Below are 57,671 nucleotides of genomic sequence, written 5' to 3' on the forward strand. Positions count from 1 at the left end.
ACTGCGGCACCGAGGGCTTGGGGCCTCAAGGGGTGCGGTGGCGCCTCGCCGGGAGCGTTGAGCAGCCGCGCGAACATCAGAACTCCCCGGGCATGCATCGAATAACCATTACCCTCGAGTTGAGCATGCCATGCCGGCAGACCATGGCCCTTGGGCCTGAGTTCGAGATGAAACCAATCGCCTGGCTCTGGCGTTGCGCCCGCAAAGCGATCAAACCGAGCCGGCGTCGTCACCACACGCAGGAGTGCAAACGGCTTGGTCTGTCCAGCACGAAAGCCGCTCAGGAGCTCTGGTCCGCTCGCGTCGACATAGTCGGCATCGATGCAATCAAATTCGAAGGATACGCGGCGATGCGGGCGCGTGCTCAATGAATCCACCCGCGACACGCGGGCGTATAGTCCCCTATTGGGAAACTCCGGAGGATCCGGCGGGATATCAAAAACGAAGAAATCGAAGATGGCCTCCTAATATCAAAGCTCACGGCCCAGGCGACCCTGGTCATATTTTCATAGCGGGCACACGGTCAGCTCTCCGTTCCAGGCTCGTCCGAGAAGGCCTCGAGATAGAGACCCTCGATCTTCGTGACTTCGTCTGGCGTCAGCTGGGAGAATTCATTATCGCGAGCGCGCTTTGAAAGACGCCCTTCATTCTGCTGCAGGAATCCAAAGAGGTTATTGAGGGTCCGTTCCGGCATATCGACCATGTTTTCAACGCCTGCCCGGAATGTATCGAAACTCCGCAAGAACCGGGTCTCCCTCGGAAGATCCTGTTCGATGGTCCTCTGCACGCATTCGTACAGAAACTCCGCATGTGGCGTTGCATCGAAGAAGCGGTAAAAGTCGGCGGTATCGTTCAGGACCTTGACGTTACCCTTTGGAGTCGGCTCCCATCCTATGCATGGAAGCAATCTGCTCGAGTAGCTTTCCAGCACGTCCTTGTATTCGCCGATCTTGTCGAGAATGGCTGCCGAAACCGGAAAATGGATTCCGGCAGGATTGAAGCCGCGCCGAGCCAGAACATGGTGCATCAGGTATCGATGAATGCGGCCGTTCCCATCTTCAAACGGGTGAACGTAGACGAACCCGAAAGCCAGCACGGCGGCTGCAATGACAGGATCAAGCTCATTTTCCGCCGCCTGATCGAACGCGATCAATCCGCGCACGAGGAAGGCGATATCGTCGTGGCGTGCGCTGATATGATCCGGAATGGGTCTTTGCGTCTCGCGGTCGTGCTCGCCGACGAAGCCACCTTCGTTACGGAAGCCGAGCTTGACGAAGCGCTCATCGCCGATGACGATCCGCTGCAGGCGCAGAAACTCCGCCTCGTCGAGTGGCGCTCGTCCTGCTTCGCCGATGACCTTGCCCCACCGCTGGATGCGATCCTGTGGTGGTCTTTCTCCTTCGATGACGTAACTCGACTTCGAGTCCTTGAGGAGCAGGAATGCGGCGGTTCTGGCGAGCAGATCCTTCGGGACCTGGCTCACCACGACGCGGGCACGCTCCTTGAGATCCTTTGCCACAAATTCCGCAAGTAGCGGCGTCTTGAAAACGAGCGGGCAGAAGTCCGGCGTGCCTGGCAGGTTGTTGCGGACGCGGTGCCGTACCGAGTTCTGTCCGGAGCTCGCATACTGGAGTTCGGTATCGACGGCATCGACGTAGGAGACCTTGTCTGCTGCGGGCAGATTGAGCTCGCGCCCCAACAACCATTCATACAGAAACCAGATGCGGCGCGAGTAGAGCCCAGTCGGCTTCTGCCTCACAAGGCCCGCAATCTTGTCCTCGTTCACGGCGAGGAAGAGGCGCTTCAGGATGGCAAGGTCTAGTCCTTCGTTCTTGAGCGCGAAGGTGAGATGTCCCTCGAGGCTGGCGTCCGGCGCATGACGTGGCGTGTAGATGCGCCATCCCCCATGCTCGACGATGCGGTGCTTTGTGCCGATGGCGGAAAGCACGCGTGGGATCGGGACCGACAGCCTGTAGGCGTCGATCAGCGCTGCGTAGCCGGCGGGAACGGCGGCTTCTGGCAGCCTCCGATCATGAAAAACGCTCACAGGGCCTGAAAACTGTAGCGGCATGGGCTCAATCCATGAAAAACGTTCTCGGTCGTGAATTTCTTTGCCATCTCGCCTTCTGGCCGAAATTAGATTTCACATCATGAAAAAGCTTCCCGCAAGCAAAATTTTACGAAAAATATTCACGCTACCGAATTGCAGCATCGACCTCGCGGCGCCGTGAAGACCCTCCGAAGGTTCAGCAAATCGAAGAGCTGCCCGCGCATTACGCTAATTAAGCCAGGGTCACAATTCCAAGTGGAATTTTTGACAAAAATGCAGGATTCTTAACGGGATGCGACATAATTGGAAAAGAATCGCACGGTTGCCAATGTTCTCTATTTGTTCTAGGGTGATTTATGGCCTTCCTTACTGAGCAGGAGCTCGAAAGCCTGCGCATTGACCAGAGCGTATTCCATATCGTCGGCCCCGGAGAGGAACACTTTCAGCTACTGACGGCTTTCGATGCCGGCCAACACGCGCCCTTTTTCCTTGGCCGCGTCGGATCGGTCAACAGTGGAAATCGATACGAATTCCTCGCGGACTCACCGGTACGGGCGCAGCTCGCACGGATCGGCCGGGATAAAGCAACTTTCCAGGAGGAAAGCGAGAAGCTCGCAACGGCGTTCAATGAAGCTCACGGAGGCAGCACGGCTGTCGGCGCCTTCCTTATCTTCTCGCTGTCCTGCTCGAGCGGCCGGCTGTTTGCCCTTTTGAAATTCGAGGACGAGAAGGTTCTTACCTACGACTACGATATCAGCCGCGGACGTTCGGGAAAGCCCCGGCCGACCTTCGGCGAAATCGAGCGGACCTTTGTTCAGAATCGCAACGCTTTGCAGAAAGCCGCGCTCATCAAGCTGCGCAAAGACGGCGACGAAATCTGCGTTGTCGATCGTCAGAATCCGCAGCGGCCTGCGGCTTATTTTGAGCGATTCTTGCTGGTGCGGCGCCAGCGAACGGAGGAGGAACTGACCAAGGCAATCGTCGATGTCACGCGCAACATTGCCTACAAGCACAAAGACATTCTTCCGCAGGACACCATGAAAAATCTGGCGCAACGCCTCTACGATGCCAGCCAGTCAGGTGGTTCAGTCGAAGGCGAAAGCGCTGAAAATTGGCTGAAAAGCATTTTCGGACCGCTGCCCGACGACAGCCCGGTCGTGACCGACTTCAAGGCAAGGCTGAAACGTGAAGGAATGGCAGGAGAGTCGTTCGTCCTCCAAAAGAACGCGATTCAGGCACCCAGAAACCGCCGCGTCGAGACGGCAAGCGGGGTCAAACTTACCTTCCCCGTCGGTTTGACGCCGTCTGTAATTTCGGTGAATCCCGACAGGGGCGAGATCATCATCAAGGACAAGATCACACTCGATGACTTCGAACTCAACACATCTGGTCGAACGCGTTCGTGAGCTAGTCGCGAACGGCGCCTCGGCGGACGAACGTGTTGATGCCCTTGTGTTGCGAGGGCGGCTGCCGTCCGCCGGTGCGCAGGTGGCCTGGCTCGCCTTCGCCGACGAAGTCCCATCGCCGTTCTCATCATTGCAAGTTTATAATCCGGCCTTGGGTGGCGATCTCGTCACGGCGGATGTCTTCGATGCGGCACGCGAGATCGTGATCACGCTTGGAAAGCCAGCCGCCCCAGCTTGTGCCTTCTTTATTTTCCAATCCAGCATTCCACATTATTTGACGCAACGGTCTGTCCTGCCCCGTCTCGCGATCGTCGATTTCAATTCCACACAGGCATTTCGCGCGCGAGGACTGGAAGTCGTTTCATGGGATTTGGCGCAGCCGGTTCCGCCTCCGGAATCCCTGCTTGATCGCATCGATCCTACTCGCTATGTCCGCGACTTTGTTCCGGATCGTGAGGTCGTCACCGATCTCAATCCTTGGATGCTGGTGGCCGCACCAGCAGCTTCATCGCCAGGGTATCAAGCATGGGAAGCGGTGGCTGCCCGCAGATTGTTAGGCGGTCTCGTCTCCCGCGCCTGGCTCGAGGATGGCCAAGTCTGGTTGCAGGCGGCAGCGACGCCTCCAATCTATCGCATTAAAGCCGATGACGCTGCCCTGCCTGGCGCCCGTTCTCGACTGACTGAAGCCGCAACCTGGGTTTTTCTGTCGGGGACGGATATCGAGGCACGCCACCTGCTCTTTTCCGGCGAGTTGGCTCGGGCGAGCCGTCCTCAGCAGGATCTTGTCACGACATTGGACCAAGCGCTCGAAGCGGCCAAGGCAGCCTATGAAGCTCACGTCCAATCGTCGAGCCGCGAGACTCTGAAGGCGCTGGCCGATCTCCGCAAAACGGTTGTTGATGAAACACAAAAGGTCGCACAACGAGCGCAGGATCTTGCGGCGACACTCTGGCGCGACTTGGCCGTCTCGGCGGCGCCTTTCATATTGAAGATCCTGGGTGACGCGGCCAAGACGCCTGGTCCTCTCATCTCCTCCCTGTTCTATTTTGCTGCCGCAATATTCGTCGGTTTGTCGTTCGCGTTACAGTGGCGGATCAATGGGGCGTTTTTCGAAAGCCAGGCTTCTTCCCGGCGGAGCTGGATGCAGAGCCTTTATAACTACATCTCGGTTCGCGAGCGGGAAGAAATTGCGGAAACGCCGATCGAACAAGCGATGAAAAACTATCGTGAGACGCGCGGCGTACTGCTTGTTGTGTATGCGGTGTTGGTCATCGCTCTCGTTGTCGCCGGCGTGCACACCTTATACGATGCATCGCCCCCACCTTCGAGCCCCGCCGCAGGCGTCACGCCAAGCCCAGTACCAGTTGTGCCACCTCCGGCAAAGCGGCCGTAATTTCGAGAAACTTCTGTAATTTGAGGGGTACGATCTGCGCCGTGAAAGAAATCGTCTCTCTTGAACGACCTGGTCAGCGATTCCATAATCTCGTCGCCATCTTGGAGCGTATGTTCGCGCACCAGGACGGAGTTACCGTCGCTTCCTCCTTAAGGTTGCCCGACAAGGACACCAGTCGGCTTCGTGAACATGACGTGGTGATTATCCGTCGTACCCATCACGGGCCGAATCTGACCGCCATTGAGTGCAGGGACCAAGGGCGAAAGGTAGGAGTTCCTCAGATCGAGGCCTTCGCCAAAAAGTGCGAAAAGACTGGAATTCACCACGGAATCGTAGTTGCCGCCAACGGCTTTACGAGCACGGCCCGCACCAAGGCCAAAGCACTGAACCTGACGTGCATGGAGTTAGCTGAGGCGGAATCCTTTGAGTGGATTCGCACTGTCACAATCGTCGGCTTGTTCCACAACTTCACCGCGATCGAGGGTCGCGTTCGCGTGATGGAAAGCGAGCAAAAGGTCGCGAATCCATCCACGGTCTATACTCCTGACGGCACGCCCTACACCGGCGAAGGTATTCAATCCCTCATCATGGACAAATTGCCCCCGGAGGCCCGCAATCGGAACATCCGCCAGACCCTTAACGGTCAAATCGTTGCACCGATGGAGGGCTTCTACGTCATCGACGCTCTCGGCCAGCGCTTCCAAGTGAAGGATATCACATTCACTTACGCACTGGAGATCGAGGTCACGGAACGCCCGATCACGCTCCATTGCTACGCCGGAGAAAGCACTACGCTGGAAATCGCGTCTGGACAAATCTCGTTCGCCAGTGGGCAATCTACGTTGGCATTCGTCAAATCGAAGGACGGCGTGATGGGCTACATCGTCTCCACGGGTGGGTTGAGCCATCGAGTGAAGATCGGCGATCTGCCGGAACGGTGCCTCGACTAGATTCTGGGCAGAACCGTCCGTGACTGCTGCTGGCTCCAGCGACTTGCCGAGCAAGAAACACCGAAGCATCAGGATTTTACGCGCTGCCCGAGCGGGACTTCGCGCGGGCGGATCTGATCCGAGCCAAGTCGATGGCTTGGGTGGCCAGGCCGCCGACAAATAGCGCATCAAAGATGTCAAAGATCGTGCACGCTTTGGCGTAGATCCGCGAGAGGGTTGAAGGAGTTGTGCAGAGGGTCAAATCGGCGCGGATGGCGCCAGTCCGGGAGGTCGAGAAATTCGTCCGTTATAAAAGACATCCGCCTTTCGGGAGCTTTACCTCTGATCCTACGTGTACCTTCTTCATGGCCGCGCCGACCGCAAAGACGGTGAACTACCCCCCGAATTATGTCATGGGTCCTTTCAACCAGGGAGGGAGTGATGGACGAGTTTCAATGGGTCGTTCTCGACGATCCTGAGCCGAATGAACGCGACCGGCTTTTCAAAGAGGCCCATGAGCGGTTCACAGAGAAAGTAAAACGAACCGATGAAATGATCCTGGGGGTTGTGAAGGCGCAAATCACCGTCGAGCGGTTTATGATCGAACTACTAGAAGCCTACGGCAAAGACACCAAGCGCTATTTCTTCACGTCGGACAAGATCAAGTACTGCAAGCGCCTCGATCCCCCCGAGGTCGGCCAACCGATGTGGCAGCTACTCACGCTCTGCTCTTGGGTCCGAAATGAGCTGGCGCACTCGCTCGACGACAAGGAAATCCAAATCAGGTGTGACGCTGCGCGGGAAGCGTACCTCGCTCTCACAGAAAATGAACGGCAGAAGCAATCCATCCGGGATATGAACGATACTCAAATGGTGACCAGCGCCCTGTATTCCTGCGGAAGTCACATCGTGGTCGCAACTGATGCCAAGTTAGCCGCGGACAAGAAAGCTAAAACGGCTACCTCCGCTTAGGCTTGCGGTGGGCGATGTACGTGGCAGTGCATTCTCCGACGATGAGCAGCAACACGGCGCAAAACGTCAGGGCGTCGTGGACGTTATAAATGATCGCTGCCCAACCGAGTGTTTTCATCAGAACGTGGGCCGTGCCCGCTGCTCGGGGTAATCGGGAGTGGCGTACCGGAATCCGTCTACCTTTCGGTTCTCAGGCAAATGCTCCAGGGCGAGGAGTGCGAGCTCCACCATCCGGGGCAGCGGCTTGTCCGATTTTTCCCAGGTGATGATGGTCTGGCGTGAGCCGATCCCCAGCTCCATCCGCAGTCCATCCTGGGTGAGGCGGTGACGCTTGCGCCACTGAGGCAGTTCAATGCCCAACATTTGTACGCTCCATGTCCAGAAACAGTACGTCCAAGTTTTGGACATTCCGGTTTGATGTGCTCACCGAGGCCTCTGAAATTGAAAGAGAAAGCTGGTTCGGCACCCTGAGATTAGCCGCTCAAAGTAAACATCAGCTTAAGGCGCGATTCTTAGTATTCGTTGCATGCCGGCGAGCCGGCTTACGCAGATATGCGGCGCCGATCTCGCCAGCGATAAGCAGGCAAAGCGCACCGAAGGTGTAAGCGTCGTGAACTGTATAGATGATTGCGGCCCAGCCGATTGTCTTCATAGGAATAATCCCACGTACCGTGCCAGACACGGAAAGTTCGTTGGGATCATCCCTTGTGCAGCCGAGGCCCTACTGCACTCGGTACCACGCGCTGGTACAAGGACAATCGTGATCCGGGAGCGTTCCCGGTAGTCAAAGGGTGGGGCGTAGCCGCACCCCCTTAGCCAAACGCATCCTCCGCCACTGGGCCTGTGGGCGGACAGATGTGCCAGACGAATATACGGCGATTGCCTCCCTCCGCCAATACCCGGTTCAAACCCCGGTATTCACAGAACGAATCACACCCGCGCATCGGGTATCAAAGAGAATATCGCTTTCTCTTCGCGGGCTTCGGCAAGGCGGCGTCCGGGTTCATCGATCTGGAGCTGGGTCCGTTGCACGACATCGCCGAACTGCGGATGCGCCCATAACCACGAGCTGAAGCCTTAGCCGATCGGACGGCACTGGCTGCTAAGGCTCTTCCTTGGTCCTTTGACTGGGGCAGTGCGTGGAAACGCATCCAACGGCTGAAAGTAATTTCGATCTGGATCGATAGCGGGGTCGATCGCGCCGATAGACGAGTTGCGGTTCCGCGGGAGTCGCGTCGTAGCGTGATAAGGAGCGGGAACCAGTCGAGACATAGCGAGTGTTCCGACAAACGAACCGTGAGAAAAAATAACGAACATTCTTCGGACGATAGGAGTCAAACGATCCTTTGACCTTTGATTTCGTTAACTAAATTCCGCGGTCGTGGAAGCTGTGGGTATATAGGGCGATCGCGCTCCGACCGTCATTTTTGTCTTGCGAGCCTTCGCCCTACGGTTGTTCCCTTTCTCCCTCCCGCCTCGAAAAGAGCAAGCCATGTCAGGGCCGACTGAACCTCCAGCAACACCTCCGCCGCCGCCGGATCTCACGAATCTCGGCCGACTGCAAAGTCACTTGCAGCCCGATACGCTGGCCGCCGCTCTGCTTGATGCATGGCGCAACGGTCCTCGTGAGCAAGCGAAGGCACGTATCCTGTCGGCCGTTCAAGATCATGCTTCCAAAGAAACAGAGCCAAGATGAAGCATCGCATCCAACGGATTGATCTCCAGGGCTTCCGCGGTTTCGGCGCGAGCCCACAGTCCTTCACGCTGCCGGATTCCGTGGTGGCTCTGTGGGGCGGCAACAGCCAGGGCAAAACCAGCCTCGCAGAAGCGATCGAGTTTCTCCTGACCGGCCACATTGCACGGCGCGAACTGCTGGCCAGCGCCAAAGACGAATTTTCGCGTGCGCTCCGCAACGCCCACATACCCGATACGGTTGCGGTGTTCGTTGAAGCGCATCTCGTTTGTCCTGATGGCGTCTGCCGTCGGCTTCGCCGGACGCTCACCGCTGACTACGACGGCAGCACGTCATGCGTCAGTACGCTTGAGATCGACGGCGCGCCTTGCACGGAAGCCGATGTCGAGACGCGCCTTGGCTTACGCCTTCTTCTTCCGCCTTTGCGGGCACCGGTCCTTGCGCAACACACGCTTGGTTACGTCTTCACGGCATCACCGACGGACCGCGCCGCTTTTTTTCGCGCCGTGCTGGACACGCAAGACCTCGAAGACTTCCGGGCCGCGGTCGCGATGCTTCCTGCCGAACTTTCGGCGCCCTCGAGCGCGGAAATCAAAAACCTGTCCGCCTTGGAGAGCATCGCCGAGCTGACCGCACCATTGAAGACGATCCGCAACGCGAAGACAAAGCCGGCGATCGAACGGGCTCTCGCGGGCGCACTGCAAGCGATCCTCACCGCGATCGGCGTTTCTGCCAAGGCGAGCTTGAGCGAGCGCATCGACCAGCTTGAATCAGAACTCACCGCGCGGCGCGCCCAGGCGTTTCCGATAGATCTCTTCGGCCGCAAGCCGCTCGCGCCATGGACTGATCCGACCGCGAACCTTGCGGATAATACCTTGACCGCGTTTGCGCGCGAGAAGGCCGCAACTTCCAGCGAAACACAGCGGCTCGTCGCCCTTTTTCAGAGCGCGCTCTCCATCCCTGCGATTCATACGTGTTCGGAACCTATGGACTGTCCGCTGTGCGGCGCCGCAAGCACGCTGACGCCCGAACGTGTAAATTTCCTGCGCGAACAACTCAACGCCAACGAAGCCTATCAGGCGGCGGAAAAAGCAGCGCTCGCCGCCTTACGGGCAACGGACGCCGCATTGTCCGCCTTAAGCAGCGCCGCCTTTGCAGCGTTGCCGCGGTTCATGACGATCACTGCAGCCGAAAGGCGAACGCGCGGCTTTACCGTCAAGCGCGTCGAAGCCTCGTCCAATGATGTCGAAGGCACGCGCCGTTGGGCCGCGGCCTCGCGTGCGCTTTGGCGCACGGCGAAACGGTATAGTGATCGCATCGCCGCCCTTCGAAGCAGGATCGAGGCCGCCGTCAAGAATATCGCGACCTGGGACGAGGGCGCTGAACTTGTGCACGGCCTCGAGGAGGCCGCTAAGTATTTTCCCCAGCTTGAAACGGCCGCGGCGGCTTACGCGGCGGCCATCGATGCCATCAGTGGTGGCGTGAAGTCGTCTGTCGACCAGAGCAGCCATACCAGCGGCTGGGAAGAATTGATTGCCCTCGCGCGCGATCCTGCGGGCACGCTCCAGGCGCTTGATGCACTCCGGCAGCATCACCAAACGGTCAAGGCGCTGGAAAAGGCTCTGCGTGAGATCGACGCCGCCAGCGGTAAGGTCGCCGACGAGAAATTCACCGATCTTAGCGCCAATGTCCTCGCTTGGTGGGAGAGACTTCGCCCGGGCGAGCCGACCTTCTTCAGCGGGGTACAACGCCGGGGAGCCAAGACGCGGCGAACGGTCGACGTCAAAGTGGCGCTCAGCGCCAAGGAGGACCGCAGCGACATCAAGCTTCGCGACGCCGTTGCGGTGTTCAGCCAATCGCAACTCCACTGTCTGGGCTTATCGCTCTTTCTCGCGCGCGCCATTGATGGCGGGGCGGGCTTCGTCGTGCTGGATGACCCCGTTCTCACCAGCGACGATGATTTCCGGCCGAACTTTGCCTCATCCGTCATCGAGGCATTGCTGGATGCCGGCCTGCAGGTCATCGTCATCACGCAGGATCATAAGAGCTGGAAGGACATTGGCCATCGCTGGGAACACCGTGGTGCCACTCAGTTCCAGATCGTGCGCGAAAACCCCGTTGCCGGAAGCGAGATCCGGGACCAGGGCGATGCGCTCGCGACCATGCTTGCGCAAGCACGCCCTTTCATCAATTCGCAAGACAGCGACCAACGCAAAGAAGGCGCCACGCGGCTACGACGGATTATCGAGCGCTTCTGCAAGGAGCTCATCGTCAAATCGCGTCACGCCAATGGCGATGCGATGGCGTCCATCACGGACTATGACGGCAAAGCCTATGGCGATTTCAGCGCCCAAGCCCTCGCACTTCTGACGCAGGACCCCTCCCACAAAGGCAAACTCAACGCCGCCTATGGCTACGTGACGCCCGGCCCGCATGACGACACGCCGCCATCCACGGCCCAACTCAAAGTCGCCGCCGGCGATTTGAACCGGCTGAAGAAGGATTATCTGCAATAGCATGTGCATGCTACAGCATCACCGCCGATCAGGACGCGATCAAAGCACTCTTCCGCGTGACGCGGGACGCGGCGGGCAATCTGCCCTGTATGCCAGCGGTGTTTCCCGATTGGGATGCTCCGGTCGTCCGGAGAGAAGCATCTAATCTTCAGAAATGGTAAGCTCACAAACCTCGTTGGGCGAGTCGACCGTCCTTGCAGCCGCATGATCCCGCCATGACCCGTATCGTTCGTCAACTCAACCTCAAATCCGACCGACCGCAGGATGCCGACGCCCGGCCCTTCACCGACTTTGCGGCCAGTCCGAACCTCGTTCTGCTTGGCGATCCCGGCGCAGGCAAAACGCATGCCTTTAAGCAGGCGGCCGAGCGTGAAGGCGGACGGTTTTTGAAGGCACGCGCGTTTTTGAGCCTTCCCGCCGATCGCCTTCGCGGCCAGGCGCTGTTCATCGATGGCCTCGACGAAAAACGCGCGGGGCGCGCCGACCGCGACACCGTCGATGAGATAGTCGAGAAACTCTTCGCGGCGAATCCCGGCAAGGTCAGGATCTCGTGCCGCGTAGCCGACTGGCTGGGCGAGAGCGACCTTGCCGGATTTCAACCGTATTTCGAGCAGCAAGGCGAGCCGCCGGTTCTCTTGCTCCAAAGTCTTTCCCGCGATGAGCAGCTGGCCGTGCTGGCGGCGGAGGGTCTCGACCCCGGCGCGGCAGAGGCATTCCAGACCGAAGCGACCGAGCGAAACCTCGATGACTTCCTGGAGAACCCACAAAATCTCATCATGCTGCGGCGCGCCGTCCAGACCGGAAGCTGGCCCGCAACGCGCAAAGAACTTTTCGAGCTGTCGACCGAGCTCATGCTGGAGGAGTTCGACAAGGAGCGCGCGCGTTCCGGCAGCGGCTCGTTCTCGGTAACCGATTTGCGGCCCGCGGCTGGCGGTGTCTGCGCCGCCCGCCTGATCAGCGATGTGGATGCCGTCAGTCTCACTGATCAGGAAGGCACCGAACAAATTCCGGGCTATCGCACGGTGACGTTTTTTCCGCCGGAACGGGTGCAGGCCGCACTTGGCCGGCGGATCTTCGATGCCGGGTCCGAACCTGAGACCGTCGATTACGCGCACCGCACCACCGCCGAATTTCTTGCCGCCGAATTCCTCGCCGGACGCATTCGCCAGGGGCTCCCGTTCGGCCGGGTCACGGTGCTCACGGGCGTCGATGGACATCCGGCATCCGAACTGCGCGGTCTTCATGCATGGCTCGCAATTCATTTGCCCGAACGCGCAAACGACCTGATCGAGACGGACCCCTATGGTATTTTGACGTACGGCGATGCAGCTTCCTTATCGCCTTCCGCCTGCGCGTGCCTCATCCGGGCGCTCGACCGGCTGTCGAACGAAAATCCATGGTTTCGGTCGGGCAACTGGCAGGCCAAAGCCATCGGCGGACTCGCGCGGAAAGACATGGTGGGCGAGTTCCAAGCCATTCTCAAGAATCCTGCTTCGAGCTTTGGAATTCGCTCCGTGGTGCTGGATGCGCTCGCGCTGGGAACGCCGCTGCCGGAGATGCTGCCCGATCTCGAAGCCGTGGTGGGGCGGCAAGCATCACCTTACGCCGAGCGGGCACGCGCGCTCGCCGCGCTGGTACGCCTGGGGCCCGCAGGCAAGACGGCTCTGCGCAATGCCTATGGGCAGCTTGGCAAGAGCGTGAACGGTATCCGTCTTCGGGTCGAAGCGCTGCTTGCGCTTTACGGCGATCCGTATGGTGCTACTGACGTCGTCGCCCTGGTCAATGACTGCTTTGAAAGTGGCGATATGGCCGGCACGGGAACGCTCTGGGCTCTGCACGATCATCTGCCGCTCACCGACCTGCCAACCATCCTGGACGGAATGGACTTCCCCGACCGCGAGAGTGGCGGGTTTGATCGCCGCCGTTGGGAAGTTGCCTCGCTCTATGCCCATCTTCTTGTTCGCGCTTGGGAGGCCCCCGGCACTGTCAATCCCGAACGCGCGCTCCGCTGGTTGAGAAAGCGCGCAGCGTTCAAGGATGGCGAAGGCCGCGCGCGCGGATTACGCGCCGCGATGCAAACCACGCCCGAGCGACTAGCCGAGATCGCGCGCCATTTCTTCCGCACCGTGCCGGTCGATGAACAGCGCTGGTACGCGTTCAACACATTCCGTGAAGCCATCTTGTTTGAGATCGGCACCGACGCCCTGCTCGATCTGCTGATGGAGGAACTCAGCGCGGCTGCTGCAGGCAGTGACCGCCAGCTTCTCCTTTTCGAGTTCGCGCTTGCGCTTTGCATTCACGCGACGCAGCCGCATGCCGACGATGTATTTACGCGCCTCTGGTCACTTGCCGACACCGAGGCGCGCCTGGCGGACGCCCGCGCCAAGGCCATCGTCACAAACCTTCCGGACAAATATCTTTCACGGCTCCCAAAGCGCAATCGCGACCCAAGCGCCGCGCGGGACAAGCAGCGGCAGGACTTCGATCAAGATGCGGCCCTGATACGGAGCGGCGCTCATGCGGGCTGGCTTGCACACCTCGGCAGGATCTATTTCGCGCTGTATAAGGATACCGAGCGAAACGCCATACCACACGCGCGACTTGCCGCGTGGTTCGGCGAGGAGCGGCGCGAAGCGGCGCTTGAGGCCCTGATAGCATCCTTATCGCGCAACGACCTTCCGAGTTTTGCGGATGTGATGGCGCTCACTGCGGACCACAAGCGTTACGATTGGTGGTACGCCTTGACGGCCGGGCTCAACGAGCGCTGCTCCACCGGCCAAGGGCTTGCCGGACTTACGGATGATTTTCTGAAGGGCATGCTGGTCTTCGACCTCACCAATCCCGTGCCCAAGAATGAGGAGGACGCAAGCCGGTCAAGCGCTCAGCCTTGGCGCAGGGCGGTGACGGAGCACCGGTCTGATCTCGCGAAGGAAGCCTACCTTGCCGCGGCGCGCCTCCGGCTTTCGCGCAACGAGCAGATTGCGGACGGCGTCCACGAGCTGTTGACCGATGCCGCTTTCGAGCCCAATCGCATCGATATCGTGCTCGATCTTTTGCGCGAATTTCCCAACGCGGATCCGTATCGTGTCGATGAATTGCTGAACGCCGCGGCTAAAAGGCCGGCGGCCCATGCCCGCATGCTTGCCTTAGCCCGGAGCCTCCTTGCGGGCACGGCGTTGAGCGAACGCCAGCGCGATCTTTGGCTCGCCACCGCGTATGTTCTTTCTCCTTCCGAATTCGAAACCGCCGTCACGCAGCGCGCCAGTGTTAAACCGGGGTTCATCTTCGATCTCCGCGATAAATCAGGATTTGCCGACGACGCGCAACCGTCGCACACGTCATTGGCCATATTGGAATTTCTCACGGCACTCGCCGGAAGTCTTTATCCGGAAGCCCCATTCCCTTCAGACGGTTGGAGCGGCGATCATAATCCCTGGGACGCCGCGCAATGGATCCGCAATCTCATCAGCACCCTTTCTGCTTCTCCCAGCCGCGCAGCAACTGAGGCCCTGGAACGCCTGACCGCCAATAGCGCGCTTGCTTCCTATCGGCCTCATCTCCTCCACGCGCTCGCCAACCAGCGCCAGCGCCGCAGGGACGCCGAATACGACCGGCCCGACTGGCGCGAAACCATCGCCGCGTTGGAGAATGGGCGCCCGGCCACCGCAGCCGATCTGCATGCGCTGCTGGTCGCTCACCTCCATGACCTGAAACATCGCATCGCGCGAACCAACACCGATATCTTCAAGGGCTTCTGGAATCTCGATCAGTATGCACGCACGTCGGCCCCGCGCCCGGAGGAAGCGTGCCGGGATCACCTCGTTGATCTTCTGCGCCCATCGTTGCAGCCGCTCGGGATCACCGTTGAGCCGGAAGGGCATATGGTCGCCGACAAACGGGCGGACATTTCTGTCACGGTTCCGTCCGTCAAAATCCTCTGCGAGCTGAAGCGCGATTATCATGCCGAGGTCTGGACAGCGATCGAGGGGCAGCTCGAGCGATTTTATACGCCAGATCCAGAAGCCAAGGGCTTTGGCGTTTACGGCGTCTTCTGGTTCGGGGACAAGAGGCCGAGCCCGATACCCGCGCCGTCCGGCGGCCGAAACCGCCCCCAAACGGCAGCGGAAATGGAGCAGATGCTGATCGATCTCATCCCGCAAGATATGCGCAAGCGCATTGCCGTTATCGTCATCGACGTGTCGGGTAACGTATGAGGGACCACATCGACGAGATGCATATTGATCATGCACGCGCTTGCCGCCGAACGCCGACTTAAAGCCAACCATGACCTCGCAAGATTCCTCCCCGAACGATAAGCCGATCACGCAGCCGGATGAAGACCGGTTCGGCATGGATACCTTCGCGCAAGCGCTTGCCGCGGCAATCCGCAAGATCAAGGCGCCGGAAGGCACAGTCATTGCCCTGAACGGGCCATGGGGCTCCGGCAAAAGCAGCGCTGTCAATCTCATCCAGCATCATCTTAAAGAAGCGGTCGCGTCGGGCGAGATCAAGGTTCTCAATTTCGCATGCTGGTGGTTTCGCGGTGAGGAAGCGCTGGCCCTAGCGTTTTTCCGCGAGCTTTATGCCGGGCTTGGTCCATCGCTTGGCGATCGTTTCAAGAAAGCACTGCCGAAGATTGGCGCGCATCTCCTGCGCGCAGGCTCGCTCGTCGGGGCGGCCGCGGACCTCGCCGGCTACAAGGGCGCAGGGAAAGCCGCCGAGGCGTCGTTTAGCTGGATGGCGGATCTCATTCACACCGATGACACCGTCGAGAAGCTGCATGCCGAACTGGCGGCGGCGCTTGCCGCCCAGAAGACACGCTTCCTGATCGTGATCGATGATATCGACCGGCTTGCGCCCGATGAAGCCTTGCTGATCTTTCGGCTGGTGAAGTCCGTGGGACGCTTGCCCAACGTCATCTACCTTCTGGTCTTCCACCGAGAACTCGCCGAAGCCATCGTTGCCGAACGCTTTCCCTCGGAAGGCCCGCATTATCTCGAAAAGATCATTCAAGCCGGTTTCGATCTCCCCCAGCCTCAAGCCTTCGATCTGAACCAGGAATTGCTCCGCCAGATTGACGCGCTCTGCGGCACGCCGCCGGAAGACAAGCTCAAGCGCTTCATGAACATTTTCTACGAAGTGATCGCGCCCGAGATACGGACCCCGCGCGACCTTGTCCGATTGATGAACGCGCTGAATGTTACCTGGCCTGCCATCGGGGCCGAAGTCGATTGCGCGGATTTCGTGGCGCTCGAAGTCCTACGCTTGCTTCGCGGCGATGTGTACCGGGCGCTTCGCGGGCATAAGGACGAACTCTGCGGCCGCGGCGACCGCATGGGCGGCTCCGCGCGGGACGAAGCCGCTCCGATGGAAAAACTCCTACTGGGGAGCATCAGGGAAAGAGATCGTGAGCGGCTCCGCCGTGCCTTGATGCGGCTCTTTCCGCGCTTGGAGAGCGTCTGGGGCAATCTTCACTACAGCGAGCACTCAGCCACCGAGTGGGCGCGGGAACGGCGCGTGTGTGCGGAAGATCACTTCGATGCTTACTTCCGGTTTTCCCTCGGCGATGGCGTCTTACCCCGCGAAGAAATCCAAAGTGTCATCGCCCATGCGAGCGATCAGGCTTTTGTTCAGAACCGGCTTCGCAGCGCGCTTGCGACCGAGCGAAAGAACGGAACAACCAAGGCTGCCCTCCTTTTGGAAGCGCTTCAGCTGCATGCGGCCGACGTCGCCGATCGAGACGTCGGTCCACTCCTTTCTGCGGTGTTCGCCCTCGCGGATGAACTTGACGTCAAGACCGATGAAGCGGGTGGGTTTAGTATCGGCGATAATCAGCTGCGCATCCATTGGCTGCTGCGCGCGCTGACGCTGGAGCGCTTTGACCTTGCCACACGGTCAGCGCTGTTCGTCGCAGCCTGCGCGGGTGCCAGCCTTACCTGGCTAGCGGACTTCGCGGGATCCGCCTATCGCGATTATCATCCATACGACAACAAACCGCGCGAGGCCGAGGAACGTTGCCTCACGACCGAGGCCGACGCCGAAGTGCTCCAGGCGCTCACCTTCCAGCGCATCCAAGCCGCCGCTCAGTCTGGCGAACTGCTGAAGAGCCGGCGGTTGGCCCGTATGCTCTTTGCCTGGCGCGATGTCGCAAAGGATGATGGGGCCGAAGTCAAAGCCTGGACCGCGCAGCAATTCAAGTCGGATACCGCCATCATCGTTTTTTCGCGAGCGTTTACGACCTACTCGTGGAGCCAGGGCATGGGCATGGCGGGTTTGGGCGACGTCGTCGCCAAGCGCCATACGCGCGCGAGCGTCCGCTTGCTCGATCTTGTGCTCGACCTCACGGCGTTTCGCAGTCGCGTCGAAGAACTCGACGCACGCAACGGGAGCGATGAAGATGCCGTTGCGCTCCGCGAATTTCTGGAAGCCTGGCGCCGACACGACGTCAATCCGAACGACTAGGCGGCCCTCACCAATTCGGTCATGTTCGAGTGGCTCACCCGCCCCAACTTGAAGTCACCAATGAACTTCTTCTCAATAACAAGCATCAGCGTTCCTCATGAAGCGACGATTGTCAGTTACACTCTTTGGCTGCCGAATTACAGTCTGCAATATGCTTGAGTTCTGACCGGTAGGTTGAGCCCAGCGTACTTCCGACGGCATCCGATAGTGTGATGAGAAGCGCGGCTACAAATGCCGCGTCATCCTGTTTGTTTGCCAGCACAGCTTCTAATTCTGGAATAGCCTGCCTCGGGCGCGTGAGGCGAAAGCTTTCCTCATCGATAATGCGCTGTGTGGCAGCACGCAACCATCCTGCGATCTTGGGAACCAAAAGCTTCTTGAAATTTGAATGCCTCGCCTTCTCGAAAAACCGGAGACCTATTCCCCACACATCTTGAGGCTCGATATGTGCCCGCCCTTTCATTTCGCGCAAGAGACCAGCTACGGCTTCGTCCAGTTCGGTTGGCGCACCGGAGTCAGTGAGACACTTCTCTAGCGTGGCCTTTCCTGCATAGCGCGAGCCCAGTTTGGACCGAAGTGCTTTTTCCAAGGCCGTGATGGCATCTCCATGACCGGACAATGCGGCTAGCATTCCAAACGCAAGAATGCAGTCACTGGCAACAGTATCCGCCCAAGCCAGTGTAGTCTCATCCTGCGGCAAGGCGGGCAGTTCGCCACGCGGAGGCGCGAAGACATCCCAACTAGTCCGCAAGGCCTCTCCGCCGACCTTCGTAAATGCTAACCCCTCAAGGAAGCCCACGAGATGATCGGCAAGTCCGGCCGCATCCTGTCTTTCAACATCCCTCGTCATCAGATGGTTGCGAACACCGACCTCAAGCACGGGTATCGGGCCGTCCTTCAGCCTATTGCGCAACGACGAATAGATGCCAACATCCACGTCCGACACGATTTCCGCCTGGGTCAACAGGTACCACGCCATATCGATGGGGCCGAGCGGCAAGGCCGTCGCATCCGGCGGCTCTGGATTGCTGCAGGTACCCGGCATCATCTGGATCGGCTCACCGTCAATGAGGGCCTCACGCCTTTCAATCTGCGTTTGTAGCCAGAGGATCGCGTGGCGCACCACCCGATGACAATAGGCTGCCTTCACCGACCGGTTCGGGTCCAGATGGCCCAAGCCCTGAAGCGCTCTTGCCAGACTGGTAAGAGCGCGCGCAGGCGAGCCCGCGTGGAAGGCCGCCACCCCCGCATCGGCGGCGAGTCCAATCGACATGGACTCCATCCCGTCCAGTTCACTTGCCGCGGCACTGCTTTCCGCATCCAGAAACCACTGTTCAGATTGCTCCCAATCGCCGGCCTTCGCGGCGTTGATCGCCGCCTCTCGCAGGGAAAACGCTCGCTCAACCGCGCTCTCCTTCGGAAGCCGATCGGCGATACGCCGCCAGATCTCGAGCGCATCGGCGAACTTATTGTCGCGCCAATAGATTTTCGCGCGAGCCCGATCGAGAGCAATATCGGCGCCCAACGCGACCTCGGCTTCGTCCAGAGCCGCTAAGGCTGCCTGCTTGGCACGGCCGTACTCATCCAGCATCACCGCGCGCGCGACGTGAAATTGCACCGTGAGGGCTCGAAGCCCCCAATCTCTTGACGCCGCAGCCATCCGCCGGAAACGCTCCGCCGCATCTTGGGCATTCACCGCGTCTCGCTTGTGCTCAGCCGCCCACGGACCGTTGACGAACGTGCTAAAGCCGAGCTGTTCCTGTTCGTAACCCGCCAGCCACATCCGCCGCTCGTTATCATCGACCCTCATGAGGCCATTGACGACCTCTTCGAGCCTTTCCACGCTCGATAGGCCGGTGGCACCTATGGAGAAGAGCGCGCCATAGAAGTTGACGGGCTTCCCGTCCGTGTCGCCTTCCATCCTATTCTTCAGGTGCTGCATCTCGGCATCGTTTTCAACGGCAGCACGGAATTGCCTTAACAACTCGAACCAGTTTGGAAGATGGCTTGCGATCCCCATCGTATTGAGAACCATCGAGTACATCAGCGACACAAATCGCGTTCCGCCCTTAATATTCGCTGCAGCCTTCACCTCTTCAAGCATCGCTCCGACCGTGGATCGGATCTCATCACCATCAACTGACGCCGCGGCCAACCGGAATTGCGCCATCCGCAAGAGGATCGAGAGCGTGGGATTCCTGGGATAAATCGGCCGATCGGTTCGTATGACACGTAAAGCGAAGAAATGTTCGGCCAAGAGGGCGCGCGGCGCATCTCTCGACGTGATGACATTTCGGCTTAATGCGCTGAGGCCCGGCTCGAATTGTCCTGCTAGCGCGTGAAGGAAGGCGGCATTTGCATCCGATACATTCAATTGGCCCTGTTGCAACATGTGCGATGCAATCGTCGCGTGGATCTCCTGCTGTTCGTCGGAAGTCAACGAATTGTGCCCGGACTGGGCTGCCAAGGGCGAAACGCGATAACGATGATCACCAGCCGCTTCGATCCAGGGGCCAACCAGCATATCAAGATGATCGCCAGCGCTTGGCACCGGAGGCGGCAGCGAGGCAATACGGAGGGCAAGTGGGCGGTCGAAGCGATTGGTTACAAGGCTGAGGCGATAGAGAAGGCGGCGCGCGGGCTCCGGCAGCTGCGCAGCCAACTGCCGCCGCGCGGCCTCCCTGGCGGCCTCGATATCGTCGGAAGAAAGACCACGGGAAACGAGTTCCCGAAGGTCGCTTGCGGGCCAGTTGCGTACCGCCATGCCGACAGCAAACGCATGCACCAACTGCGGATGCCCAAAGCCTCCGGCAGCATGAGCGACATTACCCCAGACGTTCGGATCGCCGCCGTTCTCGCGGACCACCTGCCTCGTTTCCTCTTCCGAGAAGTAAGGAACATCTGCGATCGCAGCCGGATCGAGCCCGACTTTGCTCAGTGAGCTGACGGTCGGCTTCCGATAGCAAGTGACAATTGCCGTGCGGTCACGGCGCCCCAATGCCGCCATAACCCGCCCGAAGGAGAGCGAAACACCGGGGTCTTCGAGGTGATTGAGATCTTCGAAGATTGTGACTTGCGATAACGACGCCCCGATTCGCCCGAAAAAATAATCAAGGCGTTTTCGCATCTCGTCGGCTTCGAGATCACGTAGATCAATCAAGGTGAAGTCAACATCGCGAGCGTGCGCAACATTCCGTGCAACAAGCGATTTTCCTAAACCACTGGCACCAACTAGCACCAATGCCCCACAGCTGGTCAGCGTATCATGCGCCTTTTGCTGCAACGCATGGCGCGCGATCACCCCACGCGGCGCAGCGAGATCCCGGCCTGATACGATCCAGCCAACCTGATCAACGGCGAAAGCTGAACCAGTGCCGGCAAAAGCACTCGACAGGCTTGATGCCAGTCGCGCCATCGCGTCCACGCTACTACGCGGCATCGAAACGCGTGTTGCTCCATCGATCACCGCGTAAAGCTCTGCGCGCGTCAGGACACGATCATCGCTTTTCTTGAGGACGCTTTTCCTCAGCACATCAACCATAACGATATCGGCCAGCCGACGTGCCTCAGGAGCCGCCAATTGAAAGCGATCTCGGCCAAGAACGACCAGTCGTTCCTGCAGCTCCATGGTTACGGCAGCGAGATCCGGCTTGCCGCAATCCCAATGAATTTTTTGCAACAGATCTCGTCTTAGCGCCGTGTCGTCGCGCGCTCCAACAAAAATATGGACAGCTTCAGAGTAGTTGTCCGAAAGCAATATCGCTTTCAAAGGCGCGATATCGGCGCCCGCGGCGGCTTTACGCCAGTATACCAGGCCGGGCTGGCCGCCGGGACGGTCTTCAATCTTACGCTCCGTTCCGATCGCCGACGTCGTGAAATAGCGAAACAGAACTTGCCGTCCCGGATTGCTGGCCACCAGACCCACAAACGCATTCACCGCGTCGCGCACGTTCTCTGAATTGAGGGTGACGGACCCGCTGCCGGCGGTGTCTTTTACCTGCACTGCGCTAAGCACTTGTTCCGCAAGCGTTGCGTAATCTTCGGCTACTTCGAGATAAAGGCGAGCGCCATCGGGAAGGTCGAGCCAAGCAAGCGCCGCCGCCGCAACTTGATAGGTGTACCCACCCAGGGATGCGATCGCCTCGCGCTCGGCATCCCCACCGGGCGTACCGTCGCTAGGTCCGCCGGGGGTAAATATCGCGTTTCTGCCTAAGTCTGGTGGCACCGATTACCCGTCTTGCTCCTCGCTCTCTGATGGCGAGTCAGAACGCGATAATACCGTTTCCGCTCAAAGAGCTCAATTTGCTGATTTGGGGACCATACCTGGCATCGACCATTCGTCCATTGGGGAGCCCGCGCCGCTCCAATGGAAGGGGAAGGCGTATCGTCTCGCGGGGTGAGCCTGCGCACCCCGCACGCTTCTCGACCGAGAGAAACGGATAGCTTTTTGCGGCCCGTGCGCGCTCAACTCGCGAGACGCCCAAGATAGTGCGCCGTGCCGAGGCGCTGGAGCATCAAAAGGTTCTTGCGGTAGCAGACTGATCGCGAGGGATCGTTCGAGGCGATCAGCGGCTCCCCAGTTCGGAAAACTGTCGTTGGGATTCTGGCATACCGGACGCAGGACCGACCCAAAGGCGGTATTGGCCGACATCGCGGCGGCTTCTCCACGGCTAAGCGGATACATCGAGCTCGGTGCGTCGACCAGTTGCGCGCGCGCAGCGCCAGCGGCGCGCTATAAACGCAGCGACGAGGCAACCGCCTCGTCGCCGTCTTTTTTGGGGTAACCCTCGGTGGCAACCGCCAGCAAATCTTCCAGCACATGCACGTGCCACACCCGGCCCAGGTCGGATTCCGCATTGATGCGCCCGGTGTAGATACCGAGGAATTCCCACACGGTTTGACCGGTGAGCGTGCTGGCGATGCGGCCTCCGGCGATAGTGCGGTGAGAGCCGACGCGAAAAGCGATCACCGCCGCGCCCGATTGGCCGGGACGCGTCCGGCAGTCGATCAGAAACACCGGGTTCTCTTGGGTCACGAGACTTAGCTCCTGCGCCAAGAAACCGGTTGCCCAGATCGGAAAGCGCAGCGACGAAGAGAGCCCAAACGGAAACCCAATCACACTCACCGGCTCCGCCGGGCTGATCACCAGCTTCGGGCGATCCAACTCGGTTTTGAGGTAGTAAGGGAAACGCGTCACGTCATCGCCCCAGCGCAAGTTCAAGGCGACCACGTCCGCGTTATCGCCAAGCACCGGATGCTCGAACCACCATGGCGATCCGTCGTCTCGATAGAGCGGCAACGTGATGGGTGTCCACTCGCCGATGCTTTCGTTCCCTTCGTGGAAGTAGATCGTGATGGCATCGGGAATGGCGCCATGGGAGCTGAGGCATTGGCCCGTATCCTGATGACGGCCCGTCACGTTGTGCCGGGCCGTCACAAAGGCGCAATGGGATGCACGGTCGTTTGCGACGAGAAAGCCCGTTCCGGTCGCCAGAACCATGTCTCCACGCCGCATCTCGATGAAGAGCGATTTCATCGTCGGGATTTCGACGGCGTAAGACGGCGTTGTCGCCTCGGGTGGCGGAAGCGAAGTCATTGGACGCCTAAAGTAACCGGTGGCGGCGGCGGCCGCAGCGCTTCGCGGAGTTTCGTGAGCGCGGTGGCGGCCGTGCCGGCGGCCGCGACGAATGACAGGATACCGAATGGCGTGAAGCCATTGGTGAAGGCCGTGACGACCATCATTGCAAGACTCGCCGCCAGCAGCACCGCCGCCATCCATGGGTTCTTTTTCACGTCACGCCATTCGCTAATCAGCATCACGCAAAGCGCGCAGGCGACGATCGCACGAAGACACACGTAGACCGGATAACCGTAGACCGGATAGCGCAAGCCGAGAAACGCGAGGTAACCCGGAATGTAAAGCAAGCATCCGACGTAAAAGATCATGAACGCGGCGAACGGAAGCATGAGAATGAAGGACAGCACATTGAAGACCGTCGATTCCGACTGTCCAAGTTCGGCGGGCCGAATGTAGTTCGGGGTCGCGGGATCGCGTTCGACAAACATCGTTTCGTCCCCTCGTTTTGTCCGACAGGCTATTTCGAATGCGTCTGAAGATGATCGCGAAGGGCGTGAGGCGATCCCATCGCTGTGGCAAAATCCAGCTTGTCACCATAGACCATGTCCCGCTGGAAATCCGCGTAGCTTTCCACGAACACCTTGTCTTTTAGCAAACCCTCGATGGCGCGCAGCGTTTCGCCAAGCGGGTCTTTCTTCCATGCCGGGAAATTGTCGCCGCGCGTCTCGACTCCCGCCAGCATCACTTCATGGGCCAATGCAGCGGTCTTGGCCGCATCGTACTCACCTCGGATCATGTGCAGATCGTAGAGATGCCGCACCAGCGTCGGATCACGCACCGCGCGGACACCCGCCATCTCGAAGCCCGCACGCCAGGTCAGCGCCACGAGCTTCTCCGCCGCCGTTTCTTCCACCGCCGAACAGGCGATGGATGGGACTTCCGCTTCGCGGCCATACGCCTCCGCAAGGAACGACGCGACAGGCTTGAGAACCGGCTCGCGACGGAGCGGCCAGACCGAGGTTTCGATCTGCACCGCGGGCCGCAAACCCTTGCCCTCGACCTCCGCAGGATAAGGAAGCTGATACTTCGTATAACGGCCTTGCCATTTGGATTGGCGGTGCGCCTCGTTGTCGGAAACGAAGGCAAAGCCCGCCGCGAGCAGCGCGTCCGTGATCTTCGCGCGAAAGGCGCGAAGCGCGCCGCGCGTCGGCGGCTTTTCCGATACGATCTTCAGATCGACATCTTCCGACATGCGCTCGGTCAGCTTGTAGGCCCGGCTCAGCGCCGTGCCACCGCCAAAGACCAGGCGGAAGTCGCCGGGATCAACGGCGTTGATCGCGGCGAGTGCCCGGACAACATACCAATCCTTTTCGACCAGAGCGGCGCTCGGCAGGCCGAAATGATCCTGCACGTCGATCAGTTCGTCGCGGGTCGGTTTACCGTTCAAGGACCAGCTCCGCATTGCGATAACGCAGATGCCGCGCGAAGCGGCCCTTGACGCGCACGACGGGATTGACCGGCACTTGCGTCGAGCGGCCCTCGTTATAAGCGAGCTGCGCTTCGGTCGGCTCCCACTCAACGCCGAGCTTATCGAGCGCTTGCTGAGCCACGCCCAGAAAACCGTCGGCGCTGCACAGCACCGGGCGGCCATTCAGCGTGGAGCGACGCGCGCGGCCATAAACGCCGTAGCCTAGACGCACGAGGCGGCCCTCATCGACCATGCTTTTCAGGGCGCGCAGCACCTGCGTCTCACCGCCGAGCTTGGCGAACTCGCGAGTCAAAAACACCTCGTCGCTCGCCTTCCGGGCGATCTGCGCCTCGATGCGCGCGCGCAGCGACTTTCTCTTATGTGCGGATTGCCGCACCGCTTTGACCAGCATGGCTTTTCCTCGTCTTGCAAAAACCTGACATAAATCAAGCAAAAACACCATCAAAAATCGCTTAACACGTTGATGCGTCAGCATTTTCGAAAAGTCCTCCCCGCAGTGAGGACAGGGCCAAAACGAACCAGGCTTGGCCGTTCTTACCGATGGTCTCCCTTCAAGACCGGTCCGCACGCGAGCGGCTTCAACCGTGGGGATCGCGCCAGAGCGCGCGCCGGATTCAAGGCCGCTCGCTTCCGCGCCGGCCCTTTGAACCCGCCGCTTCTCCGCTCCGGTCAAAGCGCATTCCCATGTGCACCTTATGATCAATATGGTTGCGCCCGCGCTTTCGCCGCGACCTCCTGGTACGGCACGCGGGCGTACTCGGCGATCCAGAGCTTCACATGCAGGTTCATCTCGAGATCAAGGATGGCCGATAGGCCGGCCGCTGCTCACGCATGTCGGCTAGTTTGAGCGACTAGTAGACCGAGAGCGCGTAGGCGCGAGCAAACTCGATGAGGAACAGATGGTCCTAAACGAGGTAGTGACCCAACGCCGTTTCGGGGAGCGGGCCGTCTGCCGATCCGTTCGTGAAGGGATGCTCGGTGTAGGCCTGCCACTCAGCGGATGCTTCTGTCTTTAGATGCTCGAAGACATTCACGATCTTTTTCGTTTGGCTTGCATTTTAGCTGCTTCGCCTGCCGTCGGTCGCCGGGACCGACTTGCGTTCTCACGTTATCACCAACAGAATGACATGCCTTAAGTCCAGGTTTCGACTGCAGCCGGACCGCACCAGTTTCGCACCAGAAACAATCCGCACGCACCGCGACAAACACGGTCGAACTTGGCCAAAAACACAGCACAATCAACGAAGCGAACTATTATCGCGCCGCTCATAACGGTCTGGTTGCAGGTTCGAGTCCTGCCGGGCCCACCAAAAAAAATGCATCATACGGACACTGTGAAAACGACTCGATTTCCCTTTAAGAGCGGCTCGATTTCGCTTTGAAAAGACGACTCGATCTCACATCCCGCTGATACGTCTTGCGAATTTCCCGTCGATTTTTCCGATTTTTGAGCGGGAGAAAAAGCGAAGGGATCGTTCAGTGTCTTTGTGTTCCCCAACACGCCTTGCATATCCCGGCTCCAAAGGCCGCACCAGGGAAAAGCCATGAAGCTGATGAAGTTCGTGCTTCATGAGCAGGAAGTCGCCGACGTCGCGTTTCGCGCGATGGTGGAAACCGGCGGTGTTGGCACTGAAGCATTCCGTTGCTTCGCCAGGCGCGATCGCGCCGTCCCACGGTACGAATGGCCGCGCGACGTAGAAAAAAGGGGCTTAGAGACTCAGTGGTGCGAGGGCGTTCCGCAGTGGCGCACTGGAGATTTGCATCAATCCCGCAAACGGCTGACCCAGCTCAAGGATCAAGTAAATCGCCCCGGCAGCCGACAGCGCAAAGATGAGCAGAGAGCCGATGATGATTGCATTTGGTTGGGCAAACAGACTGAAACTTGCAAAGATGATAGTCAGCCAGAAAATCAGCACCACGAGAAATGGCATGGGAATCGAATTGTCCGCCTGCGAGAACAGCAGCAGGCGTGTTTGTGCGATATCGGTGCTGATTTGTATTGCCCGGGCTTGCACCGAGCGTTGGGAATCGTTCGTTGGCGAAAGTTCCTGGAGCTTCGTATAGAACGCTTCGCTTGCAACGCTTGCCTCGAAAGATGTCATCTTGGCAACATCGGACCTTTTCTCGCGCCACATGCGGTCGGCTAGAATGACGACGCCACGTCGCATGAGATTGCGGGCTGCGCCTGTCTCCGGCCCGTACTGCGCCAGGATTTGGTCTAGCAGGATAATGCTTGCCGTCATCTGATTGACCTGAGAACTCTGCGTGTCGTACGAACTCTTCGCCGAGGCGATGAGCAGGCCGAGCACGAGTGCCGCAATCGTCCCAATGAGGCCTGTACCCAGCCTGACCACATCCTTTGCATCCGCGCTGAGGTGATGGTCCGGCAACTTGTTGCGAAGAAACATACCAAGCAAGGCGCCGGCTGAAATGCACACGAACGTGATGGCCGATATTGCTATTGCGTTCATGATCTATCACTCATGCCTAGCTCAATTGGAGCGCAACTCGCTTAGGCCGCGGAAGCAACTGACGGTTTGTTCGCAAGCAGCGCTCGCCGATCGTGAATCAGGTTCTCCAGCCGGTGTGCCGCCACGTTCAACGTGACGGCATCCACCGCGCTCTCATCGCCACTGGCGGCTTTGGCACGTTCTGCTTTGAGAATGTTGTCGATCTCCTCTTCGATCGCCGACAGCTCTGCCTCCGTGTCGACGTTCCGGATCCGTCGGGCCAAGGCATAGAGAGTATCCAAAGGACCATGCGGAGTGGCGGGCCCGCCGATCCCGAGGAATTTCCAGGCTGCGGCGAGAACGGTGGCGGCACCTCCCAGCACCATCGGCGTTAAATAGATCCAGTTGCCGTATTCATCCATGAAGCTCTGCGTGGTGCTGTTGTAGACGGCTGCCGCGCCAGGGTGCAGTGGAAGGTATGCATCCTGGTCGGTGCTGGGCGCGGTGATCTGCGCGAAAATCGGCTGCTCGCGGAGCAGATTCCTGCGCGCGCTCATGATCGCTTCCGTGAGGCTGGTTACCAGATCAGTGCCGAGCTTCTTTTGTGCAACCAGGTACAGCGAGGTCCTCAGGGTCGTCAGGTCATCGTCCGGCACCGGCGGCGATCCCCGCAGCGTGCCCTTCGGGACGTCGAAGCTTTCAAAGGCGCGTTCATTCTCTGCAATTGCCCCCGCGGACTCGATTGGGATCAATACCGGGACCTTCTTATGATCGAGCTGGAAAAATCCGCGAACGAGCGAGAGGTACTTTTCGGCGAGCGGGATCACAACAAGCAGGGCACTGACCTGTTTCGACTGAATGGCTTGCCGGACATCCGTCAAAGCAAGGTTCTTGAATGCAACTTTTGCGCTCGCCAGATCGTATTCCCTGGTTAGCACATCGACAATTTTGGCGTTCGCTACTCCACCGATCACGCCGACCGCGCGTCCCTTCAGGCTGTCAATGCTGTCGATAGGCGATCCCGGCGGAGCGATGATCAGCACGACCATATGGCTGACGACGACGACGGCTTGCGCCTGCGACAAGTCGCCGACATCGCCGCGAACCACAGCGAGATCGACCTTACCCGCGGAGAACGCGGCAGCGGCCTCAAGCGCGGTGCCGCTGTCGATGACCTTGAGCCGGACCGGCGCGTTCGTTGAAACGAGCTCGCCTGCTATCGCTGACATTGCCTTGGCTGCCTCGCCGTCGATGGAGCCGACCGCCACGGTCAGCGTTGCCGGGCGGCTGTAGTACCGATAGGCAAGGAGACCTGCGCCTGCCGCAGCAACGACGACGCCGACAAGCAGGACAAAGCGAAGCCACAGCGGCAGTTTTATCGACATCATGCTCGTCACTCCAAATCCTCGGGCCGATTACCGCCGCTCCGCCAGCAGAGGCCACGATCGCGAAAGCCAGCGCAGCTCGCGTCTCCCATTCCTCGACGAGCAAGGCCTTTAAGCTTCCTGATCTCCTACTTCAGGTCGGCAATAAACTTCAAAGCGGGGATGCTGGACCGGAAGCAGTAGGCGACTGCCCGCGTTGTCATGAATCCAGAGAATCCATTGATCCTGAGCGGTCGTGCACCTCCCGACTGTGGAATCTAGAATACGCTGTCGGCGGCGGCGTTGGGGCGGTGATGACATCCTTAGACTTCGGATTGAGCCCTGCGCCGCCGACGAGCCCGAAGTCGTTCACCCACTCTCGCAGCAGAACTCGTATTGGTTCTCGATCGATGAATTGATCATATACCCAGCAATCCACGTTCGATACCATCCGGCGCCGAGATGGCAGGGGCGGAGATCAGCGCAATAAAGGTCTGCGAAAAACAGCCATTGCAACATCCTCCCATCCGCGCGGGAAGGCATTGCAGATCGCATCTAGCCGTTGCACCTTGATACAGATCAAACAAGCCGATGGGTGCAGAGGTCGAGCCAGGCCTGTTGTGCGCGCAAGATCAGCGCCGATTCCCCCAGCATTTTTAATGGCTTGCAATAGAGTCGTTAACGCCATTCCCTGTTGGAGCGCGCACTTGAGCGGCTGGCGCAGGCCACTTGGTCGAAACTCTCGATGGGCTTTCGGACCTGGAGCAACAGGGCCAGCGTGTGCCCGACTGGTTACTCGGTGGGGACGGCCCTGATGCTCTACGCCAATCATCGATGTAGTCGGGACATCGATGCGTTCCTCCACGATCCGCAATATCTCGCCTTGTAGTCGCCGGAGACGACGGACGTATGGAATTGCGACGATTGGGACAAGGCGGCCCAATACCCCAAGCTCAGGTATCCCGAAGGCGAGATCGATTTCATCGTCAGCGGCGCAATCTCTGATCTTGATCCCGTCGAGAAGGAAATCGACCTGACGTCAATTCGAGCGGGGTGGAAGCCAACGATTGCGATCGAACTGCCAGCGGAGATCGCTCTCAAGAAGATGTGCCATGGGGCGACGATGCTAAAGCCTCGCGACATTTTCGACATCGCAATCATCAAGGAATCGATGGCGGCCCCCTCATCGCAAACTTGGGCGAAGTCGCCTCCACTCCACCGCAGCAGAAACGTCTCGCAGCAGCGTTTCGACACTGGCCGCGATCTCCAGCAAGCGCCGGTCGGCGTTCCTACGACCGATCAGCATCAGACCGACGGGAAGACCGTCGAGCGGCAATGGCAGCGAAATCGACGGGCAGTCGAGCAAGTTGGCGATGCGTGGATTGCGCAGGACAAGACCGTTGAGTTCATGAAATGTCGCATCCTCCGCAACAGCGGAGAGAAGCGGCGCACGGATCGGCGTCGTCGGCAGGACGAAAACCTCATTGTTGCCGAAGGATTGTTCGAAGAACTGGATCGCCGCCTGCCGTAGCCGCACCATGCGCACATAGTCCATGCCGAGGATGCTGGCGCCGGCTTCGATGCGAACCCGCGTTCGGGGATCGAGACCGTCCAGCCCGGGCAGGCCCAGACCGCGCAGCGTCGCGCCAACCTCGATTGAGGGAAAAGTGCCGATCTTGTCGATCTCTGCGATGTCATCGAGAGCCGACTCGATCGATCCCTCCTCTATCCGCAAACCACCAGATCGAAGCCGCTCTATGGCGGCCTCGAACGCGCCGAGCACGTCCGGCTCGCAGCGATGAAACAGCCGCCCGCGGGCAACGACAAGGCGGAACGTGCCGGCAGGGGCCGGGCGCAGCCGCGCTGGCGCGCCTTCACCTGAAAGGACCTGATCAGCGACGAAGCAATCGGCGACATTCGCCGCGATCGGGCCGATCGTGTCGAGGCTCGAGGATAGCGAGAATGCGCCGGCGGTCGGCACGAAACCGCTGGTCGGCTTGAAACCGACCGCGCCCGACAGCGCAGCCGGGATTCGGAGAGAACCGCCGGTATCGCTGCCCATGGCGATGTCGGCCATGCCGTCGATCACCGACACCACCGCGCCTGATGACGAGCCCCCCGGCACGCGCTCGCGGTCTCGCGGGTTGCCCGGCGTTCCATCATACGGGTTCGTGCCGAGCGCGGAGAAGGCAAACTCCGTCATCTGGGTCTTGCCAATGACGATGGCACCTGCAGCCCGCAGCCGCTGCACGACTTCAGCGTCCTCAAGGACCGGCGGCAGACGGCGCAACACGGCGGATCCGGAGCTCGTGACCGTGCCCGCGACGTCGAACAACGCCTTCACCGAAACGATGCGACCATCGAGCGGACCGCGGGGCGCTCCGGCAGTAGCGCGGCGATCCGCAGCCTCGGCCTCCCACCTGGCGCTGTCTGCGAAAACGGCCGTAAACACGCTCCTTGCTTCAGGCGAGCGAATACGCGCAAGTGCCGCCTCGAGCCGTGCCACGGCGGAAGGCTGCGATCGATCCTGCGTTGCTGCCATCAGACGCGCTCGAGGGGAGAACGATCAGGAGACGACCGGGAGGACGTCGATGTCGTAACCATGGGTCAGGGTCCTGTTGAGGACCGGATCCTTCAGCTCCATCTCGAAACGCGTTCCCGGCCGAATGCCGCCGATCGCGCCCGGCGTACCGCAGAACATCAGCGTGCCGCCGGGCAGTGTGTCCGTTCCGTTGTAGCGACGAATGAGATCGCGCGGCGTCCTGAGGGCGGAAACACGGCTTTCCTGGTAGAGAATCCGTTTTCCGTCGATCGTCGCCCACGAGCGAAGGACCAATTCATCCCAATGCCGATCCACGTCGGCATAGGACCAGAGCTGAGAGCCGACCGGCTTGCCGCAGAGCTGCTTCGAAAGCGCGATGCCCGAAGCTTCGGCCTTGCGGTCGGTATGGTCGGATCCGATGCCGACCCAGAGCCCGTCAGCCATCGCGACAATGACCGGCTCGACCTCGCCGGAACTGTCCGGGCCGAGGACGGTCAGCTGGCTTTCCTGGGTCAGGGTTTGTGCGGCGACTCGATAGTAGAGTGGTGTCGTCGAAGGGCGCGGGATGCCGAGCGCGGCGAGCTCCTCGATATGGTGCTCGATCGCCGCGGCATCCCTGCCCGCCCAGCCGGCAATGACGAGAGAGTTGATCTCGACACTGACGCGGTCGGTCCTGTCGTTTGCGACGCGGTCAAATTGCAGCAGCATGGGAGGGCCTACTCTTGGTCGATGTGGTCAGGATTTCGCCGCGCTCGATCTGCAGCGTCGTGTCGGCGATCCGATCGAGCAGCGCCGGCGACGATTCGGTGATCAGCATGGCAAGCTCGGGCCGGTGCTTGCGCAATTCGCCAAGCGTGCGCGCATAGTCGAGCGCGAGGGCCGGCGCCAGGCCCTGGAAAGGTTCGTCGAGCAACAGAACCTTGCGCGCCACCGTCAGTGCGCGGCCCAGCGCGACCATCTTTCCCTGCCCACCGGACACGCCGCCCGCGGGCCTGGAGCGCATCACGTGCAATTCAGGCAATAGCTGATAGATTTCGTCCAGCCTGCGAGCGATCTCGGCCCGATCGAGCTTCAACGCCAGCGCCGGCAGACGGATGTTCTCCTCGACGCTCAACTCCGAAATCAGGCGACGGTCCTCCGGCGCGTAGCCGATGCCGGCACGGGCGCGCGTGTGGGCAGGCCTGCGGCCGAGATCGTCGGCATCGAGCCGGATCGAACCCTCGTCATGCCCGATGAGTCCCATGATCGCGCGCAGCGTCGTGGTCTTGCCGGCACCGTTGCGGCCGATCAACACGGTCGTCTTGCCCGCGACGATCTCGCAACTGACCGCGCGCAGCACGCGGACGCCCTCGATCGAGACGCTGACCTTGTCGAGATTGAGCATCAGGCAACTCCCACGACACGTTGGCGGACTTGCGCGTTGCTGAACACCTCGTCGGGCCGCCCCTCAGCCATGATGTTGCCGGCGTTCCACACCAGGACCCGGCTTGCGTAACGCGCGACGACGTCCATATCGTGCTCGACGAACAGTGCGGTGATGCGGCGCTGGCGCAGCGCCCCCATCAGGGCCTCCATCAGCGGGAAGCGTTCGAGAGCGCTGACGCCACTGGTCGGCTCGTCGAGCAGCAGAAGGCGCGGCCTCAGCGCCAGCGCAACGGCAATGTCGAGCAGCTTGCGGTGCCCTTCGGGAAGCGTGCTGCTGATCCGGTCGGCATCGCCAGCGAGACCGACGAGGTCGAGCAACGCCGTTGCCTCATTGCGTCGCTTCGCGGTCTCGAGCGGGCGGACCGCGCTCCACAGGCCGTCCGTTGCCGCCAGCGCCAGCATCATGTTGTCGATCACGCGCTGTGCCGAGAAGAGCTGCGGGATCTGGAATGCGCGGGCGACACCGCGGCGCGCGATGGCGCGCGGCGACAGACGGGTGATGTCGTCACCGTCGAGCAGCACGCTGCCGGATCTCGGACGGATATAGCCCGTGCAGATGTTGAGCAGCGTCGTCTTGCCCGACCCGTTCGGGCCGATGATCGCGAGGAACTCGCCGTCATGAACCGCGATGCTGACGTCGTCGGCGGCCCTGACACCATTGAATGAGACGTGGAGACCCCTGGCTTCCAGGATGGGACGCGTCATAGGCTCGCCGCCTCCTTGCGCACGAACAGCCCATAGACTCCTTGCGGCATGAACACGATCACGATGATCAGCGTCATGCCCACGATCAAATTCCAGGAATCCGTAACTGTCACCGCTGCGCTGTGCAGCAGTTCCAGGAACACGGCGCCTATGAACGCGCCCGGAACACCGCCGATGCCGCCAAGGACGGCGATGAGCACGAGGTGACCGGATGCGGTCCAGAACGCGAATTCCGGGACCACGCGACCGATCGCAAACCCGGCGATCGCGCCGCCAAGGCCGGCGAGCGCCGCCGAGACGACATAGGCGATCAGCAGGATCGCCCAGACCGGGATGCCCAAATATTCGAGCCGGATCTCGTTGGTGTGGACGGCCGAGAGGGCATGACCGAGCGGACTGTTCAGGTAGCGCTGCACGGCAAGACCGACGAGAACCATCAGCCCTAGGCTGAGATAGAACAGCACGCCTTTGAAAGCCGGTTCGCCAAGCAGAACGCCAAAGATTGCCGGGACCGGCACCGGCATGCCGTCGGTCCCGCCGGTGACGCCGTACAATTTTGCGCACAGCGCGTAAAACACCATCGAGACCGCGAGATTCAACATCGCGAAGAAGATCGCGCGATAGCGGACGAGAAACGATCCGGCGATGGCGCCCACGACGGCGCCGCCCAGCACCGACAGAATCAGCAGCAGCCCAAGATCGTTGACGCCGGCGCGCGCCAGGAACGCGACCGCATAGGCGCTCGCGGCAAAGAACATGGCATGACCGATCGAGATCAGCCCGGCGCGGAGCAGCACGGCGACGCCAAGGGCCGCAAATCCCTTGGCGATCGCCAGAGTCAGGACGAATTGAAGCCAGGGCGCGGCCACAGGCAACAGCGCGAGGACGAGGACCGCCGCGGCGGCCGTGATCGTTCGCATCATATCCTCCGCGCGGTTACCGATCCGAACAGCCCGTAGGGACGGATCAGGAGAACGACAAGCATCGCCGCATAGGGTGCGACGGCATCCAGCGACGGCGCCAGATATATCGCGAGCACGCGCGCCAGGCCGACGATCAAAGAGGCCAATGCGGCCCCCTCGATCTGTCCGAGCCCTCCGATCGCCGCGACCGCGAAGGCGAGCACCATGGTGTCGGCGCCGAGGCCCGGCGCGATGCCCGAGGTCGGCGTCGCCAGCGCGCCGCCCAATGCGGCGAGAAACACGCCGACAGAGAACGCCAGGATGAAGATCCGGTTGGTATCGATGCCGATCGACTGCGCCATCTCGCGATCAGTAACCACGGCCGTGATCAGGCGGCCCAACCGGGTGTGGTTGATCAGGAGTCGCAGGCCGATGACGACGAGGAGCGCCATGCCGACCAGGAGGATCTGGTAGTTGAGATAGACGACGCCACCGATGCTCGTGGTGCCGAGCAATCGCATCGGCGCGTCTTCGTAGAAAGATTGCACGCCAAAGATCACGCGCTGGAGATCCTCCAGGATGAGGAACAGCCCGAACGTGATCAGGATCTGCACGGCCTCCGACTTGCCATAGGTCCAGCGGACGAGCCCCCGTTCGATCAACGGACCGAAGATCGCCGCGACGCACACGGCACTGAACAGGAGCGCCAGGAACGACCAATACGGGTTGAGCTGCCGGCTGGCGATGAACAGGCAGATCGAGGCCGCGACATAGCCGCCAATCGAATAGAGGCTGCCATGGGCAACATTGAGGACGCGCAGCACGCTGAAGACGAGCGTCAGGCCGACCGCCGCGAAGAAGATCAACGCGGCACTCGCCAGACTGTCCAGCAACAGGGGGATGATTGCATTCAACATCGGCTCACGCCTTCCGTGATTGGAATCAGGTGAACGTGGTCCCGATCTATTTGTAGCTGCCCGGCTTCGGCAGGCTTTTGGCGAACGCGGGCCTGAGCGTCGCGATCCAGGCCAGCGGATCTTGACCTGCCTGCGGCATCAGGCTGTCGCCCTTGTAGCGGACCATGTCGCCAATGATGGGAAACTGCTGCGCCGACGTCTTTACGGTCACGCCGACGATCTGGTCGACAAGGCCGTCATTGTCGGCCCGCGTCTGCGCGGTGCCGGTCAGGGTCTCGACCTTGCTGCCCTTCATGGCGTCGGCGAGCTCGGCACGCGTCGGCCATTTGCCGCCGTTCTTCTGCATCGCGGCCTCGTAGGCGGCTTTCACATAGATCAGCGCGTTGGCCATCTTGATCGACGGGAACACCGGATACTCACCGAAGCGCGCTTTATAGGCTTCGGCGAACTTCACGGTCTCCGGCTTGGCCCTGGCGTCCGGCGACATCCACCAGCCGTCGCCGAGAACGCCGACGATCACGCCGTCGGGCAACGGCACGCGTTGCAGTACGGTCTCGCCGAGCGCCAGGATCACCTGACTGGAGGTGAAGATCCCACGCGGTGCGGCCTGACGAACGAAGTTCTCGAGATCGGCGCCCCAAAGGTTGGAGAAAACGACATCAGGGCGCGCGGTGGCGAGGCGCGAGATTTCGGTCTGGTAGTTCGGCGATCCCAGCTTCGGATAGAGCTCCGCGACGATCTCTACGTCCGGCTTCAGGGCTTTCAGCGCCGCTGTGAATATCTTTGCTGCGTCGTGGCCGAACGCATAGTCCGGGTTGATGATCGCAACCGTCTTCACGTCAGGCTTGTGATCGAGCAGGTAGATCGCGTAGGCGATGAATTCGGGTACGGTGTTGCCGTTCGGGCGAAACACATATTTGCTCTTGCCATCCATGAGCAGCTGATGGGTATCGCAGTTCCAGCCAACAGTGGGAACCTCGAGCTGCTCCGCGAGCGGCGCCAGTGCCAGGCAATTGGCGCTCGACAAGGCGGCGACCATCACCTGGTTCTTCGCGTCCCCGGCGAGCCGCCGATACTCCGCGATCACGCCTTGCGCGCCCTGCGCCTCGTCGACATAGGTCGCGCTGACCGGCACGCCTCCGATGCCGCCCTTTGCATTGATCTCGTCGATCATGAGGTCGGCCGCGTTCTTACCCGGCATGCCGTAGGCGGCGGCAGGACCGGATGTGAACGTGAAGATGCCCAGTCCCAACGCGCTCGGCTTTTCCTGTGCCGCGACCGGGGTCGCCGCCACGATGCCGATTGCAAGCGCGCCTGCAAGACCATCAACCACCAGCCGGACTTTGCTGCGCGGCAACCCGCGATCAAGCCTGAAGAGCCGTTCAAACGACGACAGGCAACGCGCAACGATGATGGACATACCTTTGGACGTCATGACTCCCCCTGAGCCGGTCAAAATGAGTTGTGCAGCGACGATCCGGCATCACACCGGATCGAAATAATGGATCTCCAGAAGCAGGCAGCCGTTTGCGGACTTGAACGGGCCATGCGGCGCGTGCGGCGGCCGGCAGGCATAGGTATTCGGCGGGAAGCTCTTGCCGCCCTCGCCGTTCGCGTCGTTGCCGACGATCAGGTCGCCCGAGACGAGATAGACCTCTTCCCAATATTCGTGCGAGAACGGTGCTGTCGTGTAGACGCCGGGCTCGAAGCGGAGCAGTCGCGTCCGCGTCCCGCGCCGGTTCTCCTCGTCCAGTCCACCCGCGATGATCTTCTGCTGGATTCCGGCGGATAACCCGCCGGCACTTCCCAGCCGGTCGCCATATCAAGCGTATGGAATTCGTCGTGCTTCTTGTTGACGGGCATGAATTGTCTCCTTCGGATCAGGCGGCTTTGCTGGCGGTCGAGACGCCATTGAGATCGTAGGAATCGAGCATGGTCTGGACGAGCCGGTCGGCGCCCGCCCAGTCGTAGGTGCGATAGGAGTGGCTCTTGGTGACGAAGGTCGCGCCGGCGTAGAACATCTCGTATTGCTGGTGGCGCGAGCCGAACTCGGAGCCGACGGCATCCCAGGCGAGCTTGTAAAATTTCACGCGGTCATGCGAATTGGCCTTCGGCGACTGCTGGGTCTTGCCGATGAGCGCCGCGATCTCGGGGTTGTCGAAGTCCGCGACCGACGAGGGCAGCATGATCATGCCGCCGCCGGCGAGTTCGCGAAGCGTGTTGATGACGTGTCCATAGAGCTGCTGCGTCAGCACCTGCGCGGAGTAGAGCGTGTGCCGGTCCGGGATGAAATAAGGACCGACCTGCGTGCCCTTGGCCTCCATCGCAGCCACCAGCGCGTCGACCATGCCGGTCTCGGCCGCGAGCTGGCCGAGCATTTCGCGCACCTGCGGGAACTGGGTGACGCCGTTCATGTCGGCGGTCCGATGCGCAAGGCCGGTGAGGAATTTGAGCTTCACGCTCAACCGCACCATCGCCTGGTAATTCTGATAGACGTGGCAAGGCGTGGCGTGAAACTGCTTCTGGCACATTTCGACGTTGCCTTCGATGAAGACGCGATCCCACGACACCTTCACATCGTCGAAATAGAGCACCGAGTCGTTCTCGTCGAAGCGGCTCGACAACGGATTGTCGAACACGGCGCCGGCGGCGTCCTCGTAGGATTTGCGCGACAGCATCTTGAGGCCCCTCGTATTCATCGGGATCGCGAAGGACATCGCGTAGCGCTCTTCGCCCGGACGCATCGGCTGGATGGTCGTGACGAAGACCTCGTCGGCAACCACGCCGCCGGTGGCGAGCATCTTGGCACCGCGGATCGTGATCCCCTCCGCGTCGCGGTCGACCACGCCGGCGGTGAGGAACGGATCGGCCTGTTCGGCCGCACCCTTCGAACGATCGGCCTGCGGATTGATGATGACGTAGGTGAGGTAGAGGTCCTTGTCGCGGGCGTATCGGTAGTAGCTCTCGAGCGCGCCGGCGCGGGCAGGATCATACGACTTGAAGACGTCCAGGCCCATGTAGAGCCCGGAGATACAGGACGCTACATGGTCCGGGGCCCGGCCCATGAAGCCGGCATGCAGCGAGGCCCACGCCTCCAGCGCCTTTCGCCGCGTCACGAGCTCGGCATAGGAGGTCGGAAGCTGCCAGATGCGGTTGGCGCGACCTGCGCCCGTGTCGAACGTCATCAGCTCCGAATTCTCGGGCGCGCTCGCGAAGTCGAACAAGCCGGCCATGGAGCCGGCGAGATTGCGAAAGGCGCGGTGCGTCGTGACATCGCCGACCGAGGCGCCGTTGATGTAGATGGCGCGGCCGTCCTTCAGGCCTGACAGATATTCCTTTGCGCTGCGCATGGCGGTTTCTCCGGTTCGAAACTAGTAGTGAATGGGAAGTGGCCAGCTCGGCTCGCGCTGGGTTTCATCGACGAGATCGCGATATCGACCACGAAAGAAGATCAGGGGAGCGGCTGCCTCGGCGCGGCTCGCGTGCCTGATGACGCGGACGACGAAGATCACGTGGTCGCCACCCTCGTAGACCGCGTAGGGCTCGCATTCGAAATGCGCCATCGCGCCCGAGATCAGCGGCGCCTCGGCATGGCCGACCGAGGTCTTCACCTGGTCCCACTTGTTCGAGAGAGCGCGTGCGAACTGGTTGGAGATGGCTTCCTGGTCTCGCGCCAAGATGTTCACGGCAAAGCCCCCCGCTTCAAGCATCGCGGGCAAGCTGCGCGCCTTGCGATCGACGCTGAAGAGAACGAGCGGCGGATCGAGCGAGACGGAGTTGAACGAGCTCATGGTCATGCCAATGAGCTCTCCCCCTTGCCGCGCGCGGTCACCACCGCCACGCCGGTGGCGAATTCGCCGAGAGCACGCCTGAACGCACGATCCTCCATGGACACCCGCCTCGTCGCCTGGCACCTGATTTATAATTCTCAGATAGCTTTCTGACAAAGCTATATGGAAATGTCAAGCCCACTTGCTGGGCGGACGCATGCGTGCTTTTTAAGCAAGCGCGCAATGCCATGGTTTGGCGAGGAGATTGACCGCGTGACCGATGCACTCTTGACGGCGTCGAAACCCGAGCTGCTCGACAAGGAAGGAGACCGCACGCTTCGCGGCCTGCTCTACGACTATTTTGCGTTCGGACGCAGTCTGGAAGCCTGCCGTGAAATATTCGCAGGCTTCGTCGACCTATCGCCTACCCAGTATCTGATCCTGATCGCGATCAAGAATTCGACTGCGGAAGAACCGATGGGCGTGAATCAGGTCGCCGAGCGGCTGTACCTGAGCGGCGCCTTCGTCACCAACGAGATCAACAAACTGGTTTCCGACGACCTGATCGAGAAAAGCCCCCATCCCGAAGATGGACGGAGGGTGCAACTTGCCCTCACCCAGCGCGGAATGAGCCTATTGATCCGCCTTGCCGCCTTGCAGCGACCGGTCAATGACGCGCTGTTTGGAATGCTGACGCGCGAGGAGTTCAAGATGCTGGCCCAGCTGCTGTCCCGGCTTGCCTCAAACGCTGATAGCGCGTTGAAGCTGGCCGTGCATGTGCAGGCTACGCTCAAATTGGAGGATCAGCGGGCCTCCACAGCGAATGCGCCGGACTCCCGCAAGAAGCGGCGCGCGACGCGCCGCAACGGTCGATAACGCCAATCGGACCTTGTCGTTCTGCCTCATCCCGCGGCTCGATTTCGAAGGCGGAAGACGCGGAAACAGAAGCTGAAAACAACGGCTCAGGGCGAATGGCCGCTTTGCCGCACCTTTCCGCGAGGTCGCGTTTGGACCGGCATCAGCCTCTGGCCAGCGAAAGATGACCTCAGCTGGTGCAGCAGCACATCCGATCGAATGATTGGACTGGCGCTCAGGACCGACACAAGCCCCACAGCCATCAGCAGCATGCCAAGCCAGGTCCAGCCCCATTCGTTATCGCCCGCCTCAGTGGTGGAAACTGCGAGCGGCATCGCCGCAGCGGCAACGACGTCACTGGCGGCCGGCGTCGCCGCCAGCAGTGCCTCGACGTCGACCTGGCGCGGCGTGATCTCGTCAGCCTGGAGCCTGTCGCGTTTGGAAAGGGAGGGCGGCGACGCGCGGGTTGCGATCCCGGTGGCGAGGACGGGACTGGCATCAACCACCTGCGCGGGCACGGACGGGCTCGGCCGAGACGCATCCGCAGATGCGGAGCGCGGCAGCTCTGCGCGCGCATCCACCATCGTCTTCCGCTTGGGCGTCGCGGTCTGGTTCTCTTCGGACGTGGCGACACGATATTTGGCGACGCGATGCCTGGCGGCGCGTTGCCGGACCAGCTTCTTCACCGTCTCTGTTCCTTCGGCGGCCTGGAACCAGCATCTGCGCTGGCCTTCCACCCGATAGACCCAATGCTGGCCATCGGCGGTCGACTTGCCGGGCCGCGTCAAGCACTCCGCTTCCGTGGAAGCGGGCGCAGGGACTGTGGTGCGACCGACATTCAAGAGTTCGGAAAGAGAGGCCGAAAACGCGGATGATGTCGACAGACCCGCAAGGAGTGCAAAAGCTATGTAACAAACTCGCAAATGACCGGACATGAAAACCCCGGTGTTGCGCCCCCTGCCCGGACGGCAGTTTTGGCCGTGACCTAGGTCGCAATGCGACTTAAATCGGGCAATGCGGTGGATTCATTTTGGCCGCAGGCGAGACGCAGGCGACCTGGCCGTCAGCCCGATTGTCCATTTTCGCCATCCCCCTCAAGGCCGCACTTTCAAGCATCGGCGCACGCAATTTGCGAAGGCCGCAGCTTTTACCCGAACGGATGTAGCCGATGTTACGGCTGCCAGACGAAGCGCTATATCCGAACTGACGACTGGGCTTTCGACCTTCCCGGGATGACATTCTGTCCGGAGTGCAGAACCCGTCCGATTGCGTGGAGCGATTGCGATGAGGGAGGCTAGGATGGATTTTTCGCGGATGTCGGATGGGATCCGGCTGCATCACGCCTCTCATCGACACGATGGCTACGATGGTGACGACGAAGCGGGCCCGGCACCGAGCGCCCCGTTCCTGACCGATGCGGTTGGCGGTAGCGCCCTGGTCCATGGTCCCGGCTCGTCTGCAGGTCAATTCTTGGGGCAATTTGCAAGTCCTGAAGCACACTCCGCGAGCGCGCATACCCAGTATCGTGACTCCGACCCGATTCAATTCAAACATCCCACAGCGGGCGTCGACATAGGTGGCCATGCCGGCAATCACGCTGCGGCGGGCCTCGATGTTTCGTCCACCAAACCCGCCGCCGGCACATCCCATCCCGGGATGGGCGTTGCTACGGTCGCGAGCGGAGCCAACACGGCCGGGAACGGCGGAGACGGCTACCTCTACGGAAGTCTCATTCACGCGTCCCTGTTGGTCTATGAACCGATCAACATCTCGGTGAGCCTGGGATACGGCTCGGTCGCCCTGGCCAACCAGTCCAACAATTTGAATGTCGATCAATCCGCCTTTCAGATGGCCGGCATCGGCGGCCATGGCGGCAATGACAACATGGCATCGGGCGGCAGCGTCAATACGTCCTTAGGCGCCGGCCTGATCGCGAGCGGCGACAATGGCGCCGGAAACGGCGGCAGCGGCTATTTCTCGGGTGCGATCGTGGACGCACCCGTGGTGATCTATCATCCGATCAATTTTGCGGTGGCGGCCTCGAGCGGCACTGCGCATGCAAGTCAATCGAACACGGTGGACATCGATCAGTCGGCCACCCAGATCGCGGGGGTCGGCGGCAATGGCGGAAATGGCAACCTCGCCGCCGGCGGCAGCGTGATGACGCTCGACCCCAGCTGGGGATCAAGCAACGCAGGGGGCGTCCTGAACGTTCAAACGGGCGGAGGCCAGGCCGGCAATGGCGGCGACGGCGCGTTCCACGGCGGGCTCGTCCATTCCTCCGTCGTGGTGTACGACCCGATCAACATCGCAGTCGCGGGTTATGGCTCCAACGCTCATTCGGTCCAGACCAACGACGCCTACCTGGATCAATCCATCATAGAGATCGCCGGCATTGGCGGGCACGGCGGCAACGCCAACGCCGCGGCGGGCGGCCATGCAAACGTTCTTTCTCATGGCCTGTGGAGCGGCTCCGACACGATCGCGACCGGTTCGAACGGCGCAGGCAATGGCGGCAACGGATATTTTGCCGGCGGTCTGATCGACGTCAGCGTCGCGATCTATGCGCCCATCAATATCGCAATCGCAGGTCCCCTTTCGACTGCCGTAGCCGATCAGGTCAACAACGTGCACATCGACCAGAGTGCGATCCAGATCGCCGGTATTGGCGGGGACGGCGGCCACGGCAATCTCGCGCTGGGTGGCGATCTCTCCTCCCATCTTCTGTCGGATCTTCACCTGATGGGATAGCGACACATTGCGCTGCTCGCACAAGGACCGATCGCGAGCTGCGTCGATGCTCTGCGCATGCAAGCTCGCCCTGCGGGCCCCCCGATGTCTCGAACTCCGGTGTTGCGCGACGAATGTCATACTTTCGTACGTAGGTCGTCCCGGCGGGATGGTGTCCGATTTGACATCTATCGCCATCGCGCGTGGGCGGATCAGACTTGCCGCGCGCGTCCGCCTGATCGGGATGGATGATGCACGAAAGCCAACAGAACGAGGGAGGCACACATGATGCCCAAAGCGATCAAGATCTCGGACTCGATCGAATTCAAATCGATCAGCACCGGTGGTCAGAGCGTCGGAAATGGCGGCGACGGCACCTTCAAGGGAGCCATCATCAGCAAGCCGACGCTCAACTTCGATCCGACCAACAAGGCAGTCGGTGCCGACGTGCACGTGAACACCGGCGATCACGTCAAACAGACGGCAGATTGGGATGCCGGCGGCGCCAACGCGAAGGCCTCGTGGTTTTCGAAGGCTCACGGCGGCGACGCCGAGTCGAACGGAAGCCAGAAGTCCTACAGCGGCTACGACACCTCCAAGGTCTACGCCAATACGGATGCGACCCAGATCAACAAGGTCTGGGTGGACCAGCACCAGGAGGTCGTGGCCGGCATCGGCGGCCATGGCGGAGACGGCAACGCCGCGCTGGGCGGCGAAGTCAGCTTCCATCTCGATACGTTCTGACCACCGGCTCGTCCGGCAGGACCGGTGGCCGCCGCCACCGGTCCTGAAGTTCGAGTCAATATCCCGCCGAACTCGTTGGCGGATGATTTTGGCCATCGACCAAGTGCGCCGGACCTCTATGTCAGGCGGTGACGATCATGCTGATGCCGCCCATTCGGTTGCCCATCCTGCCGCAGATCGGGACGCCGCTGCACGCGGCCCTTCGGTCCTGCGCGGGACCGCTCGGTCTCGTCTTCGCGTATAGCTGCAGCTATAATCTGCTTCTGTTTGCCCCCTCAATCTATCTTCTTCAGATCTACGACCGGGTGTTGTCGAGCCGGAGCGGCGACACGTTGCTCCTGCTCACGCTCATTGTCGCGATCACGGTGGTCGTCGGCGGCGTGTTCGATGCATTGCGGCGCGCCGTCCTTGGGCGCCTTGGCGCCTGGCTCGACGATCGCCTTCGTCCTTGCGTGCTCTCGGCCGGTCTCGAATCGGCGCTTCGCAGCGATTGGACGCAGGCATCGGGCGCATATCGGGATCTCACGGTGCTGCGCCAGTTCGTCGAGTCCGGCGCCTGTCCGATGCTGTTCGACGCGCTCTGGGCGCCCTTGTTCCTCCTTGTCCTCTTTCTGATCCATCCCCTGCTTGGCGTGGTGGGGGCCTGCTGCGTCGCCTTCCTGTTCGCACTCACGGTTGCCGGAGAGCTGGTCACGGAAGACGTTCTGCTCAGATCCGCCGCCGCGCTGTCCAGAAGCTGCGGCCGTCTCCAGACTGCAGCGACCAACATCCACATGATCCGCGCCATGGGAATGTTCGACAACGCTGCGCGCATGATCCACCGTGACGCGCAGCACGCGCGCAGGGAGCACGATGTGGCACTCCGGCGAGGCGAGATCGTCTCCCTGGCCGCCAAGCCGGTTCGCGCGCTGTCGCAGGTCCTGATCATGGGCGCCGCCGCATGGCTCGTCCTCGATCACGGGAAGAGTCCGGCCATCATCTTTGCTGCCACGCTGATGTTCAGCCGGGCGCTCGCGCCGGTCGAAAGCGCGGTCGCAGGCTGGAAATCACTCGTGACGGCGGTGAGCGCCTGTCAGCGGCTCGGCGCACTTCTGGCCGCATTCCCCGTCGCCCGGCAGCAGAGCGCTGAGCCTGCTCCGCTACAGGCGCGAAGCGGCCTCGTCGTCGACAATGTCGACGTGCGGCTCGCGGGGACCAACCACCTTCTCTTGAACGGCGTCTCGTTCAGCCTCCTGCCCGGAGAATGCCTTGGCATTATCGGTCCATCCGGGTCGGGCAAGTCCTTGCTCGGCCAGGTGATCGCCGGGCTGTCGATGCCAACGCGTGGCCGCGTCCTCCTCGACAACACCGACGTCGCGCTGCTTCGCGAGGGCCGAAATGGCGACCGCCTCGGATATCTTCCCCAAGACATCAACCTCCTCGGCGACACGATCAACGACATCATCGCACGCCTGGACGATGCCGATCGGCGGAAGGTCATCGAAGCGGCCAAGCTCGTCGGTATCCATGGGGCGATCATGCGCCTGCCGCTGGGTTATGACACGGTGGTTCAGAGTGAAACAACCTTCTCACGCGGGTATCGGCAGCGCCTCGGTCTTGCCCGCGCCTTTTTCGGCAATCCACGTCTTGTCGTTCTCGACGAACCCAACGCCAGCCTCGACTACGGGGGCGAGCGAATGCTCCTGGACGCGATCGAGCGCATGAAGCTCGCAGGCGTCATCCTTGTCGTCGTCACTCACCGGATGGGTCTCCTCGCGGCCACGGACAAGATTGCCATCATGGAAGACGGTGCGGTCGCCGCGTTCGGTGACAGCGAGGACATCTTTGAACGGCACCTGAGCCGCCCCCAGGTTACTTCGCAGATTGCGCCATGATCTGGAATTCTCTCGCCATATGGAAGCATCCCGCCGTCTCGAGACTTCCCGTGATCTGGCACCAGCTCATGCGAGCGCCGACAGGCCCCCCGCCCGCCCGGCGATCTGGCGTCGTGGTGACCGCGATCGACGATTTCGAGCCTCTGGAATTTCCGTGGTGCTCGACGCCCACGCCGACCTCTCCGCGCGGAAGGCTTCGCGGTATTACCGTTGCGGGCAATCTGCTGGTGCTCTGCTTCATGCTGGGGCTTGGGACGTGGGCGAGCTTCGCGCCGCTCGAGAGCGCCGCGATCGCGCCCGGCGTCGTGGAATCGGAATCGAGTCGCAAGACGATCCAGCACCTGGAAGGCGGCATCGTCAGCAAGATCCTGGTTTCAGACGGCGATATCGTGCGCAGCGGCCAGACGCTGATCGCGCTGGAGGACACAAGGGCGAGCTCGGAGGTGCAAAGTCTTCAAGGCCAATTTTGGGATGCAGCTGCTCGTGCTGCTCGGCTTCAAGCCGAGCAGCAGCGATCCGAGAGGATCGCAATTCCGGACGCGCTGGAACAAGACAGCAGGCAGAGCGGAGTGGCCGCCGCTGCGGTGTCGGCGCAGCAATTCATTTTCCAGGCGCGCCTGCAGGTTCACGAGTCGCAGCTTGCGGTCATTCGCGAACGAAGGCGTCAGGTCGAGAAGGAGATCGAAGGTCTCAAGGCTCAGGAAACCGCCGCCGGGCAGCGGGTCGACATCGTTCGGGAGGAATTGGATATGGTCACGACCCTCGTCAACAAGGGGCTTGAACGCCGGCCGCGGCTTCTGAACCTGCAGCGGGAGCTGGCCGACGTCGAGGGCCGCCGTGGCGAGATCGCCGCGCAGATTGCCCGCGCCGGGCAGGTCATCAGCGAACAGCAGGCCACCTTGTTCAAGCTCGAGAGCGAGAGGCAGAACGAGATCGCACAGTCGCTTCGCGAAGCACAGAACCAGATATTCCAGCTCCGCGAGCGGTTGCTTGCGGCCAGGGATCAGCTATCGCGAACGGAGGTCAAAGCGCCCGAGGACGGCGTGATAACCGATCTGCGGATTCATACGACCGGCGGCGTCATCGGAGCGGGTGCACCGCTCATGGACCTGGTGCCCCGGCAAGACCGCCTGATCGTAACCGCGCGCCTGAGGCCCGAGGACATCGATGTGGTTCATCCCGGCCTCAACGCCGAGGTTCACCTCGTACCGTACAATCAGCGCCGCGTACCCCGCCTGAAGGGAACGGTCGTGCACGTGTCCGCAGACCGGCTCCTCGACAAGCGTACCGACCAGCCATACTACGCGACCAAGATTCGGATCGACGACGGGCAGATCGTTGCGAACGACATCCAGATCGTCCCCGGCATGCCGGTTCAAGTGTTCATCACGACGGGGCGCGGCACCGTGGCTCTCTACGCGCTCAGGCCCCTGCTCGACAGCTTCCGTGGTGCCTTCAGAGAAGACTAAAGCGCGATGAGATTTGGATGAATCGTCATCGCGCTTTAGGTTGTTGTTTACGCATGATCTTCCCGGAAAACCGCTTCGCACTTTTTCGGATCATGCTTTAGGTCTCATGTATGGGAGCTGCGCCGCGGTCGTGATCGCGATTCTGCGCGGGCAACCGGCCGCGCCAGCGGAGGACGGCTTCCGTGCGATTGTGCGCAGCACATTTCCTCATGATATGCTGAATGTGCATTTTGACTGTGCTTTCCGAGAGCCCCAATTTGGCGGCGATCAGCTTGTTGGGCAGGCCGAGCTCCAGTTCCGCCAGAACCTGTTGCTCACGAGGCGTGAGATCGGTCACGCTCCTGTCGATAGCCACTCTGGCTCCCTCGTTCATCAGATATGCGGGTCCGCGCGCATCCGGTGGCTCGAAATCCGGTATCCTGTTGATCCCGGCGACGGGCAACGGCGTGTAGGCGCCGCCGACAAGAACAAGGCGCAGGCCAGCTATCGCGATCTCGATCGGTAGCGAGGCGGACAGAAAGCCGCGCACGCCCCGCTGCATCGCGGCCCGCACGGTCGGCTCGTCGTCATGGTTTGACAGGACCACAGTGGCGGCGTTGGGACAACACTCCGCAACGAAGGCGAGATCGTCCTCAACCGAGGGATCGCCGATGGGCTTGTCCGCGATACTCAGCATAACCAGACGAACATCGCGGGCTGACGTGCAGTCCAGGCCTTGGACCGTTGCCATGTCAAGGATCTCGAGTTCGTCCAACTCCCTCCTGAGGATGTGCAGAATGCATGTACGAGGCAACAGGAGCGGCTCGATGATCACCAGAACGGGCAAGTGAAGCGATTCGTCGAGCCGTTTTGAAGCGTTGGTTATGTCGTGCATGATGTCCTCGAGATGAAAAGAACTTCCGCGATATTCCCATTCCGCATTGCGTCTCCCTTGCTGCTGCATTCATCCTGAATGCATCATCACGAGAGCGGCGCAATGCCGCCGTTCGCGCCGCACCGACTGCGGGATCATTTGACACCTGGGTGGAAATTCTTTCCGCTCAAATCATTTGGGCGCACACCGCGCCGCGGCGCAGTCGACCCATTCCGTCAATTGCAGATATTTCGATACGCCGTTGATGCCGCCGACCACGACTTGCCGTCGACGACATATGCTTCATCCTCCTTCACGAGATAAAGAAACGGTCTCTCAGTCTCGGCGCCCGATGCGCTTCTTCCTTTTACACGCCCGCAAATCGTATCCACGGAGCGTCCAAGCATGTTCTTTCGCATTGTGCGCTTCACATCGGTGAATTCGACCGATCCTGGGTCCTCCATCTTCGCCGCGATGGTGACCTTCGCCTTGTCCAGGACAGGATCTGATACTTCCGCGGGCCGTTCGGATGCCGGGACGGCTAGCTTCGTCCGCGGGGACGCCGCTTTGGCAAGATCCGTCGATCCGCGCTTCTTCGGAGTTGATGGCTTGCCGGGCTTTGCCGGCGTTGTGGAATTCGATCTGACAGCCGCGGGCTCTGGCGCCAACGCCTTCGGCATTGGCTGCGCGGGTTGGGCGACAGCAACCCTGTCGAAACAGGGGCGTGACGCGCACCCGAGGAAATACCCCCGGGAAGGCGCGAACCAGCCAAAGCCGATCAGGATTCCTGCCAGCACTCCGACAAAAAGCAGTCCCATCCGATTCCCCTCCTCGGGAGCTCGGTTCGCACTCGTAACTAGGACTAATTCCGCGCTGGTAATCTATCTGTTGCGCAAAAGCATTAAGCGCCCATTAAGCGCGCGACGCTGGCCGGCCCATGCCCGGATGGCCGGATGAGATCGGGTTCCAGACCCCTGCCGAGATGACCGCAGTCGTGAGAGCCATCATGGTCATTTGGTCCGCTCTTGGACGGTTCCGCAACTTGCGAGTTTGTTGGAATGTTTTCGCTACCAAACGCTGTCGATCGCCGTGTGTCCGTCACACCTCGCCGAGATCATGAATAACAGGCTGGAGCGCGCCGTTTCGATCGAGATCGAGTGTCGCCAGCGTGATCGGCAGCTTGAAGCGCCTGCGCCCCGCACTTCCCGGGTTCAGGTAGAGCACGCCGTCGACGGCGCCGATCGCGACGCGGTGGGAGTGGCCCGATATCACGACATCGATCCCAAGCGCCTTCGGCTCGATCGTAAGCTGCTTGAGATCGTGCAAGACGTAGAGGCAGCGGCCGCCAAGGCGCAACGTTGCGGTCTCAGGGAAGCGCCTCGCCCAGGCGCCCGTGTCGACGTTCCCTCTGATGGCGGTCACGGGCGCGATCCGGGTAAGGCGGTCCACGATCTCCGGAGTGCCGATATCACCAGCGTGGATGATGTGGGACACGCCGGCGAGGCAGCGCTCCGCCTCCGGCCTCAACAGCCCATGCGTGTCTGAAATCACCCCAATCTTGAACGTCATCCTGGATCGCGATTCCCGCTTCTGATGAGGATCGAAAAGCGACGACCTTGAAGGACTACGGTAACAGTGCACTCAACGACTCGGCCGTCTTCACGGATCCAAAGATTCGTGAATTGACTGCGCCGCGCGCGCCCCATCCTCCATCAGGAGATCAGGGCGATGAACGCGACGATTCATCTTGCGAACCTGAGCATTCGATCACGGAAGGTTCAACCCGCATCAGCTTCACACCAGCTTCGCGCCAGAAACTGCCGCAACGGGACGCTACGGCCATGCTCGGTGGATTCCGCACACATGGCCTGGTCAACAATTTTTACCTGGTCTCCTTCTGGTCACCTCATGAATCGCCAAGAGCGCCGGGCTGCGGCCAAGCAACAGTCCAAAACGGTCGCACCACGAGCCTTGCCGCAGCATTTCGAGGCCTTGAAGCAAGGCCAATCGCTATTTCATCTCGGCCGCTATGCCGAAGCCCTGGAATGCTTCGACCTGTTCGAGCGGCACAATCCCGCTATCGCGCCGCTGTATCAGACGCGTGGGCTTTGCCTGCAGCGGCTGGGCCGGTTCGCGCAGGCGCAGGCGGATTTCGAGCGGTCGATCGCGCTCGCCCCCCTCGAGGCCGAGACTCACAAGAATCTCGGCACGCTTCATTCGCGGCTGGGCCGGATGGAGCAGGCCCTTGCCTGCATCGATCGCGCAATCGCGCTTCGTCCGAATTTCCCCGCAGCGCTGACCGAAAAGGCGCGGGCGTTGTGGAGCATGCATCTGCTGGACGAGGCGTTCGCGGCGCTCGGCGCGGCACTGGCGGCCGATCCAGCCAGTGCGCACACGATCTGGCATCTCGCGCTGCTCCAGATGCTGACCGGAGATTTCGAGCGGGGCCTGTCGGGACGCGAGGCGCGCTGGAAAGCCTCGCTCGGCCTCGTCGATCGCGGCTTTTCCGCGCCGCTCTGGCTCGGCGACAAGCCGATCGCAGGCAAGACCATCCTGCTGCATGCCGACGAGGGATTGGGCGATTCGATCCAGTTCGCGCGCTATGTACCGATGGTTGCCGCGCTCGGGGCTCGGGTCATCCTGGAGGTGCCGCCGCCGATCCAGCCACTCCTGCAAGGCATCAGCGGCGTCGCAGCATGTATCGGCCGATCGGCTGCGGCGTCGATCGCGTTCGACCTGCACTGTCCGCTTGGAAGCCTGCCGCTGGCGTTCGCAACGCGGCTCGACACGATCCCGTTCGCGGATGCTTACCTTCCTGCGCCGCCGGCGACGCGAGTGAATGCGTGGGAGGACCGGCTTGGCCGGCGCGGCCGCTTCCGCGTCGGCCTCGTCTGGTCGGGCAATCCGGATCACAACAACGATCACAACCGATCGATCGCGCTGAACACGCTCGCGCCGCTGCTCGATTGCGACGTTCAGTTCGTCAGCCTGCAGAAGGGCCCCCGGGATCAGGATCGCGCCTTCCTCGCCGAACGCCGTGATATCGTCGACCTGACGGAGCATCTCACGGATTTCAGCGAAACCGCGGCGCTGATCGGCTGTCTCGACCTGGTGATCGCGGTGGACACCAGCGTCGCTCACCTCGCCGGTGCGCTGGGCGCGCCGGTCTGGACCATGCTGCCTTTCAATCCGGACTGGCGCTGGCTGCTCCACCGCGACGACAGCCCGTGGTACCGGTCGATGCGGCTGTTCAGGCAGCCGAAGCGAGACGACTGGGCGAGCGTCGTCGACTGCGTTCGGCGCGAGCTCGATGGGCTGGTTTCCGAATGGCGGTCGGGAGCGCGGCAACGCCAGAGCAAGGCCCCGATCGCCAAACCACAAGATGCCGTCGTCGCGAATTACCTTGGCCATATGCACTGGCAACACAGGCGCACGGACGAGGCCGAGCAACACTTCCAGCGGGCGTTACGGCTGCATCCCCAATATCTGGAGGCGGCGAACAGCTGCGGAAGACTGTTGTTCAGTCTCGAGCGGTATGCAGAAGCGCTCGAATGCCTTGATGTCGCCGAGGAGCCGGATCCGAATTCCGCGCTCCTGCATCAAATTCGCGGCGATTGCCTCCAGGAGATGAAGCGATACGAGGAGGCGGAAGCCGCCTACGAGACGTCCATCGCGCTCGACTCCAGCCTGGCGGACACGCACAACAAATTCGGCGTGCTTCATGTGAAGCTTGGCCGAATGGATCAGGCCTTGGCGTGTTTCGACCGAGCGCTCGAGCTTCAACCGGCTTTTTCGGGAGCGCTCTCCAACAAGGCGTTGGTTCTGCTGAATCTGCAATTGCTGGATGAAGCTTTCGCGACCTTTGGCAGATCTCTGACCGTGGACCCGGGCAATGCGGTGGCCACCTACAATCTGGCGACACTTCAGCTGCTGACCGGAGACTTCGAGCCAGGCTGGCTTGGGCGCGAAGCGCGCTGGAAACTTCCGGTCGGTCTGCTCCATCGTGGTTTTTCCCAGCCTGTCTGGCTTGGCGACCAGCCGATCGAAGGCAAGACCATATTGCTTCATGCCGACGAGGGATTTGGCGACGCAATCCAGTTCGCGCGCTATGTCCCCATGGTGGCCGCGCTCGGAGCACGGGTCATCCTGGAGGTCCAGCCGCCGATCCAGCAGCTCCTGGCCGAGGTGACCGGCGTCGCAATGTGTGTCGGCCGACCGTCTGCGGCGTCGCTGCCGTTCGACCTCCACTGTCCTCTTGGAACCCTGCCCTTGGCGCTCAAGACACGGCCCGATACGATCCCGAGCCCGGAGCCGTACCTTCCTGCGCCCCCGGTGGCACGCGTGAAGGCCTGGGAGGACCGGCTCGGTGAGCGCAAGCGCTTCCGCGTCGGCCTGGTCTGGTCGGGCAATCCGGCGCACAAGAACGATCACGATCGATCGATCGCGCTCAAGACGCTTGCGCCGCTCCTCGATTGCGACGTTCAGTTCGTCAGCCTGCAGAAGGGCCCCCGGGATCAAGACAAGGCCTTGCTCGACGAACGTCCCGATATCGTCGACCTGACGGATCAGCTCACGGATTTCAGCGACACGGCGGCACTGATCGGCTGTCTGGATCTGGTGATCACGGTGGACACCAGCGTCGCTCACCTCGCCGGCGCGCTTGGCGCGCCGGTCTGGACCATGCTGCCTTTCAATCCTGACTGGCGCTGGCTGCTCAATCGCGACGACAGCCCGTGGTATCGGTCGATGCGGCTGTTCAGGCAGCCGAAGCGAGACGACTGGGCGAGCGTCGTGGACAGCGTTCGGCGCGAGCTGGAGCGCCTCTTGTCCGCGTGGCGCAGCCGCGACGCGGCGAACGAGGAAGGACTGGCTGCCCGCGCAGCCCTCAGCCCTCCACCCGGTACAGCCGCCAGCGCTCCGGCATGCCCTTGAGCTGATGGCTGCCATGGTCCCTGAAGCGGATCGTGGACTGCGTCTTCATCAGCTCCTTGACCGCGCTCGACACCAGCACCTCGCCGGCGCGCGCCTTGGCCGCGACGCGCGTGCCGATGTGGAAGGCGAGGCCGACCATCTCGCCGCCGCTGATGGTGTATTCGCCGGCATGCAGCCCCACCCTGATCTCGAGGCCCAGCGTACGCACGGCCTTCTGGATCGCTGTCGCGCAATTGATGCCGGCAGCCGGTGCCTTGAAGGTCGCGAGCACGCCGTCTCCGGTCGTCACCACCTCCTTGCCGCGCGAGCTCTTCAGCTCCTTGCGCACCGCGGCGTAATAGTGGCCCATCACCTTGGTCCAGCGCGCATCGCCAAGTTTGGCCGCTTTTGCGGTTGAGCCGACAATGTCGACGATCAGGATGGTGGCGAGCGCCTGCTTGAGCCCGGCGCTTGGCGCGGCCGATCGGGGCCGGTTCGTGATGGACCCGCTCAACGGCTCATAGCGATGGCTGCGGCGGCGCGCGATCGCGGATTTCGCATAGTCCTGGGCGCGCTGCGCGGTACCGCAACGGATCGTTTTCTCCTGCGGCACGCGCGACCAATAGACCTTGCGCCCCTTGCCGGCCCCGTCCACCTCCACCGCCCCCCATTTCAGGAAGATCGTCGAGCCGACGCGCCTGACGCACCACGCCTTCGACGTGTACCCGGAGACATTCGACTGATGGAGACCGATGCGAAGGAATTTCGGCATGGAAATGCGGCCAATCGCAGGACCGTTTGAGCATCTGTGGGACGGAGCCTATTCGGACAATCCTGCATCGGCAATAGGGCTTCGCAGCGTTCGTTTCGGTCTCGCGAGGGATGCCTTTGATGCCGCACCTTCCGCAATTGGCACTTCCTGCGGTCAGGCGCGTTGCAGTCTATTCGAAGAGATGAAGATGACCAAGACGAAAGCTCCTGACACGCAAGGCGCAAAGGCCGCGCCGCAGCCGATGCTCAATCCCGGCGACGAAGCCCCGCCGGGAACAGTGGGCACCGGCGAAGATGTCTGTCCTGATTGTCATGGCAAGGGACGGATCGACGGCGCTCCGTGCGCCACCTGCGGCGGCAGCGGGACCGTCATCCGGGCAGTTGGCGGCGCCTGATCGGCATAACGCGCCGCTCCTGTCAGCGAGATAGGAACACTCATCCCTCACCGCGCATTGGCCCGCGCCGGGTCCCACATGTTCCGGCAAATGGCGGCTCCGGCTCGAACCCGCCCCCGGACCAGGGTCGGGGCTGCCTGACCTCAAGCAAAGGAGCAGACATGAAAGCGCTTGTAGTGGCGGGACTCATTGCGGCTCTCGCGGCACAATCCTCCGCGTTCGCGCAGAGCGGCGCGGGTGCATCCAGGACGGGGTCCAGCATCGATTCGACCGGCACCGGTGGTGCGGCGGGAGCCGGCGCTTCGAGCCTCAATACGTCGTCGGACAACAATGGCGGTGGCGCGAACGCTCCGGCAAAGTCGTCAACGACGGACACAAGACAAAGCCAGGGTGGCCAGATCGCGCCGGGTGCCGGAACGACGGGAACAAACCGCAAATAGTCCGGCTGGATTGCGCCGAACGTTCAACCGGGAAAGGCGAACAGCTCGATCGGATCGCTGAAGCCGCGCACCTCGTATTTGCCGATGCGCTCCAGCTCGAACTTCGGCTGGACCAGCTCGGCGAAGTCGCGCGAAAGCAGCACGTTCCGCCCGATCTGCTTGGTCAGCGCCTCGAGCCGCGAGGCCATGTTGACGGCGGGGCCGATCACGGTGAAGTCGAGCCGGCTCATTGATCCGATATTGCCGTACATGACGTCGCCGACATGGACGCCGATGCCATAGTTCAGCGGCGCGCGGCCCGTGCCGTTGTTGCGCGCGTTCAGCGCGGCCATGGCCTCACGGGCTTCGCTGACGGCATGCAGCAGGTTGGCGCAGGCGCCCGCCTGGCTGAGTGGGAAGATCGCGAGCAGGCCATCGCCGATGAATTTCAGGATCTCGCCGCCGTGCTTGGCGATCGGCTCTGACATCGCGTCGAAATAATCGTTGAGGAGATCGATGACGTCGTCGCGCGGCCAGTTGTCGGAGATCTTGGTGAAATCCCGCAGGTCGCAGATCATGATCGCGGCGCGCACCGTGGTGCCGGCGCCGCGCCTCGTGGCACCGGCGAGGATCAGCTCGCCGGCGTGCGAGCCGACATAGGTCTCGAGCAGCGTTCGCGCCAGGCGGTTCTTGATGCGGATCTCGCTGACCAGCGCCAGCACCGGCAACACGTTCTTCAAGGCCGCGAGATGCGCCTCGTCGAAGCCGCCGGGCCGGTCGGTCGCGAAGGTGACGAAATGGCGCTTGCCGAGGGTGTGATGGAGCGGCCAGACGACGTAGTCGGTGAGGCCCTTCGCGCGCATCTCGTCATAGATCGCATGCTTGCGGCCGAGCGACGGATCGCCCTCGAGCCGTTCGCGTAGCTCGGTCGCGCCGTCCATCATTTCATTGATGGGGCTACCGATGAACTCGGATCGCTCGAGGACGTCGAAGTCCACCCGCGTGATCGTCGCCTCACGCATACCGTCCGACCACATGAAGCCCGCGCCGAGCCATTGCGGATGCTGGATCCGAATGTGCATCGTCGACCGCTTGAGCGGAATGCCGGCCTGCTGCAGGCGGATGCACATCTCGGCGAAGATGTTGTCGATGAAGCGCTCGTCGCGCGTGCCGTTGGTCAGCCAGTCGACGACGCCATCGGACAGCGTGGCGGAGGGTTTTTGGTCTGACGCGCTCATATCCTGCCCTTCGCGGCGGTCCTGCATTGGGGCAGATATCGTGCTCCGGCGCCGCCGCGTCAACCTGGCCAGTTGCGCAGATTGTACCCAGCGGCCGGGGCCGGCCGCTCAGCCGACGAGCTGGACCGACGCCAGCACCGCAAGTCCCGACACGAAGGTCAGCCTGGACGCCTCGGTCAGCTCGACCTTCAGCGTGCAGCCGCCGGGAATGACGAAATCCTCGCTATTGAGGCGAATGCCGCAATCGCCGGAAACCGCGTAAACCAGATGCGTGCCGGCGGACAATGGCCTTTCGCCGGGCTCCCTGAGCGCCGCCAGCGCGATCTCCGCCGCACCGCGCCGCGCCATCAGATTGACCACCTCGACGGGGCCTGCCTCGAGCGCGGTCACGATCTCGAGCTCGCCGGCGAAGCGCACGGTCGTGAAAGGCTCACGCTCGTCGAACTCCTGTCCGGGTGCTTTCAGCACCAGGCCGCGCCCGGCGACCACCATCTGCAGGCGGTCGATTCCGGGCATGTAGGAAAAGGGACCGGGCGCTACGATCGGCGTCGAGGCGAAGCGCCACAAAAGGCTATTCCAATCCTTCACCGGCGCGTCGGTGCGATGCGCCCCCGCGATGTCGGTGAAGATGCCGCCGCCGTTCTTCCAGGGCGAGCGGGTATAGTCTTCGGATGTCAGCAGCGTGGTTGTCATGGGATGAAGCTGTCTTGGCAAAACGGGCGAGCCGATGTCATCCGCGCATCATGCGCGCGATGAAACCGGCAACCGGCTATAGGCGCAACTCGCGCTACGGACAAGGCGCCCGCGCTGCCGCAATCCTCGATGAGCTTGCCGAGCTGTTCCACCGATGGCATCGCCAACCGGCTCAGCGCGCGGTGGAAGGCGAACCGTGGTAGCATAGAGCCTCGTGTCCGCACCTTCAGCGAGGCAAGCATGTCCAGCATCGACAAGGTTTTCGCCGGCTCGATTCCAAAAATCTACGACGAATATCTGGTCCCGATGATCTTCTCCGTTTACGCGGAGGACATCGCAAGACGCGTCGCGGCTCGCTCACCTGCCGTGCTGCTCGAGATCGCGGCGGGCACCGGTGCGGTGACGCGCGCGGTCGCGGCGGCACTGCCGCGCGGCGTCCGCTATGTCGCGACCGACCTCAACGAGCCGATGCTCGCGGTTGCAGCGCAGCGCCAGGCCGATGATGATCGCATCAGCTGGCGCCAGGCGGACGGCATGGCGCTGCCCTTTGGCGATGCCGAGTTCGACCTGGTCTGCTGCCAGTTCGGCGCAATGTTCTTTCCGGACCGCGTCAAGGCCTACGGCGAAGTGAAGCGCGTCCTGAAACGCGACGGCACTTTCGTGTTCAACGTCTGGGACCGCATCGAGGACAATGTGCTCACCGATGAAGCAACGGCCGCGCTCGCCAGGATGTTTCCCGACGATCCGCCCCGTTTCATGAGCCGGACGCCGCACGGCTATCATGACAAGGCGCTGATCAGATCCGACCTCGAACGTGCCGGCTTCCGCGGCATCTCGATCGAGACGCGCTCGGAGATCAGCCGCGCCCCGTCGGCCGACTATGTCGCGATCGCACTCTGCCAGGGCACGCCGCTGCGCAACGAGATCGAGGCCAGGGACGCCAGCAAGCTTCAGGCCGCGACGGATATCGTCGCCGAGGCGATCCGGACGCGCCACGGGCCGGGAGCGGTCGAAGGCAAGATTCAGGCGATCGTGATCGAAGCGCGGCCGTAGTCGCGCCCTTCGGAGGCCCGCCTCCTACCAGAAGCTCCGCGGCATCGGCTGCGCCGGCTGATAATATTGGTACTGGCCGCGGCGACGTGGATTGGCGGGCTGCACATACGGATCGCGCTGCTGGAAGAAGAAGCCGAAACCGTTGCCGCCATTGTCCCAGTAGCCGTCATCGCTGGCAACGTCCATCGGCGGTGCGGTCGGCTTGCGCGTGATGAAGCCGCCCTGCGGATGATTGCTCAGCACCGCGACGAATTCGGTGCGGTAGTTGGTCTCGCTGCTCAGCGGCTCGTCCGAGATGATGATCGACGAGCGCGGCAATGCGGTCGGCCCGATGCGATCCCAGACTTCCTGCGGGATGGTGATGCGATCGAGCGCGTTCCTGGCATTGTCGCCGTCGTCGATCGTGACCACGCTCCAGCGCAGGCCCGTATCGTTCTTCGCCATCGCCGTGAAGACATGCGTGCCAAGCGGCTGGTCGGGATTGCGGATGCTGACGGGAACCTCGATGCTGGTGTCGAACACCTCGCCGCCGCCGTCCGGCGCCGGCTTGTGGGTGTTCCGCCGCACATAGAGTTTCTGCGTCGACCGGCTGATGTAGACCGAGACCGGCTCGAGCGCGAGCTTGGCGTCGAGCGCAGCCTTCACGGCATCGGCCTTCCTGGTCGCCGCGATCTTGGCGGCTTCCTTGGTTGCGGCGACGGCATCGCGCTTCGGCTGCGCCGCGGCCTTGGCGGCATCGAGCTGGCTCGCCGCATCGGCAGCCTTGGCGGCCGCCTTCTGCTTCAGCTCCTCGGCCTTTGTCTTGGCCTGGTCGGTCTTGGCATTCGCAAGCAGCTTGTCGGCGTAAGCGTTCTCGGCGTCGGCGCGGGTCTTCTGCTGCTCCAGCTTGCGCAGCATCGCCGGGAGCGATTGCGCCTCTTTCGCCGCCGCGGCGGCGGCCCTCTTGGTCTCGTCCGCAGCGCGCGTCGCCTCCTCGGCTTCGGCCGAGAGCTTGCCGATGCGGCCTGGCGCTGCCGCGATGGCCTCCGGCTTCGGGACGAATAGCGAGGGATGAGTGAAATCGACCGGCGCTGCGTCGTTCGGCGAGATGATCACCCGCATTC

Annotated in this window: 43 protein-coding genes and 1 pseudogene (2 of these 44 cut by a window edge); 16 read left to right on the top strand and 28 right to left on the bottom strand. The window is 61.6% G+C overall.

Annotated features, from left to right (window positions below):
• Both AC5V87_RS33425 and AC5V87_RS33430 read right to left on the bottom strand, forming a co-directional pair.
• On the bottom strand, positions 1-368 hold the 5' end (the start) of the coding sequence (locus tag AC5V87_RS33425) for a ComEC/Rec2 family competence protein (RefSeq protein WP_495369048.1). 832 nt of this gene lie to the left of the window's left edge; only the first 368 of its 1,200 coding nucleotides appear in the window; its start codon is at positions 366-368; its stop codon lies beyond the left edge, outside the window.
• Between the two features lie 155 nt (positions 369-523).
• On the bottom strand, positions 524-2,071 hold the full coding sequence (locus tag AC5V87_RS33430) for a Fic family protein (RefSeq protein ID WP_495369049.1): 1,548 nt from the start codon (positions 2,069-2,071) through the stop codon (positions 524-526).
• 335 nt (positions 2,072-2,406) lie between these two features.
• On the opposite strand from AC5V87_RS33430, the gene AC5V87_RS33435 reads away from it, so the two are divergent.
• The 4 genes from AC5V87_RS33435 (at position 2,407) to AC5V87_RS33450 (ending at position 6,750) form a co-directional block, all read left to right on the top strand.
• Entirely contained in the window at positions 2,407-3,456 is a 1,050-nt protein-coding gene (locus tag AC5V87_RS33435; RefSeq protein ID WP_495369050.1) for a nucleoid-associated protein, read from the top strand.
• Positions 3,416-4,849 carry a hypothetical protein gene (locus AC5V87_RS33440; protein WP_495369051.1) on the top strand — a complete coding sequence of 478 codons (1,434 nt, stop codon included), beginning with the start codon at positions 3,416-3,418 and terminating at the stop codon, positions 4,847-4,849. Before AC5V87_RS33435 ends, AC5V87_RS33440 begins: the two co-directional genes overlap by 41 nt.
• Positions 4,850-4,890: 41 nt before the next feature.
• Positions 4,891-5,799 (top strand): restriction endonuclease, encoded by a 909-nt coding sequence (locus tag AC5V87_RS33445; protein ID WP_495369052.1) that lies wholly within the window; start codon positions 4,891-4,893, stop codon positions 5,797-5,799.
• Between the two features lie 420 nt (positions 5,800-6,219).
• Positions 6,220-6,750, top strand: a complete 531-nt coding sequence (locus AC5V87_RS33450) for a hypothetical protein (protein ID WP_495369053.1) — start codon at positions 6,220-6,222, stop codon at positions 6,748-6,750.
• A gap of 117 nt (positions 6,751-6,867) precedes the next feature.
• On the opposite strand, the gene AC5V87_RS33455 is transcribed toward AC5V87_RS33450, so the two are convergent.
• Entirely contained in the window at positions 6,868-7,113 is a 246-nt protein-coding gene (locus tag AC5V87_RS33455) for a hypothetical protein (protein WP_370154210.1), read from the bottom strand.
• A 130-nt stretch (positions 7,114-7,243) separates the two neighbouring features.
• A complete protein-coding gene (locus AC5V87_RS33460; RefSeq protein WP_495369054.1) occupies positions 7,244-7,402 on the bottom strand; it encodes a hypothetical protein in 159 nt (52 codons plus the stop codon).
• A gap of 1,040 nt (positions 7,403-8,442) precedes the next feature.
• Between AC5V87_RS33460 and AC5V87_RS33465 the strand changes: the two genes are divergently transcribed.
• The 3 genes from AC5V87_RS33465 to AC5V87_RS33475 all read left to right on the top strand — a co-directional run bounded on the left by AC5V87_RS33465 (position 8,443) and on the right by AC5V87_RS33475 (position 17,421).
• Complete coding sequence (locus AC5V87_RS33465; RefSeq protein WP_495369055.1) at positions 8,443-10,959, top strand: AAA family ATPase; 2,517 nt, start codon at positions 8,443-8,445, stop codon at positions 10,957-10,959.
• Positions 10,960-11,174: 215 nt separating this feature from the next.
• Positions 11,175-15,173 (top strand): NACHT domain-containing antiphage protein EruA, encoded by a 3,999-nt coding sequence (eruA, locus tag AC5V87_RS33470; protein WP_495369056.1) that lies wholly within the window; start codon positions 11,175-11,177, stop codon positions 15,171-15,173.
• A gap of 70 nt (positions 15,174-15,243) precedes the next feature.
• A complete protein-coding gene (locus AC5V87_RS33475; protein WP_495369057.1) occupies positions 15,244-17,421 on the top strand; it encodes a KAP family P-loop NTPase fold protein in 2,178 nt (725 codons plus the stop codon).
• A 112-nt stretch (positions 17,422-17,533) separates the two neighbouring features.
• On the opposite strand, the gene AC5V87_RS33480 is transcribed toward AC5V87_RS33475, so the two are convergent.
• The 7 genes from AC5V87_RS33480 to AC5V87_RS33510 all read right to left on the bottom strand — a co-directional run bounded on the left by AC5V87_RS33480 (position 17,534) and on the right by AC5V87_RS33510 (position 28,326).
• Complete coding sequence (locus tag AC5V87_RS33480; protein WP_495369058.1) at positions 17,534-21,646, bottom strand: ATP-binding protein; 4,113 nt, start codon at positions 21,644-21,646, stop codon at positions 17,534-17,536.
• A 507-nt stretch (positions 21,647-22,153) separates the two neighbouring features.
• Positions 22,154-22,957, bottom strand: coding sequence for a trypsin-like serine peptidase (locus AC5V87_RS33485; protein WP_495369059.1), 804 nt, complete (start codon positions 22,955-22,957; stop codon positions 22,154-22,156).
• 56 nt (positions 22,958-23,013) lie between these two features.
• A complete protein-coding gene (locus AC5V87_RS33490; RefSeq protein ID WP_495369060.1) occupies positions 23,014-23,487 on the bottom strand; it encodes a hypothetical protein in 474 nt (157 codons plus the stop codon).
• A gap of 29 nt (positions 23,488-23,516) precedes the next feature.
• Positions 23,517-24,446, bottom strand: a complete 930-nt coding sequence (locus AC5V87_RS33495) for a nucleotidyl transferase AbiEii/AbiGii toxin family protein (protein WP_495369061.1) — start codon at positions 24,444-24,446, stop codon at positions 23,517-23,519.
• Positions 24,436-24,963 carry a DUF6088 family protein gene (locus tag AC5V87_RS33500; RefSeq protein ID WP_495369062.1) on the bottom strand — a complete coding sequence of 176 codons (528 nt, stop codon included), beginning with the start codon at positions 24,961-24,963 and terminating at the stop codon, positions 24,436-24,438. The genes AC5V87_RS33495 and AC5V87_RS33500 overlap by 11 nt, the downstream gene beginning before the upstream one ends.
• A gap of 1,234 nt (positions 24,964-26,197) precedes the next feature.
• On the bottom strand, positions 26,198-26,959 hold the full coding sequence (locus tag AC5V87_RS33505; protein ID WP_495369063.1) for a bestrophin-like domain: 762 nt from the start codon (positions 26,957-26,959) through the stop codon (positions 26,198-26,200).
• 41 nt (positions 26,960-27,000) lie between these two features.
• Positions 27,001-28,326 carry a TAXI family TRAP transporter solute-binding subunit gene (locus AC5V87_RS33510; protein ID WP_495369064.1) on the bottom strand — a complete coding sequence of 442 codons (1,326 nt, stop codon included), beginning with the start codon at positions 28,324-28,326 and terminating at the stop codon, positions 27,001-27,003.
• Between the two features lie 973 nt (positions 28,327-29,299).
• Between AC5V87_RS33510 and AC5V87_RS33515 the strand changes: the two are divergent.
• A pseudogene (locus AC5V87_RS33515) lies at positions 29,300-29,602 on the top strand (hypothetical protein); the annotation flags it as partial.
• Here the strand turns inward: AC5V87_RS33515 and AC5V87_RS33520 are convergent.
• From AC5V87_RS33520 to AC5V87_RS33560, 9 genes are all read right to left on the bottom strand, one after another.
• Entirely contained in the window at positions 29,486-30,844 is a 1,359-nt protein-coding gene (locus AC5V87_RS33520; protein WP_495369065.1) for an amidase family protein, read from the bottom strand. The pseudogene AC5V87_RS33515 and the gene AC5V87_RS33520 overlap by 117 nt on opposite strands.
• Before the next feature lie 24 nt (positions 30,845-30,868).
• Complete coding sequence (locus AC5V87_RS33525) at positions 30,869-31,552, bottom strand: DUF2848 domain-containing protein (protein ID WP_495369066.1); 684 nt, start codon at positions 31,550-31,552, stop codon at positions 30,869-30,871.
• Positions 31,536-32,228, bottom strand: coding sequence for an ABC transporter ATP-binding protein (locus AC5V87_RS33530; protein ID WP_495369067.1), 693 nt, complete (start codon positions 32,226-32,228; stop codon positions 31,536-31,538). Before AC5V87_RS33530 ends, AC5V87_RS33525 begins: the two co-directional genes overlap by 17 nt.
• Complete coding sequence (locus AC5V87_RS33535; protein ID WP_456842831.1) at positions 32,228-32,974, bottom strand: ABC transporter ATP-binding protein; 747 nt, start codon at positions 32,972-32,974, stop codon at positions 32,228-32,230. Before AC5V87_RS33535 ends, AC5V87_RS33530 begins: the two co-directional genes overlap by 1 nt.
• Complete coding sequence (locus AC5V87_RS33540; RefSeq protein WP_495369068.1) at positions 32,971-33,894, bottom strand: branched-chain amino acid ABC transporter permease; 924 nt, start codon at positions 33,892-33,894, stop codon at positions 32,971-32,973. Before AC5V87_RS33540 ends, AC5V87_RS33535 begins: the two co-directional genes overlap by 4 nt.
• Entirely contained in the window at positions 33,894-34,793 is a 900-nt protein-coding gene (locus AC5V87_RS33545) for a branched-chain amino acid ABC transporter permease (RefSeq protein WP_456842829.1), read from the bottom strand. The genes AC5V87_RS33540 and AC5V87_RS33545 overlap by 1 nt, the downstream gene beginning before the upstream one ends.
• Before the next feature lie 46 nt (positions 34,794-34,839).
• The gene (locus AC5V87_RS33550) at positions 34,840-36,228 is read right to left on the bottom strand and encodes an ABC transporter substrate-binding protein (protein WP_456842828.1); all 1,389 of its coding nucleotides are present in this window, start codon (positions 36,226-36,228) and stop codon (positions 34,840-34,842) included.
• 445 nt (positions 36,229-36,673) lie between these two features.
• Positions 36,674-38,143 (bottom strand): 4-hydroxyphenylacetate 3-hydroxylase family protein, encoded by a 1,470-nt coding sequence (locus AC5V87_RS33555; RefSeq protein ID WP_495369069.1) that lies wholly within the window; start codon positions 38,141-38,143, stop codon positions 36,674-36,676.
• Between the two features lie 21 nt (positions 38,144-38,164).
• Positions 38,165-38,590 (bottom strand): flavin reductase family protein, encoded by a 426-nt coding sequence (locus tag AC5V87_RS33560; RefSeq protein WP_495369070.1) that lies wholly within the window; start codon positions 38,588-38,590, stop codon positions 38,165-38,167.
• A 246-nt stretch (positions 38,591-38,836) separates the two neighbouring features.
• On the opposite strand from AC5V87_RS33560, the gene AC5V87_RS33565 reads away from it, so the two are divergent.
• Entirely contained in the window at positions 38,837-39,439 is a 603-nt protein-coding gene (locus AC5V87_RS33565; protein WP_456842824.1) for a MarR family winged helix-turn-helix transcriptional regulator, read from the top strand.
• Positions 39,440-39,525: 86 nt separating this feature from the next.
• Here AC5V87_RS33565 and AC5V87_RS33570 read toward each other — a convergent pair whose 3' ends face one another.
• Positions 39,526-40,104, bottom strand: coding sequence for a hypothetical protein (locus AC5V87_RS33570; protein ID WP_495369071.1), 579 nt, complete (start codon positions 40,102-40,104; stop codon positions 39,526-39,528).
• Between the two features lie 613 nt (positions 40,105-40,717).
• Here AC5V87_RS33570 and AC5V87_RS33575 point away from each other — a divergent pair.
• From AC5V87_RS33575 to AC5V87_RS33590, 4 genes are all read left to right on the top strand, one after another.
• Positions 40,718-42,169 (top strand): hypothetical protein, encoded by a 1,452-nt coding sequence (locus AC5V87_RS33575; RefSeq protein ID WP_456842822.1) that lies wholly within the window; start codon positions 40,718-40,720, stop codon positions 42,167-42,169.
• Positions 42,170-42,433: 264 nt separating this feature from the next.
• The gene (locus tag AC5V87_RS33580) at positions 42,434-42,892 is read left to right on the top strand and encodes a hypothetical protein (RefSeq protein ID WP_456842821.1); all 459 of its coding nucleotides are present in this window, start codon (positions 42,434-42,436) and stop codon (positions 42,890-42,892) included.
• Between the two features lie 137 nt (positions 42,893-43,029).
• Positions 43,030-44,766: a type I secretion system permease/ATPase gene (locus AC5V87_RS33585; RefSeq protein WP_456842820.1), complete on the top strand. Its 1,737-nt coding sequence runs from the start codon at positions 43,030-43,032 to the stop codon at positions 44,764-44,766.
• A 116-nt stretch (positions 44,767-44,882) separates the two neighbouring features.
• Positions 44,883-46,235 (top strand): HlyD family type I secretion periplasmic adaptor subunit, encoded by a 1,353-nt coding sequence (locus AC5V87_RS33590; RefSeq protein ID WP_456842819.1) that lies wholly within the window; start codon positions 44,883-44,885, stop codon positions 46,233-46,235.
• A gap of 97 nt (positions 46,236-46,332) precedes the next feature.
• On the opposite strand, the gene AC5V87_RS33595 is transcribed toward AC5V87_RS33590, so the two are convergent.
• From AC5V87_RS33595 to AC5V87_RS33605, 3 genes are all read right to left on the bottom strand, one after another.
• On the bottom strand, positions 46,333-47,178 hold the full coding sequence (locus AC5V87_RS33595) for a response regulator transcription factor (protein WP_456842818.1): 846 nt from the start codon (positions 47,176-47,178) through the stop codon (positions 46,333-46,335).
• A 146-nt stretch (positions 47,179-47,324) separates the two neighbouring features.
• The gene (locus AC5V87_RS33600; RefSeq protein ID WP_456842817.1) at positions 47,325-47,906 is read right to left on the bottom strand and encodes a hypothetical protein; all 582 of its coding nucleotides are present in this window, start codon (positions 47,904-47,906) and stop codon (positions 47,325-47,327) included.
• A 280-nt stretch (positions 47,907-48,186) separates the two neighbouring features.
• Positions 48,187-48,657 (bottom strand): metallophosphoesterase family protein, encoded by a 471-nt coding sequence (locus AC5V87_RS33605; protein ID WP_456842816.1) that lies wholly within the window; start codon positions 48,655-48,657, stop codon positions 48,187-48,189.
• 159 nt (positions 48,658-48,816) lie between these two features.
• On the opposite strand from AC5V87_RS33605, the gene AC5V87_RS33610 reads away from it, so the two are divergent.
• Entirely contained in the window at positions 48,817-52,020 is a 3,204-nt protein-coding gene (locus AC5V87_RS33610; protein ID WP_495369072.1) for a tetratricopeptide repeat protein, read from the top strand.
• Here the strand turns inward: AC5V87_RS33610 and AC5V87_RS33615 are convergent.
• Positions 51,974-52,771: an adenylate/guanylate cyclase domain-containing protein gene (locus AC5V87_RS33615; protein ID WP_495369073.1), complete on the bottom strand. Its 798-nt coding sequence runs from the start codon at positions 52,769-52,771 to the stop codon at positions 51,974-51,976. The two genes, AC5V87_RS33610 and AC5V87_RS33615, sit on opposite strands and share 47 nt — an antisense overlap.
• Here AC5V87_RS33615 and AC5V87_RS33620 point away from each other — a divergent pair.
• Positions 52,770-53,165: a hypothetical protein gene (locus AC5V87_RS33620; protein ID WP_495369074.1), complete on the top strand. Its 396-nt coding sequence runs from the start codon at positions 52,770-52,772 to the stop codon at positions 53,163-53,165. The genes AC5V87_RS33615 and AC5V87_RS33620 overlap by 2 nt on opposite strands.
• Positions 53,166-53,628: 463 nt before the next feature.
• On the opposite strand, the gene AC5V87_RS33625 is transcribed toward AC5V87_RS33620, so the two are convergent.
• The gene (locus AC5V87_RS33625) at positions 53,629-54,822 is read right to left on the bottom strand and encodes an adenylate/guanylate cyclase domain-containing protein (protein WP_456842813.1); all 1,194 of its coding nucleotides are present in this window, start codon (positions 54,820-54,822) and stop codon (positions 53,629-53,631) included.
• A 108-nt stretch (positions 54,823-54,930) separates the two neighbouring features.
• Entirely contained in the window at positions 54,931-55,515 is a 585-nt protein-coding gene (locus AC5V87_RS33630) for a HutD/Ves family protein (RefSeq protein ID WP_456842812.1), read from the bottom strand.
• Positions 55,516-55,755: 240 nt separating this feature from the next.
• Between AC5V87_RS33630 and AC5V87_RS33635 the strand changes: the two genes are divergently transcribed.
• Positions 55,756-56,568, top strand: a complete 813-nt coding sequence (locus AC5V87_RS33635; protein WP_456842811.1) for a class I SAM-dependent methyltransferase — start codon at positions 55,756-55,758, stop codon at positions 56,566-56,568.
• Positions 56,569-56,592: 24 nt separating this feature from the next.
• Here AC5V87_RS33635 and AC5V87_RS33640 read toward each other — a convergent pair whose 3' ends face one another.
• Positions 56,593-57,671 carry the 3' portion of a L,D-transpeptidase gene (locus AC5V87_RS33640; RefSeq protein WP_495369075.1) on the bottom strand. The gene runs 487 nt beyond the window's last position, so the window shows 1,079 of its 1,566 coding nt (coding positions 488-1,566); the start codon falls outside the window, past its right edge; the stop codon is at positions 56,593-56,595.

The sequence above is a fragment of the Bradyrhizobium sp. SOJA106 genome, from assembly GCF_059448745.1.

Bases quoted from the DNA above. Each gene is read 5' to 3' on its own strand.
- AC5V87_RS33430 (WP_495369049.1), bottom strand. From the start codon at position 2,071: ATGCCGCTACAGTTTTCAGGCCCTGTGAGCGTTTTTCATGATCGGAGG.
- AC5V87_RS33435 (WP_495369050.1), top strand. From the start codon at position 2,407: ATGGCCTTCCTTACTGAGCAGGAGCTCGAAAGCCTGCGCATTGACCAG.
- AC5V87_RS33440 (WP_495369051.1), top strand. From the start codon at position 3,416: ATGACTTCGAACTCAACACATCTGGTCGAACGCGTTCGTGAGCTAGTC.
- AC5V87_RS33450 (WP_495369053.1), top strand. From the start codon at position 6,220: ATGGACGAGTTTCAATGGGTCGTTCTCGACGATCCTGAGCCGAATGAA.
- AC5V87_RS33455 (WP_370154210.1), bottom strand. From the start codon at position 7,113: ATGTTGGGCATTGAACTGCCTCAGTGGCGCAAGCGTCACCGCCTCACC.
- AC5V87_RS33460 (WP_495369054.1), bottom strand. From the start codon at position 7,402: ATGAAGACAATCGGCTGGGCCGCAATCATCTATACAGTTCACGACGCT.
- AC5V87_RS33465 (WP_495369055.1), top strand. From the start codon at position 8,443: ATGAAGCATCGCATCCAACGGATTGATCTCCAGGGCTTCCGCGGTTTC.
- eruA (WP_495369056.1), top strand. From the start codon at position 11,175: ATGACCCGTATCGTTCGTCAACTCAACCTCAAATCCGACCGACCGCAG.
- AC5V87_RS33475 (WP_495369057.1), top strand. From the start codon at position 15,244: ATGACCTCGCAAGATTCCTCCCCGAACGATAAGCCGATCACGCAGCCG.
- AC5V87_RS33485 (WP_495369059.1), bottom strand. From the start codon at position 22,957: ATGAAATCGCTCTTCATCGAGATGCGGCGTGGAGACATGGTTCTGGCG.
- AC5V87_RS33490 (WP_495369060.1), bottom strand. From the start codon at position 23,487: ATGTTTGTCGAACGCGATCCCGCGACCCCGAACTACATTCGGCCCGCC.
- AC5V87_RS33500 (WP_495369062.1), bottom strand. From the start codon at position 24,963: ATGCTGACGCATCAACGTGTTAAGCGATTTTTGATGGTGTTTTTGCTT.
- AC5V87_RS33505 (WP_495369063.1), bottom strand. From the start codon at position 26,959: ATGAACGCAATAGCAATATCGGCCATCACGTTCGTGTGCATTTCAGCC.
- AC5V87_RS33510 (WP_495369064.1), bottom strand. From the start codon at position 28,326: ATGATGTCGATAAAACTGCCGCTGTGGCTTCGCTTTGTCCTGCTTGTC.
- AC5V87_RS33520 (WP_495369065.1), bottom strand. From the start codon at position 30,844: ATGGCAGCAACGCAGGATCGATCGCAGCCTTCCGCCGTGGCACGGCTC.
- AC5V87_RS33525 (WP_495369066.1), bottom strand. From the start codon at position 31,552: ATGCTGCTGCAATTTGACCGCGTCGCAAACGACAGGACCGACCGCGTC.
- AC5V87_RS33530 (WP_495369067.1), bottom strand. From the start codon at position 32,228: ATGCTCAATCTCGACAAGGTCAGCGTCTCGATCGAGGGCGTCCGCGTG.
- AC5V87_RS33535 (WP_456842831.1), bottom strand. From the start codon at position 32,974: ATGACGCGTCCCATCCTGGAAGCCAGGGGTCTCCACGTCTCATTCAAT.
- AC5V87_RS33540 (WP_495369068.1), bottom strand. From the start codon at position 33,894: ATGCGAACGATCACGGCCGCCGCGGCGGTCCTCGTCCTCGCGCTGTTG.
- AC5V87_RS33545 (WP_456842829.1), bottom strand. From the start codon at position 34,793: ATGTTGAATGCAATCATCCCCCTGTTGCTGGACAGTCTGGCGAGTGCC.
- AC5V87_RS33550 (WP_456842828.1), bottom strand. From the start codon at position 36,228: ATGACGTCCAAAGGTATGTCCATCATCGTTGCGCGTTGCCTGTCGTCG.
- AC5V87_RS33555 (WP_495369069.1), bottom strand. From the start codon at position 38,143: ATGCGCAGCGCAAAGGAATATCTGTCAGGCCTGAAGGACGGCCGCGCC.
- AC5V87_RS33560 (WP_495369070.1), bottom strand. From the start codon at position 38,590: ATGACCATGAGCTCGTTCAACTCCGTCTCGCTCGATCCGCCGCTCGTT.
- AC5V87_RS33575 (WP_456842822.1), top strand. From the start codon at position 40,718: ATGGATTTTTCGCGGATGTCGGATGGGATCCGGCTGCATCACGCCTCT.
- AC5V87_RS33580 (WP_456842821.1), top strand. From the start codon at position 42,434: ATGATGCCCAAAGCGATCAAGATCTCGGACTCGATCGAATTCAAATCG.
- AC5V87_RS33585 (WP_456842820.1), top strand. From the start codon at position 43,030: ATGCTGATGCCGCCCATTCGGTTGCCCATCCTGCCGCAGATCGGGACG.
- AC5V87_RS33595 (WP_456842818.1), bottom strand. From the start codon at position 47,178: ATGCAGCAGCAAGGGAGACGCAATGCGGAATGGGAATATCGCGGAAGT.
- AC5V87_RS33600 (WP_456842817.1), bottom strand. From the start codon at position 47,906: ATGGGACTGCTTTTTGTCGGAGTGCTGGCAGGAATCCTGATCGGCTTT.
- AC5V87_RS33605 (WP_456842816.1), bottom strand. From the start codon at position 48,657: ATGACGTTCAAGATTGGGGTGATTTCAGACACGCATGGGCTGTTGAGG.
- AC5V87_RS33610 (WP_495369072.1), top strand. From the start codon at position 48,817: ATGAACGCGACGATTCATCTTGCGAACCTGAGCATTCGATCACGGAAG.
- AC5V87_RS33620 (WP_495369074.1), top strand. From the start codon at position 52,770: ATGGAAATGCGGCCAATCGCAGGACCGTTTGAGCATCTGTGGGACGGA.
- AC5V87_RS33615 (WP_495369073.1), bottom strand. From the start codon at position 52,771: ATGCCGAAATTCCTTCGCATCGGTCTCCATCAGTCGAATGTCTCCGGG.
- AC5V87_RS33625 (WP_456842813.1), bottom strand. From the start codon at position 54,822: ATGAGCGCGTCAGACCAAAAACCCTCCGCCACGCTGTCCGATGGCGTC.
- AC5V87_RS33630 (WP_456842812.1), bottom strand. From the start codon at position 55,515: ATGACAACCACGCTGCTGACATCCGAAGACTATACCCGCTCGCCCTGG.
- AC5V87_RS33635 (WP_456842811.1), top strand. From the start codon at position 55,756: ATGTCCAGCATCGACAAGGTTTTCGCCGGCTCGATTCCAAAAATCTAC.